The 57,671-nt window shown below is 46.8% G+C and carries 53 protein-coding genes and 1 riboswitch (2 of these 54 running past the window's edge); of the genes, 36 read left to right on the top strand and 17 right to left on the bottom strand.

The features are described from left to right. The 3 genes in view from KE626_RS20535 to KE626_RS20525 are tightly spaced (at most 42 nt apart) and all read left to right on the top strand, a layout consistent with a single transcriptional unit that may run on beyond the window. A protein-coding gene (locus tag KE626_RS20535) for an efflux RND transporter permease subunit (RefSeq protein WP_211974811.1) crosses the window boundary here: on the top strand, positions 1–199 show its 3' end. 3,008 nt of this gene lie to the left of the window's left edge; the window shows 199 of its 3,207 coding nt (coding positions 3,009–3,207); its start codon lies beyond the left edge, outside the window; the stop codon is at positions 197–199. Between the two features lie 9 nt (positions 200–208). Continuing rightward, positions 209–1,294, top strand: coding sequence for an efflux RND transporter periplasmic adaptor subunit (locus KE626_RS20530; protein WP_211974810.1), 1,086 nt, complete (start codon positions 209–211; stop codon positions 1,292–1,294). A 42-nt stretch (positions 1,295–1,336) separates the two neighbouring features. Continuing rightward, positions 1,337–1,531 (top strand): hypothetical protein, encoded by a 195-nt coding sequence (locus tag KE626_RS20525; RefSeq protein ID WP_211974809.1) that lies wholly within the window; start codon positions 1,337–1,339, stop codon positions 1,529–1,531. A gap of 366 nt (positions 1,532–1,897) precedes the next feature. Here the strand turns inward: KE626_RS20525 and KE626_RS20520 are convergent, their stop codons facing one another. The 3 genes from KE626_RS20520 to KE626_RS20510 form a co-directional block, all read right to left on the bottom strand. Beyond that, a complete protein-coding gene (locus tag KE626_RS20520; protein ID WP_211974808.1) occupies positions 1,898–2,542 on the bottom strand; it encodes a MarC family protein in 645 nt (214 codons plus the stop codon). Positions 2,543–2,608: 66 nt separating this feature from the next. Continuing rightward, positions 2,609–3,223: a trimeric intracellular cation channel family protein gene (locus tag KE626_RS20515; protein WP_211974807.1), complete on the bottom strand. Its 615-nt coding sequence runs from the start codon at positions 3,221–3,223 to the stop codon at positions 2,609–2,611. 58 nt (positions 3,224–3,281) lie between these two features. After that, positions 3,282–3,539, bottom strand: a complete 258-nt coding sequence (locus KE626_RS20510; RefSeq protein ID WP_211974806.1) for a hypothetical protein — start codon at positions 3,537–3,539, stop codon at positions 3,282–3,284. Between the two features lie 274 nt (positions 3,540–3,813). Here KE626_RS20510 and KE626_RS20505 point away from each other — a divergent pair, with 274 nt between their 5' ends. Then, on the top strand, positions 3,814–5,976 hold the full coding sequence (locus KE626_RS20505) for a S9 family peptidase (protein ID WP_211974805.1): 2,163 nt from the start codon (positions 3,814–3,816) through the stop codon (positions 5,974–5,976). Between the two features lie 38 nt (positions 5,977–6,014). After that, entirely contained in the window at positions 6,015–6,398 is a 384-nt protein-coding gene (locus KE626_RS20500; protein WP_211974804.1) for a hypothetical protein, read from the top strand. Positions 6,399–6,508: 110 nt separating this feature from the next. Here KE626_RS20500 and KE626_RS20495 read toward each other — a convergent pair whose 3' ends face one another. From KE626_RS20495 to KE626_RS20485, 3 genes are all read right to left on the bottom strand, one after another. After that, on the bottom strand, positions 6,509–7,153 hold the full coding sequence (locus KE626_RS20495; RefSeq protein ID WP_211974803.1) for a VIT1/CCC1 transporter family protein: 645 nt from the start codon (positions 7,151–7,153) through the stop codon (positions 6,509–6,511). Between the two features lie 11 nt (positions 7,154–7,164). Continuing rightward, entirely contained in the window at positions 7,165–8,403 is a 1,239-nt protein-coding gene (gene rocD / locus KE626_RS20490) for an ornithine--oxo-acid transaminase (protein ID WP_211974802.1), read from the bottom strand. A gap of 132 nt (positions 8,404–8,535) precedes the next feature. Then, on the bottom strand, positions 8,536–8,793 hold the full coding sequence (locus KE626_RS20485; RefSeq protein ID WP_211974801.1) for an acyl-CoA-binding protein: 258 nt from the start codon (positions 8,791–8,793) through the stop codon (positions 8,536–8,538). 249 nt (positions 8,794–9,042) lie between these two features. On the opposite strand from KE626_RS20485, the gene lepA reads away from it, so the two are divergent. Together lepA and KE626_RS20475 are read left to right on the top strand one after the other, a co-directional pair. Next, positions 9,043–10,836 carry a translation elongation factor 4 gene (gene lepA, locus KE626_RS20480; RefSeq protein ID WP_211974800.1) on the top strand — a complete coding sequence of 598 codons (1,794 nt, stop codon included), beginning with the start codon at positions 9,043–9,045 and terminating at the stop codon, positions 10,834–10,836. A 181-nt stretch (positions 10,837–11,017) separates the two neighbouring features. After that, positions 11,018–11,569, top strand: a complete 552-nt coding sequence (locus tag KE626_RS20475) for a thioredoxin family protein (RefSeq protein ID WP_211974799.1) — start codon at positions 11,018–11,020, stop codon at positions 11,567–11,569. A gap of 27 nt (positions 11,570–11,596) precedes the next feature. Here KE626_RS20475 and KE626_RS20470 read toward each other — a convergent pair whose 3' ends face one another. After that, complete coding sequence (locus tag KE626_RS20470) at positions 11,597–11,743, bottom strand: hypothetical protein (protein WP_211974798.1); 147 nt, start codon at positions 11,741–11,743, stop codon at positions 11,597–11,599. A gap of 44 nt (positions 11,744–11,787) precedes the next feature. On the opposite strand from KE626_RS20470, the gene ureA reads away from it, so the two are divergent. From ureA to KE626_RS20425, 9 genes are read left to right on the top strand one after another with little or no spacing between them, the layout of a single operon-like run. After that, positions 11,788–12,090, top strand: coding sequence for an urease subunit gamma (gene ureA, locus KE626_RS20465; RefSeq protein ID WP_211974797.1), 303 nt, complete (start codon positions 11,788–11,790; stop codon positions 12,088–12,090). Positions 12,091–12,109: 19 nt separating this feature from the next. Then, complete coding sequence (gene ureB, locus KE626_RS20460) at positions 12,110–12,484, top strand: urease subunit beta (RefSeq protein ID WP_211974796.1); 375 nt, start codon at positions 12,110–12,112, stop codon at positions 12,482–12,484. Continuing rightward, positions 12,481–14,202, top strand: coding sequence for an urease subunit alpha (ureC, locus tag KE626_RS20455; RefSeq protein ID WP_211974795.1), 1,722 nt, complete (start codon positions 12,481–12,483; stop codon positions 14,200–14,202). Before ureB ends, ureC begins: the two co-directional genes overlap by 4 nt. 10 nt (positions 14,203–14,212) lie before the next feature. Continuing rightward, positions 14,213–14,725, top strand: a complete 513-nt coding sequence (gene ureE, locus KE626_RS20450) for an urease accessory protein UreE (RefSeq protein ID WP_211974794.1) — start codon at positions 14,213–14,215, stop codon at positions 14,723–14,725. A gap of 13 nt (positions 14,726–14,738) precedes the next feature. After that, entirely contained in the window at positions 14,739–15,419 is a 681-nt protein-coding gene (locus tag KE626_RS20445; RefSeq protein WP_211974793.1) for an urease accessory protein UreF, read from the top strand. A gap of 18 nt (positions 15,420–15,437) precedes the next feature. Further along, on the top strand, positions 15,438–16,073 hold the full coding sequence (ureG, locus tag KE626_RS20440) for an urease accessory protein UreG (RefSeq protein ID WP_211974792.1): 636 nt from the start codon (positions 15,438–15,440) through the stop codon (positions 16,071–16,073). Then, complete coding sequence (locus tag KE626_RS20435; RefSeq protein ID WP_211974791.1) at positions 16,070–16,849, top strand: urease accessory protein UreD; 780 nt, start codon at positions 16,070–16,072, stop codon at positions 16,847–16,849. The genes ureG and KE626_RS20435 overlap by 4 nt, the downstream gene beginning before the upstream one ends. Before the next feature lie 10 nt (positions 16,850–16,859). Continuing rightward, positions 16,860–17,564 (top strand): hypothetical protein, encoded by a 705-nt coding sequence (locus KE626_RS20430; RefSeq protein WP_211974790.1) that lies wholly within the window; start codon positions 16,860–16,862, stop codon positions 17,562–17,564. A gap of 44 nt (positions 17,565–17,608) precedes the next feature. Then, entirely contained in the window at positions 17,609–20,068 is a 2,460-nt protein-coding gene (locus KE626_RS20425) for an AsmA family protein (RefSeq protein ID WP_211974789.1), read from the top strand. A 162-nt stretch (positions 20,069–20,230) separates the two neighbouring features. Here KE626_RS20425 and KE626_RS20420 read toward each other — a convergent pair whose 3' ends face one another. After that, positions 20,231–21,535, bottom strand: a complete 1,305-nt coding sequence (locus KE626_RS20420; protein WP_211974788.1) for an O-acetylhomoserine aminocarboxypropyltransferase/cysteine synthase family protein — start codon at positions 21,533–21,535, stop codon at positions 20,231–20,233. Positions 21,536–21,788: 253 nt separating this feature from the next. On the opposite strand from KE626_RS20420, the gene KE626_RS20415 reads away from it, so the two are divergent. From KE626_RS20415 to KE626_RS20395, 5 genes are read left to right on the top strand one after another with little or no spacing between them, the layout of a single operon-like run. Next, positions 21,789–23,156 (top strand): 3' terminal RNA ribose 2'-O-methyltransferase Hen1, encoded by a 1,368-nt coding sequence (locus KE626_RS20415; protein ID WP_211974787.1) that lies wholly within the window; start codon positions 21,789–21,791, stop codon positions 23,154–23,156. Between the two features lie 2 nt (positions 23,157–23,158). Beyond that, positions 23,159–23,920, top strand: coding sequence for a nucleotidyltransferase domain-containing protein (locus KE626_RS20410; RefSeq protein ID WP_211974786.1), 762 nt, complete (start codon positions 23,159–23,161; stop codon positions 23,918–23,920). After that, a complete protein-coding gene (locus tag KE626_RS20405) occupies positions 23,910–24,989 on the top strand; it encodes a DNA polymerase beta superfamily protein (RefSeq protein ID WP_211974785.1) in 1,080 nt (359 codons plus the stop codon). The genes KE626_RS20410 and KE626_RS20405 overlap by 11 nt, the downstream gene beginning before the upstream one ends. Then, positions 24,970–27,573, top strand: a complete 2,604-nt coding sequence (locus KE626_RS20400; protein WP_211974784.1) for a polynucleotide kinase-phosphatase — start codon at positions 24,970–24,972, stop codon at positions 27,571–27,573. Before KE626_RS20405 ends, KE626_RS20400 begins: the two co-directional genes overlap by 20 nt. 45 nt (positions 27,574–27,618) lie before the next feature. Then, positions 27,619–28,569 (top strand): NADP-dependent oxidoreductase, encoded by a 951-nt coding sequence (locus KE626_RS20395; protein ID WP_211974783.1) that lies wholly within the window; start codon positions 27,619–27,621, stop codon positions 28,567–28,569. A 119-nt stretch (positions 28,570–28,688) separates the two neighbouring features. Here KE626_RS20395 and manA read toward each other — a convergent pair whose 3' ends face one another. Further along, positions 28,689–29,894: a mannose-6-phosphate isomerase, class I gene (manA, locus tag KE626_RS20390; protein ID WP_211974782.1), complete on the bottom strand. Its 1,206-nt coding sequence runs from the start codon at positions 29,892–29,894 to the stop codon at positions 28,689–28,691. Positions 29,895–30,050: 156 nt separating this feature from the next. Between manA and KE626_RS20385 the strand changes: the two genes are divergently transcribed. Then, positions 30,051–30,401 carry a YraN family protein gene (locus KE626_RS20385; protein ID WP_211974781.1) on the top strand — a complete coding sequence of 117 codons (351 nt, stop codon included), beginning with the start codon at positions 30,051–30,053 and terminating at the stop codon, positions 30,399–30,401. A 441-nt stretch (positions 30,402–30,842) separates the two neighbouring features. Here the strand turns inward: KE626_RS20385 and purB are convergent, their stop codons facing one another. Then, positions 30,843–32,180 (bottom strand): adenylosuccinate lyase, encoded by a 1,338-nt coding sequence (gene purB, locus KE626_RS20380; protein ID WP_211974780.1) that lies wholly within the window; start codon positions 32,178–32,180, stop codon positions 30,843–30,845. Between the two features lie 141 nt (positions 32,181–32,321). Between purB and KE626_RS20375 the strand changes: the two genes are divergently transcribed. Continuing rightward, positions 32,322–33,068 (top strand): menaquinone biosynthetic enzyme MqnA/MqnD family protein, encoded by a 747-nt coding sequence (locus tag KE626_RS20375; protein ID WP_211974779.1) that lies wholly within the window; start codon positions 32,322–32,324, stop codon positions 33,066–33,068. A 152-nt stretch (positions 33,069–33,220) separates the two neighbouring features. Next, a complete protein-coding gene (locus KE626_RS20370) occupies positions 33,221–33,880 on the top strand; it encodes an NADPH-dependent F420 reductase (protein ID WP_211974778.1) in 660 nt (219 codons plus the stop codon). A 95-nt stretch (positions 33,881–33,975) separates the two neighbouring features. Here KE626_RS20370 and KE626_RS20365 read toward each other — a convergent pair whose 3' ends face one another. Next, entirely contained in the window at positions 33,976–35,610 is a 1,635-nt protein-coding gene (locus KE626_RS20365; protein ID WP_211974777.1) for a M1 family metallopeptidase, read from the bottom strand. A gap of 45 nt (positions 35,611–35,655) precedes the next feature. On the opposite strand from KE626_RS20365, the gene KE626_RS20360 reads away from it, so the two are divergent. Both KE626_RS20360 and KE626_RS20355 read left to right on the top strand, forming a co-directional pair. Then, entirely contained in the window at positions 35,656–37,299 is a 1,644-nt protein-coding gene (locus tag KE626_RS20360) for an ABC transporter substrate-binding protein (protein WP_211974776.1), read from the top strand. A 111-nt stretch (positions 37,300–37,410) separates the two neighbouring features. Further along, positions 37,411–38,190 carry an acyl-CoA desaturase gene (locus tag KE626_RS20355; protein ID WP_211974775.1) on the top strand — a complete coding sequence of 260 codons (780 nt, stop codon included), beginning with the start codon at positions 37,411–37,413 and terminating at the stop codon, positions 38,188–38,190. 267 nt (positions 38,191–38,457) lie between these two features. Here the strand turns inward: KE626_RS20355 and KE626_RS20350 are convergent, their stop codons facing one another. From KE626_RS20350 to KE626_RS20335, 4 genes are read right to left on the bottom strand one after another with little or no spacing between them, the layout of a single operon-like run. Further along, entirely contained in the window at positions 38,458–39,042 is a 585-nt protein-coding gene (locus tag KE626_RS20350) for an HAD family hydrolase (protein WP_211974774.1), read from the bottom strand. Continuing rightward, positions 39,039–39,770 (bottom strand): SDR family oxidoreductase, encoded by a 732-nt coding sequence (locus tag KE626_RS20345; RefSeq protein ID WP_211974773.1) that lies wholly within the window; start codon positions 39,768–39,770, stop codon positions 39,039–39,041. The genes KE626_RS20350 and KE626_RS20345 overlap by 4 nt, the downstream gene beginning before the upstream one ends. 28 nt (positions 39,771–39,798) lie before the next feature. Next, a complete protein-coding gene (locus tag KE626_RS20340) occupies positions 39,799–41,130 on the bottom strand; it encodes an FAD-binding oxidoreductase (RefSeq protein WP_211974772.1) in 1,332 nt (443 codons plus the stop codon). Continuing rightward, on the bottom strand, positions 41,130–42,017 hold the full coding sequence (locus KE626_RS20335) for a decaprenyl-phosphate phosphoribosyltransferase (RefSeq protein WP_211974771.1): 888 nt from the start codon (positions 42,015–42,017) through the stop codon (positions 41,130–41,132). The genes KE626_RS20340 and KE626_RS20335 overlap by 1 nt, the downstream gene beginning before the upstream one ends. A gap of 110 nt (positions 42,018–42,127) precedes the next feature. On the opposite strand from KE626_RS20335, the gene KE626_RS20330 reads away from it, so the two are divergent. The 4 genes from KE626_RS20330 (at position 42,128) to KE626_RS20315 (ending at position 47,880) form a co-directional block, all read left to right on the top strand. Continuing rightward, positions 42,128–43,759 carry a hypothetical protein gene (locus tag KE626_RS20330; RefSeq protein ID WP_211974770.1) on the top strand — a complete coding sequence of 544 codons (1,632 nt, stop codon included), beginning with the start codon at positions 42,128–42,130 and terminating at the stop codon, positions 43,757–43,759. A gap of 277 nt (positions 43,760–44,036) precedes the next feature. Then, on the top strand, positions 44,037–44,651 hold the full coding sequence (locus KE626_RS20325; protein WP_211974769.1) for a CGNR zinc finger domain-containing protein: 615 nt from the start codon (positions 44,037–44,039) through the stop codon (positions 44,649–44,651). After that, positions 44,648–45,550, top strand: a complete 903-nt coding sequence (locus KE626_RS20320) for an EamA family transporter (RefSeq protein WP_211974768.1) — start codon at positions 44,648–44,650, stop codon at positions 45,548–45,550. Before KE626_RS20325 ends, KE626_RS20320 begins: the two co-directional genes overlap by 4 nt. A gap of 131 nt (positions 45,551–45,681) precedes the next feature. Next, positions 45,682–47,880 (top strand): bifunctional alpha,alpha-trehalose-phosphate synthase (UDP-forming)/trehalose-phosphatase, encoded by a 2,199-nt coding sequence (locus KE626_RS20315; RefSeq protein WP_211974767.1) that lies wholly within the window; start codon positions 45,682–45,684, stop codon positions 47,878–47,880. A gap of 107 nt (positions 47,881–47,987) precedes the next feature. Here KE626_RS20315 and KE626_RS20310 read toward each other — a convergent pair whose 3' ends face one another. Next, on the bottom strand, positions 47,988–49,769 hold the full coding sequence (locus KE626_RS20310; RefSeq protein WP_211974766.1) for a glycoside hydrolase family 15 protein: 1,782 nt from the start codon (positions 49,767–49,769) through the stop codon (positions 47,988–47,990). Positions 49,770–49,937: 168 nt separating this feature from the next. Here KE626_RS20310 and glk point away from each other — a divergent pair, with 168 nt between their 5' ends. The 4 genes from glk (at position 49,938) to KE626_RS20290 (ending at position 53,421) form a co-directional block, all read left to right on the top strand. Then, positions 49,938–50,993, top strand: coding sequence for a glucokinase (gene glk, locus KE626_RS20305; RefSeq protein WP_211974765.1), 1,056 nt, complete (start codon positions 49,938–49,940; stop codon positions 50,991–50,993). 14 nt (positions 50,994–51,007) lie between these two features. Beyond that, positions 51,008–51,078, top strand: a riboswitch (Fluoride riboswitch). A gap of 43 nt (positions 51,079–51,121) precedes the next feature. Then, positions 51,122–52,408 (top strand): voltage-gated chloride channel family protein, encoded by a 1,287-nt coding sequence (locus tag KE626_RS20300; protein ID WP_211974764.1) that lies wholly within the window; start codon positions 51,122–51,124, stop codon positions 52,406–52,408. Between the two features lie 50 nt (positions 52,409–52,458). Beyond that, positions 52,459–52,896: a VOC family protein gene (locus KE626_RS20295; protein WP_211974763.1), complete on the top strand. Its 438-nt coding sequence runs from the start codon at positions 52,459–52,461 to the stop codon at positions 52,894–52,896. A gap of 105 nt (positions 52,897–53,001) precedes the next feature. Next, positions 53,002–53,421 carry a RidA family protein gene (locus KE626_RS20290; RefSeq protein WP_211974762.1) on the top strand — a complete coding sequence of 140 codons (420 nt, stop codon included), beginning with the start codon at positions 53,002–53,004 and terminating at the stop codon, positions 53,419–53,421. Between the two features lie 461 nt (positions 53,422–53,882). On the opposite strand, the gene KE626_RS20285 is transcribed toward KE626_RS20290, so the two are convergent. Beyond that, positions 53,883–56,159 (bottom strand): TonB-dependent receptor domain-containing protein, encoded by a 2,277-nt coding sequence (locus KE626_RS20285; protein WP_211974761.1) that lies wholly within the window; start codon positions 56,157–56,159, stop codon positions 53,883–53,885. A gap of 277 nt (positions 56,160–56,436) precedes the next feature. Here KE626_RS20285 and KE626_RS20280 point away from each other — a divergent pair, with 277 nt between their 5' ends. After that, the gene (locus KE626_RS20280; protein ID WP_211974760.1) at positions 56,437–57,591 is read left to right on the top strand and encodes a sensor histidine kinase; all 1,155 of its coding nucleotides are present in this window, start codon (positions 56,437–56,439) and stop codon (positions 57,589–57,591) included. Then, positions 57,588–57,671: the start of a LytR/AlgR family response regulator transcription factor gene (locus KE626_RS20275; protein WP_249207600.1), read on the top strand. It continues 654 nt past the right edge of the window; the window shows 84 of its 738 coding nt (coding positions 1–84); its start codon is at positions 57,588–57,590; its stop codon lies beyond the right edge, outside the window. Before KE626_RS20280 ends, KE626_RS20275 begins: the two co-directional genes overlap by 4 nt.

Below are 57,671 nucleotides of genomic sequence, written 5' to 3'. Positions count from 1 at the left end.
GGGGATGATCCCGATGGCCAGCGGCCTGGGAGAAGCCGGGGATCAAACGGCGCCGCTGGGCAGGGCCGTGATCGGCGGCCTGATCGCTTCCACTTTTGCGGCGTTGCTCATATTGCCACAGGTATATGCACTGATGCAGCGCAAAGCTGGTTACACATCTCCTTCTTTAATGCCATCTGAACAGGATGATTTAAAATAAAATATGACTATGAAAAATTATAAATATTATTTGCCTGTATTGGGAATTATCACCGGACTGGCGGCATGTAATTCGGCGGCAATGCCTGATAAAAAAGCGACCGGTGATGAGCGTCATTATACCCTGGCGCCGGTGGTGCAACGTCCGTTGGCTGGCAGTATCCGCTTACCCGGAGCGCTGGCGGCTTTCCAGAAAGTAAGCATTTACCCGAGGATTAATGGTTTTGTGAAAAGCATCCTGGTTGACCGGGGCACCAAAGTAAAAAAAGGGCAGGTGTTGCTGGTATTGGAAGCGCCGGAAGTAGCACAACAATATTATGCGGCGCAATCCAAGTATATCCAGGCTGCTGCTGTGTTTGCATCCAGTAAGGACAACTACGAACGTACCCTGGCCGTAAGCGCCGAACCCGGTACCATCTCCGCACATGACCTGGAATTGTCGAGAGCCCGTATGTTGGCCGATAGTGCGTTAATGAACAGCGAGCAGGCGAATTTCCGGGCGCAGGAAGTTAACCGGGGCTATCTCACGGTCACCGCGCCTTTCGATGGTGTTATCACCGAGCGTAATATTCATCCGGGCGCGCTGGTAGGGCCTGATACCAAAGTAGATGATAAACCCATGCTGATGCTGGAACAGGAAGACAAGCTCAGGTTAATATTACAGATACCGGAGGTGTATAGCGCACAGTTGTCCGGACAGTCGGCTGTTGCGTTTGATGTGAATGCCATTCCCGGCCGGCATTTCGAGGGAACCATTGCCAGGCAGGCGGGTACCCTGAATGATAAATTCCGTTCGGAGGCTGTGGAAATAGATGTACAGAACGGGCAGCATTTACTCAAAGCAGGGATGTATACAGAAGTGTTGTTACCGTTGAACGGATCAGCGCAGGCGATGCTGGTACCAGCCAGCGCTATTGTAATGTCTACTGAGAAAAAGTATGTGATCACTGTAAAAGATCATCGTACCAGGTGGATTGATATCGAAGAAGGTAATCACCACAATGATTCCACAGAGGTATTCGGGCAATTGCAGGCCGGCGACCAGGTGATTGTGAATGCAACAGATGAAATAAAAGACGGTGTTCGGTTGCCATAGTTCCGGCAGTTTTTTTGATGTTTGTGTGGTAAAACCGAGCTTATGACAACCAGGAAAAGTACCTCCGAAAAACGGGACCTGAAAGCAATAAAGCGTAAGAATGAAGCGATAGCACCTGCAAAAGGTGGTGCGAAAAAGGAGCGGGATGATGATGGCAACCAGGTGCTCGAAGGATATGATGAAGACGAGTACGATAAGAAAGATATCGCCGATGGCAAGCGAAGAAAGAAGCGTTAAAAAAAAGCGGCCGTCCCGAGGAATCGGGACGGCTTTTCTGCTAACTGTTCCGTCTATATTGATTTTTTATGTTCTTATTAAAAAAAGAGAACAAATAACATCCACCTAGTAATCAATAACGGATTTACCTGTTGTTCAACTAAAAAAATCTTTTAAGCGGGCATAGCATATACCGCACGTAGTACGCGCACGGTGTTGATATGATTAAGTGTTTTTGGATTAGTTATCGCTGTCGACGACCATAGCGGGCCACCGCTATGTGGATGATGGCTACTTGCTGAAACTGTTATATGCTATTCTGAAACTCTTTTGGTTTGTATTTAGAATAATAACAAGGAATGATTTAAAATTGTTTTAGAAACCTTCCTAAAAATTAAAAAGCTCGCGGAGGCCCAATGCGAACATCTGTACACCTATTACGGCCAGGATTAATCCCATCATTTTGGTAACGACCATCATCACATTGGTGCCGATTATTTTTACAATCCGTTCACCTGCAATAAAGAGGAGATAGGTGATATAACATATAAATGCATAAATAGCTATTACAATAGCGAGGTGAGTCAGATCTTTGGCGGCCGAATAGCTCATGGAAGTAGTAATAGCGCCCGGGCCCGCCAGCAATGGCATTGCCAGGGGGGTAATAGCCACGCTGATACCCTGGTCTGCTTTTACGGGGAGCGCACCCAGTTTGGGATTATCGGATTTTTCTTTTTCCCCTCTCACCATTTCATACCCGATCACAAATACCAGGATACCGCCGGTAACGCGCAGGGCAGCCAGTGTAATACCAAAAACATGGAATATTAATTTACCCGCAACGCTGAAAACAAGGATAATACAGAAGGCAATGATAACAGATTTGGTAGCGATATTTCGCTTGGCTTTTTTGTCCATATTGGAGGTCAGCTCCATGAAAACCGGGATGGCGGAAATAGGGTTGACAATCGCCAGCAGGCCCATAAATACGGTGGTAGCAAATGCTATGTAGTTATCAAATAATGCCATCATATAAGTAAGATAATATTTTTTTTGCTTTCAGCAGACAGCCTTTCACAACTGATTTTATGCGAAACATTATGCCCTTAGCCGGGGTAACTGCCAGTTGTTTCTCAGGGAAACCAGTCGTATGGTAACAATAACGGCAACGGATACACTCTGTGCAATATCTCCCGTAACACCGCTGTAGCGGCCGGCTACAATGTACAAAATACCTCCTGCCAGGGAGGCGGCGGCATATATTTCCCGGGTAAAAAGAATGGGTTGTTCACCACAGATAACGTCGCGCAACAGGCCTCCGAAAGTACCGGTAATAACTCCCAGCGCTACACATACAGGCAAAGGCAAACCTGCCGCCACGCCTTTGTTGATGCCGGTAATGGTAAACATGCCCAGCCCAATGGCGTCGAATGTACTGAGTAAGCGGTTGAGTTTTTTTACGTAGGAAAAAAACAGTGTGGCGATTATCGCTGCGGCTATAATAGCAGTATTACTAAGCTCGTCCGTCATCCAGGCCACCGGTGTGGCGCCTATCAGCAAATCGCGTACGGTTCCCCCGCCGATCGCTGTAATAAAGGCCAGCGCCAGTAAACCGATAACATCATATGATTTGTTGATAGCTGCTGTTGCGCCCGAAACAGCAAATGCAAAAGTGCCGAGTAATTCAAGTACCTGGATAAAGGTGAGGTGCATTCTCCTTGTCTTATTTTATGACCTAAGATAAGGATACTTTAAATTACCATGATGAAAATTAATAATCATAGGCAGATTCGCCGCGCAATGTACGCTCTATCTGGGCACGAAGACCCGTGCTAAATCCCTGTACTTCTATTTTTGGATGATGGTCAAGGTAAATCAGGAAACGGCCGGTTTCTTTAGCAACAAGATCGTATATGTCTTCCAGTAAGGCATACAGCAGTTTCCTGGTGGTTTCCGCTATCTGCGCCAGGGAGCTGTCTTCGAATTGCAAATACTCTCGGTTTTTATAAGATAAGGTAATCTGAATCATAACTGATGGTTTTTCTGCAGGATTTGTTTACACCGGTTGCTCCTAGCTAACCGGTTGGTTTTCATTATTTAATTATTAATTCTGACATAAAAATAGAAAAAAAGAAATTGATAAATTCCAACTAACGGGTGATTTTTATCCACAAAACATTAAAAAAAATAAAATAAATAATATCTTCCATAGTTAACCATTTGGCACACTTACAACACCATTCCCACATTGTTCATTTTTTTTCTTTTATAATTTGGCTACCATTGCACATTATTCTGACATAATGAAGAAACTTACACTACTCATTGTTCTATTGGCGCTGCACTATCTCCCAATGCAGGCGCAGCCCGGAAAGGGAATCAGGTGGAGCCGCGACGGACAGGCTTATTACAAGGCAACAGAATCAGGAATTGAGTCTTACCCGCTATCGGGTGAACGATCCGCTGTCAGGATCCCCGCAGCTGCCTTTCATGGCCTGTCTGTCAGGGATTTTTATTTTTCTGCCGATGAGAAAAAAGTATTGTTGTACACCAATACAAAGAAAGTATGGCGCTATGAAACCCGCGGTGACTACTGGGTGCTGGATGTGGCCACCGGCAAGCTGTTACAGCTGGGTAAAGGCAAACCCGCTTCTTCATTGATGTTTGCAAAACTGTCGCCGGACGGGAGCAAAGCCGCGTATGTAAGCGGACATAACATCTTCGTGGAAGACCTGCAAAGTGGCGCCGTCACCCCCCTCACCACCGATGGCACCCGGCGGTTCATTAATGGTACCTTCGACTGGGCCTATGAAGAAGAATTTGGCTGCCGGGATGGTTTCCGCTGGAGCCCCGATGGTAAAAGCATTGCCTACTGGCAGATCGATGCCACCAAGATCCGCGACTTCCTGATGATCGATAACACCGATTCCATCTACTCCTTTACTGTGCCCGTAGAGTATCCGAAAGCTGGGGAAAGTCCTTCTGCCTGCAGGATAGGGGTGGCAGACATTCAAACTGCTAAAACAACCTGGATGCAGGTTCCCGGCGATGACCAACAGCATTATATTCCACGTATGGAATGGATACCAGGTAAAAATACCCTGATCATCCAGCAATTAAACCGCAAACAAAACGACAGCAAAGTGATGACCTGCGATGCAGCCACGGGTAAAGTGCGTTCCCTGTACGAAGAAACAGACAGCGCCTGGATAGATGTGAAATCACGCTGGGATGATGATAACATCGCCGGATGGGATTTCATCCGTAATGGTAAATCATTTATCTGGGTGAGTGAACAGGACGGCTGGCGTCATCTGTACAATATTAATACAGAAGATGGAAAAGCTACCTTGCTTACGCCAGGTAATTATGATATCATCAGCATCGCTAAAATTGACGAAGCCAATAACACCATTTATTTTTTAGCTTCTCCCGAAAACCCTACCCAGCAATATCTTTATAAGGTATCGCTCAATGGCGGCAAAGCAGAACGCATCACGCCCGCCAACGAACCGGGCTCCCATGAATACAAAATTTCTCCTTACAGTGCCTGGGCTATTCACGAATTCAGCAATGCCTATACTTATCCAGTAAGCGAAAACCTGCAGCTGCCCGCGCATAAAAGCAGCAGCCATGCGGTGCTGAACGCTATCACCAAATCGGCTGCCGCGCCTAACAAGCCGGAGTTCTTTACCATTACTACCGTAGATGGTGTGATTATGAGCGGTTGGATGAACAAGCCTGCAGGCTTTGACCCGGCAAAGAAATACCCGGTGGTGTTTTATGTATATGGAGAACCGGCAGGGGCCACCACACTGGACGCTATAGGAGCAGGACGTAACTTCCTGTACGATGGCGATATGGCCGCAGACGGTTACGTATATGTTTCCATGGATAACCGGGGTACGCCGTTGCCCAAAGGCCGTACCTGGCGTAAGTGTGTGTATCGTAAAGTAGGATTAATCAATGCCCGCGATCAGGCGATGGGTACCAAAGCCCTGCTGCAGAAATATTCTTTTCTTGATCCGGAACGTACGGCGGTATGGGGCTGGAGCGGTGGTGGTTCTATGACGCTGAACCTCATGTTCCAGTATCCGGAAATCTATAAAACAGGTATCGCCATTGCCGCTGTAGGCAACCAGCTGACCTACGATAACATTTACCAGGAACGTTATATGGGGCTGCCGGAAGAAAACCGTGAAGACTTTGTGAAGGGTTCTCCCATCACTTATGCACGCAATCTCAGCGGCAACCTGTTGTACATTCATGGTACGGGCGATGATAACGTGCATTACCAGAATGCAGAAATGCTGCTGAATGAGCTGATCAAGTATAACAAGCAGTTCCAGTTTATGGCTTATCCAAACCGTACGCATAGCATCTCTGAAGGCCAGGGTACTTTTGAACATCTCTCTACTTTGTATACAAATTATTTGCGCACGCATTGTGTGCCGGGAGGGAAGTAGCTGATTTGTACTACCTTTGCACTCCTAAATAGAAGAATATGTCCAGGACAGGAATTATTGGTATACTGGCTGCATTGCTGGTGATTGTATGTGCTTTTTTGCCATGGTCTGTTATAGAAAGCAGGCACCTGATGTTTACAGGTATGAATGGAACCGGTTCCAGTTACGGAGAGCCAGGTAAGTTAAGCATCATTCTTTCTGTGCTGGCGATTATCATATTCCTGGTAAAAAATAAATGGGTATCCAGGATCAATCTTTTTATTGTAGGATTCCTGCTGGCATGGACTTTCCGGAATATGATCCTGTATTCGCGTTGTGAAATAGGAGAGTGTCCTTCTCCGGGTGTAGCGTTGTATGTATCACTGGGCGCTGCTTTGGTGGCATTTGTTTGTGTGTTGTTTACTAAGGAGCGTAAAGCGTAAAGCATAAAGCATAAAGCTATTGAGGCGAATGACTAACGGGCACATGAATCATTCCGTTCCGGTCATTCGCCTCAATAGCTTTATGCTTTATGCTTTACGCTTTCTGCTTTTCAGAAGATCGCCTTATGTAATATCCATACACCGGCGAGTACACCGGCGCCCATTAACCAGTAGCGTAAAATAACGGGCAGCGGACGTTGGGCAGTTACTTTCGCTTTTATAAAACTAAAAACGGTGAGTCCCAGGAAAACAAGCATGATACTGGTTTGCGAAGCTGCCGGAAAATTTTCGTTGGAAAGATAAGGTCCCAGTGATAGCGACCCTCCCAATAAAAAAAACAACCCGGTAAGCAGGGCATGCTGTATCGCACGGGAACGGCTAAACGTAGTTTCCGTTACTTTTTCCTGTTCCAGGATCTGTTCCCAGGTATGCGCATCTTTTTCCATTTCCTGTTCTATATGCGCAATGGTATGTGCATTGATATCCAGGTGTTGCAGTTTGCTTCTTTCCTGATCTGATAATAATGCATTGTCGTGCTGCATATCCCCTTTATTGGCCTGGAAAGCGCTGAAAGTCACCAGGAGTGCGCCTATCAGCCAGATGCAGATATGCAGCGTATAAAAGGTTTGTATTTCGATGGGGAACACCTGTATTACCTGTGTGGCAAAGAACAACAGGAAAAGCCCGTCGGGAAAACCGATTAGAAAGTCTGTTTTCCAGCCGGAGCTACGGATGGCTTTATGGGATGATGTCATACAGCAATTAACTAACTGAAGGCCTGTTCCAGGCTTTTTTTGATGATCTGCAAACAGTCGGATATCTGCCCGGCATTGATGGTCAGTGGTGGTGCAAACCGTATTTTATCACCATGGGTGGGCTTGGCCAGCAGGCCATTTGCTTTTAATGTTAAGCACAGGTCCCATGCGGCTTCAGGATCTTTGTGCTCAATAATGATGGCATTCAGTAATCCTTTGCCGCGGATGGTTGTAATATAAGGTGAATGAAGTTCCTGCAGGCCGCTGCGGAGTAATTGTCCCATCGCAGCTGCGTTCTCCGCCATTTTCTCGTCTTTCAATATTTGCAGGGAGGTGATGGCTACTTTACATGCCAGTGGGTTACCGCCATAGGTAGAGCCATGTTCTCCCGGCTTTACGGTCAGCATAACTTCATCATCGGCCAGCACTGCACTTACCGGCAAGGTGCCTCCTGATAAGGCTTTGCCAAGGATTAAGATATCGGGCCGCACATTTTCATGATCGCAGGCCAGCATTTTACCGGTACGGGCCAGTCCTGTTTGTATTTCGTCGGCGATGAACAATACATTGGCATCGTGGCAATACTGCCGCGCTTTGGACAGGTAGCCTTCATCCGGCACCATTACGCCCGCTTCTCCCTGGATAGGTTCTACCAGGAAACCAGCTACATTTTTATCCTGTAATGCCTGTTCCAGTGCGGTTAAACTGTTATAGGGAATAACCTCGTAACCTGGCATAAAAGGACCGAAATTATTACGGGCAGACGGATCGGTACTGAAGGATATCACATTCAGTGTACGTCCGTGGAAGTTATTGCTGCAAACAATAATTTTAGCTTTGTTTTCCGGAACCCCCTTTACGACATAGGCCCAGTGCCGGCACAGTTTCAGCGCTGTTTCCACGGCTTCCACACCGGTATTCATTGGCAACACCTTGTCGTATCCAAAATAGGAAGTGATGTATTGTGCATATTCACCCAGCAGATCATTGTGAAATGCACGGGAGGTAAGTGTCAGTTTTTTTGCCTGTTCTATCAGGGTGGCAATAATTTTCGGATGGCAATGCCCCTGGTTTACCGCCGAGTATCCGGATAGAAAATCATAATATCGTTTGCCGTCCACATCCCATAAAAAAACACCTTCACCCCGCTCCAGTACAACCGGCAGCGGGTGGTAGTTGTGGGCACCATACTGTTCTTCCAGCGCCAGGTAATGTTGTGACTTTTCGCTTATTGTGTAGGATGGTATCATTCTTCAAAGATAAAGAATTAGGAATTACGGAAGGGGAATTAGGAATTACGAATTACGGATTTGCGGGGAGATAGGGTCGATGACCCTCCTGTAAATCCGTAATTCATAATTCCTGATTCGTAATTCCTTCCGCTATCCTTTCAGTTTTTTCACCAGGTCGATATACTCCTGCATGGCAGCTTCCTTTGTTTTGCCTTTCAGGCCTTCCCACGCTTCATGTTTGGCTCTCGCCACAAAATCAAACGGATTGGAAGGAGGATCAGTATCCACATCGCCGGTGGTGCCCTGTTTGTATAAGGAATATAATTGCAGCAAAATTTCGTTGGACGGTTTCTCCGGGAGCGTTTTGCTTTCCGCTACGGCTTGTTCAAACTGACTGGTTAGTTCCATGTTCCGGTGATTTTTATAATTAAACAATACGGGTTTGATGCTTTATTTTTCCCTTATGTCTATAAAGTTGAGAATTAAAAGTTAATATATCAAAAAAAGCCACAGTTGCGGGTCCTATCTCCCTAACAACCACACAACAAAACATAATCGCAAAACGCATTAACTAATGAACTAATTTCAATACCTTTGCCGGCTGAATAAGGTTTATGTAGTACTTTGCAATAGGCCTACGGAACAGCAAAACATCATATGAAGAATATTCGCAATTTTTGTATCATTGCCCATATTGACCACGGTAAGAGTACCCTGGCAGACCGTTTACTGGAGTTTACACACACCATTTCCGACCGTGACATGCAGGCGCAGGTGCTGGATGACATGGATCTTGAACGTGAAAAAGGTATCACCATCAAGAGCCATGCGATCCAGATGGACTACACCGCAAAGAACGGTGAAAAATATACTTTTAACCTGATCGATACCCCCGGTCACGTGGACTTCTCTTATGAAGTATCCCGTGCACTGGCCGCCTGTGAAGGCGCCCTGCTGCTGGTGGATGCCGCCCAGGGCATACAGGCACAAACTATCTCCAATCTTTACCTGGCACTGGAAAACGACCTGGAAATTATCCCTGTTATCAATAAAATTGATATGCAGGGCGCGATGATCGAAGAAGTAAAAGACCAGATCATTGAACTGATTGGGGTAAAAGACGAAGATATCCTGCTTGCCTCCGGTAAAACAGGTATCGGTATCGAAGATATCCTGGAAGCAATTGTGCACCGCATTCCTGCCCCGCAAGGCAGCAACGAAGCGCCGCTGCAGGCCCTGATATTCGACAGCGTATTCAACTCTTTCCGTGGTATCATCGCATATTTCCGCGTGTTCAACGGTTCCATCAAGAAAGGCGATAAGATTAAATTCGTTAACAGCGGCGAAGAATATTTTGCCGACGAAGTAGGTATCCTGAAACTGGGGCTTGAACCCAAAAAAGAAGTGTTTACCGGCGACGTAGGTTATATTATTACCGGTATCAAAAGCGCCAAGGAAGTAAAGGTGGGTGATACCATTACCTTATCCAATAACCCCTGCGCAGAAGGTATCAACGGTTTCCAGGAAGTAAAACCAATGGTATTTGCAGGAATCTATCCTGTAAATACGGAAGACTTTGAAGAACTCCGTGACTGTATGGATAAACTGCAGCTGAATGACGCTTCCCTGACCTATGAGCTGGAAACCTCACAGGCGCTGGGCTTCGGCTTCCGTTGTGGATTCCTCGGTATGCTGCACATGGAAATTATCCAGGAGCGGCTGGAAAGAGAGTTTAATCAAACGGTAATTACCACCGTTCCTAACGTAAGCTTTATTGCCCATACCACCCGGGATGGCGTGATCATCGTGAACAACCCGAGTGAAATGCCCGACCCTACCAAGCTGGACAGGATCGAGGAACCTTTTATCCGTGCGCAGATCATCACCAAGCCGGAATACATCGGTAACATCATGACCCTTTGTTTGGGTAAACGTGGTAACCTGTTGAACCAAAGCTACCTTACTACTACCCGTGTGGAGCTGATGTTTGAAATACCGCTCACAGAAATCGTATTTGACTTCTATGATAAGCTGAAAAGCCAGACCCGTGGCTACGCTTCCTTCGACTATACGCCGATTGGTTTCCGTGACAGTGATATCGTAAAAATGGATATTCTCCTGAACGCCGATAAGGTGGATGCACTGAGCGCCCTGATTCACCGGAGCCGTGCACAGGACTTTGGCCGCAAGCTTACCGAGAAACTGAAAGAACTGTTGCCCCGTCAGCAATTCCTCATCGCCATCCAGGCAGCTATCGGCGCTAAAATCGTGGCACGCGAAAACATCAGTGCCATGCGTAAAGATGTAACTGCCAAATGTTATGGTGGTGACATTTCCCGTAAACGTAAGCTCCTGGAGAAACAGAAAGAAGGTAAAAAACGTATGCGCCAGATCGGTAACGTAGAAATACCGCAGGAAGCATTCCTGGCAGTATTGAAACTGGACGACTAACTGCTGATTCAGGTGATTAAATTGATGATCCTGATGAGCAAAGATAAAAGCGAAAGACCCGGTTGATAAAGTATCAACCGGGTCTTTCGCTTTTATCTCCGTTTATGTTTATCATGATCATCATCATCATATTTATCATATTAATCAAAGTTCCTTATTTTTGAAACAAAACCAACCACCCATGCGATCCTTAATTCTTATGTTAACCGTTGTTGGCGCGATGTTAACCTTTACCACTGTGAAGGCCCAAACACCATCGTCAGCAGACCAGGTTGTAAAGGAAGCCAGTGCCCAGGCTGCCAAAAGTCATAAAAAGGTATTTGTTATTTTTCATGCCTCCTGGTGTGGCTGGTGTCACAAAATGGATACTGCCATGAATGACGCCGCCTGCAAAAAAGCATTTGCCGACAATTATGAAATCCGCCATATTACCGTATTGGAAAATGGCGCCAACAAAGCCCAGGAGAACCCGGGCGGCGCCGACCTGCTGGCTAAATACCATGGCGACCAGGAAGGCATTCCTTTCTGGGTGATCTTAAATTCTGATGGTACCCTGTTGGGCGACAGCCGCATGAAAAGCGCCACCGGAAAGCTTGCTAACGTAGGTTGCCCTGCACAGCCGGAAGAAGTAGATTACTTCGTAGATCTGTTGCAGAAAACCTCCAAAATGAAACGTGGCGAATTGGATGCCATACGTACAAGATTTGGCCAGATCGCGCCACAGTCGCATTAACCTGATTTCACTAACAGGCGGGTATATTCAGGCAGATGTATACCGCAGTTGCCCGCCTGTTGCTTCGTTTGGATGCCCGTTAATACCTGCGGCCATATCGTTTTTCCCTCCCGTATTGTTATCCCTTTGATGTTCAGGTAATCCGGAAAATTCGTATTTTACCCATCCTTTCATACACCAGCCAATCCCCGGTTATTTTTTTACAACAATCTGTTTATATGCACCTGACTGCCCGGGAAACCGAGAAACTATTACTGCACCTGGCCGGAGAACTGGCCGAAAAAAGAAAAGCAAGAGGACTGCGCCTGAATTACCCGGAAGCCATTGCGCTGATCAGCAGCCGCCTGATGGAAGCCGCCCGCGATGGCAAAACAGTAGCGGAACTCATGCACTACGGCGCTACTATTCTTACCCGTGAAGAGGTGATGGAAGGAATCCCCGAAATGATACACGAAGTACAGATAGAAGCTACTTTCCCGGATGGTACCAAACTGGTCACCGTACATGATCCTATCCGCTAACCACTAAATTTTTTAAGTAATGATCCCCGGAGAATATTTTTTAAAGAAAGAAGATATTGTGGCCAACGCCGGCCGGAAAACGGTAAAGATCAGCGTGGTCAACACCGGCGACAGACCCGTGCAGATCGGCTCCCATTGCCATTTTTTCGAGGTGAACCGCATGATGTCATTCCCCCGCGAAGCTGCTTTCGGTATGCGCTTAAACATTCCGTCCGGTAATGCGGTGCGTTTTGAACCTGGAGAAGCAAAAGAAGTAACACTGGTAGAATTGGGCGGACATAAGCGGGTCATCGGCATCAATAATCTAGCTAACGGTAATACCACAGATCCGGCCGTGAAGGCGGCCGCACTCGAAAAAGCCGCCGCGCTGAATTTTAAATCAGAACCACTATGAGCCTGCACATCAGCAAAACGAAATATGTAAACATGTATGGTCCTACCACAGGTGATCGCATACGCCTGGCAGATACGGACCTGATCATCGAAATAGAAAAGGACTACAATGTATATGGCGATGAAAGCAAATTTGGCGGCGGGAAAAGTGTAAGGGATGGCATGGCGCAATCGGCCACCGCACTGCGCAGCGAAGGAGTGCTCGATTTCGTGATCACCAACGTAATGATCATCGACCACTGGGGAATTGTAAAAGGCGACATCGGTATTAAAGACGGTAAGATCGTGGCCGTAGGTCAGGCAGGCAACCCGGATACCATGGATGGCGTACACCCGGACCTTATTATTGGTGCAGCCACCGAAATCCATAACGGTGCTAACCTGATCGCTACCGCCGGTGGTATTGACACACATATCCATTTTATTTGTCCGCAGCAGATCGACCACGCCCTTTTCAGCGGTATTACTACGCTGATAGGCGGAGGTACCGGTCCTGCCGATGGCACCAGCGCAACCACCGTAACAGCCGGCAAATGGAATATCCAACGCATGTTGCAGGCGGCCGAAGCTTACCCGGTTAACCTGGGTTTCTTTGGAAAAGGTAACTGTGCAACGACTGCCCCTATGGTAGAACAGATTGCAGCAGGTGCGCTGGGATTGAAAATTCATGAAGACTGGGGCGCCACACCGGCAGTCATTGATGCTGCATTGAAAGTGGCCGATGAACTGGATGTACAGATTGCCATTCATACAGACACGCTGAATGAAGCCGGTTTCCTGGAAGATACCCTTAACGCCATCAACGGCCGTGTGATTCATACGTTCCATACGGAAGGCGCCGGGGGCGGCCATGCACCGGATATTATCCGTGCTGCTTCCTTCCCTAACGTATTGCCGGCGTCTACCAATCCCACGCGTCCATATACCGTTAACACGATCGATGAACACCTGGATATGCTCATGGTTTGTCATCACCTGGATAAAAAAGTGCCGGAAGACGTGTCCTTTGCCGATTCCCGTATCCGTCCGGAAACCATTGCTGCAGAGGATATTCTTCACGATATGGGCGTATTCAGCATTATGAGCTCCGACTCGCAGGCCATGGGACGTATAGGCGAGGTAGTGATACGTACCTGGCAAACAGCGGATAAAATGAAGAAGCAACGCGGCTTCCTCGAAGAAGATAAACAGCAGGACAATGATAATTTCCGGGTGAAAAGATATATCGCCAAATACACCATTAACCCGGCCATAGCACACGGTATTTCCGAACATATCGGGTCGCTGGAGCCTGGAAAAATGGCAGACCTGGTATTGTGGAAGCCCGCATTTTTTGGGGTGAAACCGGAAATGATTATAAAGGGCGGAATGATCAATGCCAGCCGGATGGGAGATCCCAACGCATCTATTCCAACGCCCCAGCCGGTAGTATACCGGCATATGTTTGGTGCGAATGGTAAAGCCCTGTTAAATACAAGCGTATTATTCGTATCTGCGTTATCGTTAGAGAAAGGGATTAAGGAAGAATATGGTTTGCAGAAACCGTTACTGCCGGTACGCAATTGCCGCAATATTTCAAAAAAAGACCTGGTCCACAATGATAAAACACCGGATATCACAGTCAATCCCGAGACATACGAAGTAAAGGTAGACGGCGAAAAAATTACCTGTGAACCACTTAAGGAATTGTCGCTGGCACAGCGCTATTTTTTATTTTAAGAAGAGAAGTATGTTAGTGAATGCGATTATAGGAAATACGGCAACGTATACACGCAAAAGCAGGCAAACCGATCTGTTACAGCTGGAATGGTTTGAAACCACGCGGCGTATTCAGCGGAAACATACGCTGGGCGGGCGGGAAGTAGCATTGAAGTTCACCCGGGAAGGACAGTTGCTGCGGCAGGATGATATCCTGTACCAGGACGATGACGTGATGATTGTGGTAGACATTCTTCCCTGCGATGCTATTGTGATTACTCCTCGTGATATGCCGGAAATGGCAAAAGTATGCTATGAAATTGGCAACAAACATTTACCGCTGTTCCTGGAAGGAACTCAACTGTTGATTCCGGCCGACGAACCACTGTATCGGTGGTTGCATACCGCCGGGTTCCCGGTTGCAAAGGAAAAGCGGCAACTACTGCACGTACTCCGTACTAACGTACAACCACATACGCACGGGAGCAGTGGCCCTTCATTTTTTGAGCGGATCCTGGAAAGGGCATCAAGGAACAGCGAATAACTAATACGCAGCTATGGAACAGGAGTATCTTGGTAGTTTACTACACCTGGCAGACAGCACACTTCCGATCGGCAGCTATACGCATTCTGCCGGGCTGGAAACATTTGTGCAGCAGGGACTGGTCAATAGTCGTGCTACCGCTGCAGAGTTTGTAACGAATATGTTAAGGAATAACCTGCAATACAACGATGCAGCGCTCATGAGTCTTGCCTATAGGGCGGCAACGGCCGGGAGCCTGAACGATTTGCTGGAACTGCATCAGCTATGTGCCGCCATAAAGGCGCCTCGTGAACTGAGAGAGGCAAGCCAGAAGCTGGGAGCAAGGTTAACCCGGATTTTCAGCCGCCGGTACCCGGAACCATTGATGGATCAATATGAAGCCGCAGCTGGAGGAGGGCCTCACTACAGTATTGTTTTTGGCGTATATGCCTGCAGGTTAGGTATTCCGCTGGCGGCAGCGCTGTTTGCTTTTTACTATAATGCAGCGGCAGGAATGGTGACCAACTGTGTGAAACTGGTGCCGCTGGGGCAAATGGATGGACAGGATATTATTTTTGATTTGCAGCCTTTGTTGCAGGAACTGACAACGGCCACGCTGCAGCCGGACAAGGATTTACTAGGCCTTTGCAATGCGGGGTTTGATATCCGCAGTATGCAGCATGAGCGTTTGTACAGCCGGTTGTATATGTCGTAATTTTTAATTTAGTAATCAATGAGCAGAGCATACATTAAGATAGGGGTGGCTGGTCCGGTAGGCTCCGGTAAAACAGCGCTGATAGAAAGACTGACCCGGAAAATGGCAGGCGACTACCAGGTAGCCGTGATCACCAACGATATCTATACAAAGGAAGATGCCGAATTCCTGACAGAAAACAGTTTGTTGGCGCCCGAACGAATTATTGGCGTGGAAACAGGTGGTTGTCCGCATACCGCTATCCGGGAAGATGCCAGCATGAACCTGGAGGCGGTTGATGAAATGGCCAGGCGCTTTCCCGACATCGAAATTATATTCATAGAAAGCGGCGGCGATAACCTATCGGCCACTTTCAGCCCCGATCTGGCGGATGTTACCATCTTTGTGATCGATGTAGCAGAAGGGGATAAAATACCCCGTAAAGGAGGTCCGGGTATTACCCGCTCCAATTTACTGGTGATCAATAAAATTGACCTCGCCCCATATGTGCATGCCGACCTTGGCGTAATGGAACGCGATGCCCGTAAAATGCGCCTGGGACAACCGTTTGTATTCACGGATCTGATGAGCGGCAAGGGGCTGCAAGATGTGATCAGCTGGATCAAACGATTTGCACTGCTGGAAGATGTGGCCGCGCCTAACCTGCTGACATGATTAGTGAACTGAAAATATTGACGGGAAAACGGGCAACAGGTACCTATCTGAAGGAATGCTATTGTACACGCCCTTTTAAGATCGCCAACGTACGGGAAGAACCTAGCGACCCGGTGCTGCGTCTTATGATGATGAGCTCATCCCCGGGGATGCTGGACAAAGACCACTACCGGATGGATATAACAGTAGCGGCGGGAACAGCCTTACACCTGCAGACGCAGGCCTATCAGCGGCTGTTTCATATGACTGCGGGAGCTAAACAGGAAATGACGGTGCATTTACAGCCCGGCAGCACTTTTACCTTTTTGCCGCATCCCATGGTACCGCATGAGAAAGCTACCTATACCGGCTATACGAATATTCATCTCTCTGCAGACTGCCGCCTGGTATGGGGAGAAATTATAACCTGCGGCCGCAAACTAAACGGGGAAGTTTTCCGGTTTACCAGATTGCAAAGCATTACACATGTGTATGCAGCCGGACAATTATTACTGCGGGATAACCTGCTGATGCAGCCCGGTTTCACTGATTTCCAGGCAATGGGGTGGATGGAAGGCTATACCCACCAGGCCACCTTCCTGTTTTTTGACACCCACGAAAAAGTGTCTTTAAACGAAACTGCGGACAGGCTTCACCGTTACCTGGAAGAACAACAGGGAATACTGGCAGGGGTAACTCATACCCGGGGAAATGGTATCATGGTAAGATTACTGGGGCATAGCGGGGAACAACTATACGAGTGCCAGCAGCAACTGGCCAGGCTTTTATCTGCATAAAACAAAGAAAATGTCATTCATCGATAACAGTTTATTGTTTACGGCAATTACGATCAGCTGCCTGCATACAGCATCGGGGCCGGATCACTATGTACCCTTTATCGTTTTTTCGCGCACCCGCAAATGGTCAATCGCTAAAACTATCGGCTGGACAGCCCTCTGTGGTTTGGGACATGTTATGAGTTCCCTGGTCATTGGTATGATCGGTGTAGTATTGGGCTGGCAGTTATCGCGCTTTACCGCGATTACCGAAGTGCGCGGAGGTATCGCCGGATGGGCGTTGCTGATATTGGGGCTTTTTTACCTCATATGGGGATTGTATAAGGCAATTGCGAACCGGCCGCATAAACATTTTGATGTGTACGATGACGGCGATATGTATGTGTATCAGCATCGTCATAATGATGCATATGTGGCGCCACAGAAACGTATCCGTGTAACCCCCTGGATATTGTTCGTGATTTTTGTAATGGGACCATCAGAGCCGCTTTTACCCTTACTTTTTTATCCTGCAGCGCAACAGTCAATACCTGGTATCATTATGCTGGTGACGACTTTTACCTTGTTCACCATTATTACCATGGTGGTGATGGTGCTATTGGGATACTACGGTTTTTCAATAATGAAACCTGTGGCAACAGAAAGATATATGGCAGCTATCAGCGGTGCAGCAGTAACACTTTGTGGAGCAGGCATGGTTTTTATGGGTTGGTGAACTGTTTAAGACCTCATCTGTTATAGCAAATAAACCTTTACCACATGCGAAAATGGCTCAGGATCATCCTTATTACCGGCGGTATTCTTGTTGCACTCCTGGTGCTGTTATTCCTGGGCATGACCTGGTACATACATGCCAATAAAGCCACTTTTTTAAAGCAGATCACCAGTCAGCTCAATGACCGGCTGAATGGCACCATTACTATTGCGGACATGGAATCCTCACTGTTGAAAAGCTTTCCCAACGTATCTATTGGTTTAAAAAAAGTAGTGCTCCAGGATAGTTTGTGGCAACAACACCATCACGCCCTGATGGACGTTGACTATATTTTTGTACGGGTAAATACACCATCACTGTTACGCAAACACGTAGATGTAAATGAAATAACATTGCAGGACGGTTCGATTTACCTGTATACAGATACTTCGGGTTATTCCAACACATACGTACTGCAGGGAAAGTCTGCAGAGAAAAAGAAAAATGGTGGCTCAAAGGATGCAAATGTCAGTCAGCTGACCTTCCGGAATATCAATTTTGTAATAGACAACCGGCAGAAGTTTAAATTATTCAACCTCGATATCCAAAAGCTGGATGGTAAGCTAAATACAGGCGACAGCAGTATTCAGTTTACCATGATGTCGGATATCCTTTCAAAGAGCTTCGCGTTTAATACCAATAAGGGTAGTTATTTAAAGGATAAAAAACTGCAGCTGAATATTTCAGTTATCTTCAACAAACACACAAAAATACTCACGATACCTCAGCAGGAAATCAGGATAGATAACCATCCTGTACTGATTACAGGGCAATTTGGTTTTGGTGAAAAGCCGCCGCCCTTCCAGCTGAAGATCAATGCCAACCAGGTATTGCTGAAAGATGCCGCTTCGTGGTTGTCGCCCAATATCAGCACCAAGCTGAGTAGCATCAGTCTTACAAAACCACTTGATGCCGAAGCGAATCTCGATGGACATATGAAGTATCGCGATACTCCGAAAGTGCTGATCACCTGGAAAACGACCAATAACGTACTGGTAAGTACCATGGGCGAATGGACCAATTGTAATTTTACGGGAAGGTTTAACAATGAAGTATTACCGGGACATGGACATAATGATGAAAATTCTGCTGTTAATATTTTCCAGCTGAGCGCTACACTCGCAGGGATTCCGTTAAAGGCAGATACCATACGGGTCGTAAACCTGAAACAGCCTTTGCTGCATGGGCATTTTCGTTCCGCTTTTCCCCTTACTAACCTGAATAGTGCCGGAGAAGACGCTCCTTTGCAATTTAAATCGGGGAATGCTAATGCAGACCTGTTTTATACCGGGCCTGTACTCCAGGATGATAAAACCCCTTCATCGCTGCAAGGCGTAGTAGAAGTGCAACAGGGAGCATTCGCTTATGTGCCCCGTAATCTGGCCTTCCATAATGCTAATGCCACGCTGCGTTTTACGGGGCAGGACCTGCTGCTGGAAAACATACGTGTGCAAACAGATAAGAGCAGCCTGCAAATGGACGGCATGGTTAAGAACCTGTTAAACCTGTATTTTACCACACCAGAAAAAATTGAATTAACCTGGAATATACGCAGCCAGCTCGTAGACCTTAATGAGTTTAAAAGTTTCCTGGGACAGCGGCAAAAGGCAAAGCCTTCCAAAAGCCGGCAGAAAGCAAAAATGAGCCGCGTTTCGCAGCAACTTGACGTGGTGCTGGCCTCCAGTAATGTAAAAATGCAGGTACTGCTGGACAAAGTCATTTACCAGCGTTTTACAGCGCAGAATGTAAAAGCTGCCATGGAACTTACTAATGAAGATATCCTGCTAAAACAGATAGCGCTGCAGCATGCCGGCGGAAATATACAACTGGGTGGCCTGATGCACCAGCAGGGTAATAATAATAATTTTACGATGAATGCCACCGTGAATAATGTACATATCAGTCAGCTCTTTTATGCCTTTAATAACTTTGGACTCAGTTCTCTGAAATCCGACAACCTGAAAGGCAATGTGTCGGCTAAGGTGAACCTGAAAGGGAATATCCTGGATAACGGGTCACTGGCAAAAAATTCACTGTATGGTACTGTCAACTTTAACCTGAAAAATGGCGCCCTGATTAACTTTGGGCCTTTAGCAGATATCGGCAATTTCGCATTCCGTAAGCGTCATCTCGATAGCATCACGTTTGAAACCCTGTCCAATACTTTCCAGGTGCAGGGTAACAAGGTGCTGATTCCTCCCATGCAAATCGCGTCCAGCGCCATTAACATAGATGTTAACGGCGTATATGGTATTGATGGCGGCACCAATATTAACCTGGATATTCCATTGCGTAATCCGGCAAAAGATTCTGCGATCACCGATAGGGAAGAAAAACGCAAACGCCGCCGGAAAGGGATTGTGATACATCTTCGTGCCGTGTCGGAAAAGGATGGAAAAGTAAAGATCAAACTGGGGAAAGGAGACAGCGAGAAGGGGAGTGCGGCGGATATAGATGCTGAATAGCTTTTAGCTTTTAGCCGTTAGCTTTTAGTAAATGCAGCGAAGATCATGTAGTAGCTAAAAGCTGGATGCAATGCAGCGAAGATCATGTAGCAAATGCAGCGAAGATAATTACATTATAATCTTCGCTGCATTTACTAAAAGCTAACGGCTAAAAGCTAAAAGCTAATAGCTTGATGCAAATCCCTGCTCCAGGTCATTCTTAATATCATCAATATGTTCTATTCCCAGCGAAATACGCAGTACACCGGGAGCTACGCCGGCTTTTCGCTGTTCTTCTTCACTGAGTTGCTGGTGTGTAGTGGTGGCAGGATGAATGATGAGGGTTTTGGAATCGCCTACATTCGCCAGGTGATAAATTAACTTCAACGACTGTACGAGTTTATCCGCGGCTTCCTTACCGCCTTTGATCTTAAAGCTCAATACGCCCCCAAAGCCATTTTGCAGGTATTTCTGTGCGAGTGCATGATATTTATTACCAGGAAGTCCCGGGTAGTTTACAGATTCCACCTGTGGATGTTGCTGCAGCCATTGTGCCAGTGCCAATGCATTATCTACTGTGCGTTGAACGCGAAGTGATAATGTTTCCAGTCCCTGCAGGAACAGGAAAGAATTTTGCGGTGCAAGGGCGGGGCCCCAGCTGCGCAAGCCCGCTACCCGGGCGCGTATAATATAGGCGATATTGCCAAAGGGGCTATGCGCGCCAAATACTTCCCAGAATTTCATGCCATGGTAAGCTTCGTCCGGTTCACTGAATTGTTTGAACTTGCCATTCCCCCAGTTGTAGTTCCCACCATCTACAATAATACCGCCTATACTGGTACCATGACCGCCAATCCATTTGGTGGCTGCTTCTACTACCACGTTGGCGCCGTGTTCGAGCGGACGGCTCAGGTAACCCGCGGCCCCAAAAGTATTATCCACTACCAGCGGGAGGTCATGCTTTTTTGCGATGGCGCTGATCTTCTCAAAATCGGGAATGGCAAACCCGGGGTTGCCGATCGTTTCCACATAAATGGCTTTGGTGTTTTCATCGATCAGTGCTTCGAAGGTTTCCGGGTTATCGAGATCGGCAAAACGGGCCTCCACACCAATCCGCTTAAAGCTTACCTTGAACTGGTTAAAGGTGCCGCCATAGAGATAGGAGGAGGTCACAAAGTTATCTCCCGGCAACAGTATGTTGTGCAGGGCAATAAACTGGGCAGCCTGCCCGGAAGCCACTGCCAGGGCGCCTACACCACCTTCCAGCGCAGCCACTCTTTTCTCAAATACATCCGTGGTGGGATTCATGATACGGGTGTAGATATTACCGAACTGCTTTAACTGGAAAAGATCGGCAGCATGTTCTGCACTGTCAAAAGTATAGGAAGTAGTTTGGTAGATAGGCACGGCTGCTGCGTGTGTGGTGCCTTCTGGCTGATAACCTGCGTGTACCTGTAGTGTGTCGAAATGTAATGGTTTATCGGACATAGCCGGGAGGGTTTAAGGGTGGAAAATAAAAGTCTACAAATATAGTAGACTAATTTAAATAACAAAATATTTTCGATAGAATTAATTACCAGGAAGCAGGGGGCATTACCGGAAAGTCATCTATAAGGGCTACAGGCATGGGCTGCAGACTTAACAATTTCATATACCGGAAATTTGCGGTATATATCAAAAAGTAATATCTTCGGTTGATAAACTATAAAAAGCGTGTTTCCGTGAAGAGCACAGTTGACCAATGTTATTAACTATTACGACTAAACGTTACCCCGCCACCGACCTAGGCTATTTGCTGCATAAACATCCCGCAAAAGTACAGACAGTTGAATTGACCGCAGGCAGTGCGCATATTTTTTATCCGGAAGCAACAGATAACAGCTGCACTGCAGCGTTGTTGCTGGATATAGATCCCGTGCGATTGGTACGCCGCAACGGTTCAGGGAGTGATTTTGCCCTTGAGCAGTATGTAAATGACCGCCCATATGTGGCATCTTCCTTTATGAGTGCGGCGATTGCCCAGGCATATTCTTCTGCAATGAATGGACGTTGCAAAGACAAACCGCATCTGACAGACGAAGCGATTCCGTTTGAAATTAACCTGGCAGTACTACCAGTGAAGGGTGGAGAGCCGCTGCTGCGCCAGTTCTTTGAACCTTTGGGATATGAAGTAAAGGTGCAATCTTACCAGTTGGATGAGCAATACCCCGAATGGGGGCAGAGCCGTTATTTTAATGTGACCCTGCGCCATACTTTGCCACTCAAAACGATCCTGAGCCAGTTGTATATCCTGATCCCGGTGTGTGATAACGATAAACACTATTTCGTGGGAGGCCATGAAATTGAGAAGCTCATGGAAAAAGGACAGGGCTGGCTGGATACGCATCCGCTCAAAGAACTGATCACCCGCCGCTACCTGAGAAATATTGCGCCACTAGCTAAAGAGGCATTGGGCATGATTATGAAGGATGAAATATTGCCGGCAGAGGAAAAACAACCAAAGGAGAAAGTCCGGTTGCACGATCTCCGCCTGCAAACCGTCAGAGATATACTGTTGGAGCTGAATGTGTCGACAGTGGCTGATATGGGTTGTGGCGAAGGAAAGCTACTCCGCCTGTTGATGGAGAAGCCCGTTTTCAAAAAGGTACTGGGCATGGATGTGAGCTATCACTCGCTGGAAATCGCCAGCGACAAACTCAAAATAGAACGTCTGCCGGAAATGCAGCGTGCGCGCATACAGCTGGTACAAGGCTCTCTAACGTACAGGGATAAACGTTTATCAGGCTTTGATGCCGGTGTGCTGGTAGAAGTAATAGAACACCTGGATCTGCCCCGTTTGGCAGCGCTCGAAAAGGTGGTATTTGAATATGCCCGTCCCCGGCATGTGCTGATAACAACAGTAAATGCAGAATATAATGTAAAATATGAAACGCTCGGCAGCGGAAGTTTCCGGCACAGTGATCATCGTTTCGAGTGGACAAGAGCCGAATTTGAGGACTGGGGTAACCGGGTAGCGGAACAATTTGGTTATATTGTATCTTACAGACCTCTGGGAGAAACAGATGAAATACTGGGTGGTCCCGGCCAGCTGGCAATTTTTAAAAGATAATTATGGAAGACGTAATCATACAGAAAATAAAAGAACTGGAGCAATCGCACCAGGTGAAGATATTATACGCGTGTGAGTCGGGCAGCCGCGCCTGGGGCTTTCCGTCTATCGACAGCGACTTTGATATCCGCTTTATTTATGCCCGTCATAAAGATACTTATCTGAGTATCATTGAACAACGGGATGTAATTGAACCGCCGGTGGATGAAGTGCTGGATGTAAGCGGATGGGATATCCGCAAAGGTCTGCAGCTGTTCCTGAAATCCAATGCGCCATTGTATGAATGGCTGCAATCGCCCATCGTTTACCAGGAAGAAACAGATTTCCGGCAAACGTTGACGGGATTAATGGAGAAGTATTTTTCTCCCAGATCAGGCTGCCATCACTATTTGTCAATGGCACACAACACGTTTGCCAATGAACTGGAGGGTGAAGTGGTGAAAATAAAGAAGTACTTCTATGTGCTGCGGCCAATGCTGGCCTGTCAGTGGATCCTTGCCGGTAAAGGCGTACCACCGATGGAATTTGCCACACTCCGTACGCTGATCACCGAGCCGGATATTCAAACCGCGATCGATCAGCTATTGGAAGTAAAAGTGAATGCAGATGAACATACCACCATTGCACCGGTACCCATCCTCCACCAATGGATAGCCGGTAAACTGGACGAGTGTAAACGGTTATCGGATGAACTGCCCGCTGTAAAAAATGACACAGTGGAACTGGATGCACTTTTCAGGAAATATATTGCCTATGACTTTTGAGGCACTGCAACAGCAACGGGAATGCATACTGCTGGAATGCATCAGCGGCAGCAGGGCGTATAATCTGCAATTACCGACTTCAGATACAGATATCAAAGGCATATTTATACTACCGCAGCCGGAACTGTATGGAATGACCTATACACCGCAGGTAGCCAACCAAAGTAATGACGAAGTATATTTTGAGATAAAACGCTTCCTGGAATTACTGGAAAAAAATAATCCAAACATACTCGAACTGCTTAACACCAGTACGGATAACCAGTTATTCCGTCACCCGCTGATGAACCTGGTAAAACCTGCTGATTTCCTATCGCGTTTGTGCCTGGATACTTTTGCGGGTTATGCCAATACCCAGATGAAAAAAGCAAAGGGACTTAACAAGAAAATCAACCAGTCCTACCCCGAAACGAGGAAAGATGTATTGGAATTTTGCTACGTGGTAGCCGGTGGCAGAAGCGTATCCTTAAAGGATTGGCTGCGGGAAAATAAGTTGCAACAGGAAGACTGCGGACTTGCCGCCATTGATCACTTCCGGGATGTGTATGCGTTGTATCACACCAGCCAGTTCGGGGCCGGGGTAGCATTCAAAGGCGTTTTCTCCGGAGCGGATGCCAACGAGGTACAGTTAAGTGCTGTTCCAAAAGGCCAGGATCCTTTAGCCATAATGCAGTTTAACAAAGATGGATATACTGTTTACTGTAAGGATTTTGCTGCTTACTGGGAATGGGTGGCACTGCGAAATGAAGCCCGCTATGAGCACAACCGGGAGTTGGGGAATGACTACGACAGCAAGCATATGATGCATACTTTTCGTTTGTTAACGATGGCGGAAGAAATTGCCCTGTACAAAGAAGTTCGTGTTCATCGTGCTGATCGTGAGTTCCTGTTGCGTATCCGCAATGGTGAATTTTCGTACGATACGCTGATGGAAATGGCCGCCCAAAAATTAGATCACATGAAACAGTTGTATGCAGTGTCGGACCTGCCGGAACATCCGGATCCGGCATTGGCAGAAGCACTGTTAATCAGTATAAGAGAGGAATATTATGTCCCGAAGAAACAATAAATTATCACATATCTCTATACCGGAATTATCACTGGTATTGTTAATCGGCCCGTCCGGCTCCGGTAAGTCTACCTTTGCCCGCCGGTTTTTTAAGCCCACAGAAATTATATCTTCTGATGTTTGCCGCGGGCTGATCAGCGATGATGAAAATAACCAGACCGTTTCGGCGGATGCTTTCGAACTCGTCAGGTTTATCGCAGCCAAACGCTTGAAACTGGGATTGCTCACCGTGATTGACGCCACTAATGTGCAGCCCGAATCCCGCCGGGAATGGATACGTTTGGCCAGGGAGTATCACGTGTTACCCGTGGCCATTGTGTTGAATATGCCGGAAGAACTATGTCAGGATCGTAATGTCGAAAGAAGCGACCGTAATTTCGGCAAACATGTAATCCCACAGCAATTGAGCCAGTTAAAGAGAGGCTTACGCGGCCTGCGGGAAGAGGGATTCCGCCATATCTTTGAAATGCGTACTGAAGAAGACGTGGCAAAGCTGGAAACGATTACGCGCACACCGCTTTACAATAATAAAAAGGATGAACACGGGCCTTTTGATATCATCGGGGATGTGCATGGCTGTTATGACGAACTATGCACGCTGCTGGATACATTAGGCTATCAGGTAGATAAAGAAAATGCCACGCTGATCAGCGCTCCGCAGACAACTAACGCCGACGGGTACACGCGTTTCCGTAAGCCGGTTTTTGTGGGCGACCTGGTAGATCGCGGGCCGAAATCGCCGCAGGTACTACGTTTGGTCATGAACATGGTGAATAATGGTCTCGCCCTATGCGTACCCGGTAACCATGATGCCAAATTACTGCGCTACCTGAATGGTAAAAATGTGCAGTTGAGGCATGGCCTGGAGCAAACGGTAACGCAGTTGGCCAGCGAAACACCGGAGTTCCTGGATACAGTGAAATCTTTTATTGATGGACTGGTAAGTCATTATGTGCTGGACGACGGGAAACTGGTGGTGGCGCATGCCGGCTTAAAGGAAAGTATGCAGGGGCGTGGTTCCGGCGCAGTAAGGGAGTTTTGTTTATATGGCGAAACGACCGGCGAAACCGACGAATTCGGGTTGCCAGTCCGCTACAACTGGGCGTTGGAATATAAAGGCCGCGCCATGGTGGTGTATGGTCATACGCCGGTGCCTACTCCGCAATGGCTCAACCATACGATCGACATTGATACCGGCTGTGTATTTGGCGCTTCGCTCACGGCCCTCCGTTACCCGGAGCGGGAGCTGGTATCCGTTCCTGCGCTGGAGCAGTATGCCGTGCCGGGGCGTCCTATCGGCTACAATGCAGATAGTACGCTGAGCGTGCAGCAACAATATGATAATGTACTCGACATTGAAGACTTTACAGGTAAAAAGATCTTACAGACCCGGTTTAGCCATAATATCACCATCCGGGAGGAAAACAGTATTGCCGCATTGGAGGTGATGAGTCGTTTTACGATCAATCCACGTTGGCTGATTTACCTGCCGCCTACCATGTCGCCTGCTGAAACCAGCAGGGAGGAAGGGTTGCTGGAGCATCCCGCGGAGGGGCTGGCCTATTACCGGGAAGCGGGTATAGCAAAGGTGATCTGCGAGGAAAAGCATATGGGCTCCCGGGCTGTAGTAATCGTTTGTAAAGATGAAAACGTGGCGGCAGAAAGATTTGGTGTTACCGGGGAAGGGAACGGCGTAATATATACGAGAACGGGGCGTCCGTTCTTTGCCGATAAACAAACAGAACAGGCGTTCATTGCCCGTATCAATACAGCACTGATCAATACCGGGTTTTACGAGCGTTTTAATACGGATTGGGTTTGTTTGGATGCAGAGCTGATGCCTTGGAGCGCCAAAGCACAAAGCCTGCTGCAAAATCAGTATGCAGCGGTAGGCACTGCCGGGGGCAAGGCCCTGCCAGTGGTGGTGAACGCTTTACACCAGGCCATCAGCAATGGAGCGCCTGCCGGGGCATTGTTGGAGAAATATACACAGCGCCTGGAACAAACCGGCAGTTATGTGAAAGCCTACCGGCAATATTGCTGGCCAGTTAATTCACTGGAGGACTATAAGCTGGCGCCATTCCATATTATGGCCACGGAAGGCAAAACCTGGTTTGATAAGGATCATGAATGGCATATGTCTGCCATCAGGAATATTTGTGTGGGTGATGAACAATTACTGCGGGCTACACCGTATCTTTTGGTGGAAACCGGAAATGATGCCAGCGAGCAGGAAGCCATCAACTGGTGGAAGCAGCTGACAGCAGCCGGAGGAGAGGGGATGGTGGTAAAGCCATCTACTTTCCTCAGCAAAGATGCCAAAGGACTGATACAGCCAGCCATCAAAATCCGTGGCGCGGAATACCTGCGTATCATTTATGGCCCGGAGTACGACGCTACAGAAAACCTGGAACGCCTGCGCAGCCGCAAGCTGTCCGGTAAACGCTCCCTGGCGCTGCGCGAGTTTGCGCTGGGACTCGAAGGGCTGGAAAGATTTGTAAATAAAGATCCCTTACAGCTGGTGCATCAATGTGTATTTGGTATTTTAGCGTTAGAGAGCGAACCGGTAGATCCCCGGTTATAAAATACATTTGCTGTTAAACATCTTTCGAAATTTAAAAATATAATTATGAAAGCCGTAGCCGTATCAAAATTCAAGGACATTCCTGTTGTAATGGACCTTCCGAAACCTGTAGTGAGACCGGGTACTGTACTCATCAAGGTAGCTGCCGCCGGTATGAACCCTTTTGACTGGAAAATGATTGATGGCATTATGGACAACGGAAAAATGCCGCACCAGTTTCCGCTGATTATGGGTGTAGATGGCGCTGGTACTGTGGAAGAAGTAGGAGAAGGGGTTACCCGTTTCAAAAAAGGCGACAAAGTGTATGGACAATTTATACATGCACCCATTGGAGAAGGTTCTTATGCAGAATATGCGATTGTACCGGAAAAGTCAGGGATCACGATGGCGCCTTCCGGTATTTCAGCGATAGAGGCTGCGGCGGTACCAACGGCTGGCATGACGGCCCAGCAATTACTCGATAAACTGGATCTGCAGGAAGGTGATACCCTGTTGATCAATGGCGCCACAGGAGGCGTTGGCTCATTTGCCACACAACTGGCCGCTGCACAGGGGATCAGGGTGATAGCCACCGTATCCGACGACGCTAACGCGGAACGCATGAAAAAATTAGGCGCTACAGACACCGTCAATTACAAAACGGCTCCTTTAACCACGCAGGTAAAAGCAGCATATCCTGAAGGGGTAGATGCCCTGATCGACCTGGTAAGTAATGCCGATGGTTTTGTGGCTAACCTGGACCTGCTTAAACCAGGTGCCGGCGCCCTTACCACTGCTTTCGTTGCGGATGAAGAAGCGCTTAAAACGAGAAATATTCATGGCGGTAATTTTGAAACACAGGGAAGCGCTGCGTCACTGGATATTTTATCACTGGCCATCGACAGGGGAGCATTAACGATTCCGGTAGAAAACAAAATAAAGCTGGAAGATGTACCTGCAGCGATTGCACTGAGCCGACAGGCGAAAGGAAAAGGGAAAACTGTAATTGTTATCTAGAAGAAGCAGAAGGCAGAAAGGATAAAGCAAAAAGCAACTGAAGCGAGTGATCAGAATAACATTTACTCTGTCTGATCACTCGCTTCAGTTGCTTTTTGCTTTATCCTTTCTGCCTTCTGCTAATTAATATTTGCTGTAGCCTTGAATAGCTCAACTCCGCTGTCAGTACTGATTTTGTAAGAGGCGTTATATGCCGTGAATGCACACTGACCTTTTTGCAATGCCAGCGTATCATCCCCCTTGATAGTAGCGCTGCCTTTTATAACGATCAGGATTTCCGCTGCTTTGGCTGTATGTGTATATACCTGGCCTGCTACCAGGTCAATTTTGCTTACTTCAAAATCAGGGGCGGGAGACGGATAAATTCTTTCCAGTCCATCTGCACTCACATTGCCCTTAATGATATGCGGGTTCACGCCTTCAAAGCGGGTATGTTTCAACAGCTCGGGTACATCCACATGTTTTGGGGTAAGACCACCACGCAGCACATTGTCGGAATTGGCCATCAGCTCTACGTTCTGACCTTCGAGGTATGCGTGCGGGATACCGGCATCCTGGAAAACCGCGTCACCGGGTTGTACCTGCATGATGTTGAAAAAGTAGATAGAGAAGATGCCACGGTCAATTTTATCGATGCTGCCCGGATCATTTAACACAGCGCGCGCCGCCCAGAAACCGGGATCTGTTTTCGCTAATTTGTTGGCTTTATAATCAGGAATCATACGATCTGTAAGCGGGCGAAGAATAATATTCACCAGCGACTGCGGCATCTCCATAACATTTTTATAAAGCCCGTAATATCCTTCTTTTTCGTATATGCTTACCAGTGAGGTAAACTCCGGAATGGTATCTAATACCTGCTGCAGTTGCGCATGGGGTAAAAAGCCATGTAACAGGTAGAACTCACTGAGTGCTACCATGATCTCCGGTTTGTGGTTATCATCTTTATAATTGCGATTCGGTGCACTTAAAGGAATGCCTTCTGCGTTTTCTCTTGCAAAGCCTTTTTCCGCTTCACTTTTGGTAGGATGCACCTGTATCGACAACATATCCTTTACATCCAGGATCTTAAAGAGAAAAGGAAGCTCTTTAAATTTCTCCCATACTGCAGGACCGGTGATATTTGCCGGATCTGTTTGTATCAGCTGGTTCAGTGGCGTTTGACCCGTAGCAGTAGTAATAATGGAAGGCGCGCTTGGGTGAGCCCCCATCCAGTATTCGGCACTGGGTTGATCAGTGGGGGTAATGCCTAACAGTTCAGGAATGTATTTATATCCGCCCCAGGCATAGTGCTGTACTTTTCCTTCCAGTCTGAATAAGTTCATATATAGTTATCTGTTTACTTGTTAAATACCAGAGAATTGATAATTTTATATGCCTGCAAAAATAGGCGTTAAGCGGAATATTTACCTATCACTTAAAAAAGTAAATTTCAGGTAATGAATTCTGCTGATTGTTTGTATACCCAAACCTGATAAAACATGTTGAACCATATCGGCCTCGGGCAACGGGGAGAAACCATTGCGCGGGAATATGTAAGCCGGCATTGTACGCTGCTGCATCTTAACTGGAAATCCGGCAGACGGGAAATCGATATCATTGCCGCAAAGGAACAAACCATTTACTTTATTGAGGTAAAAACACGCAGCAGTGCTCTTTTTGGTTGGCCGGAAGAAGCGGTTAATTATCGTAAGCAGGAACACATCCGGGGAGTTGCAACGGATTACCTGTTGCGATACGAGCTGCACCCTGTTGCTATCAGGTTTGATATTATCGCGATCACGTTCTTTGGAGAAACCTATGAACTCATGCATCTGAGAGATGTGTTCTGATGAACCAGGAACATAAACAAATGCAACCTGCGTCCGCGTTTACCGGGTATCGCCTTTAACCAGTTATTAACAAAAAAATGCCTGTAATTATTCTGTAATGTTATCATATGGCATATCTTTGCATCGCTTTAAGAACCTACCCCTGAGTTGTTATATACCCCCGGTATCCCGGTAGTTTTCAAGCAAGTCATTTTCCTGAAATGAACTGGTGCACGGTTATGGATAACCTGTGTAATCAATTATTTATTTCAGCAACGGGGAGATGAACAACCGGCGATACCAGTAACAGGAAAGAAAACAGGGGATAAAAATTAATACACAGTAATAGCGTTTGTTACACCGCGGTCTTTGCAACACTAAACGCATTAAGCAGAGAATTGCTTTCGGGAGTTTCATTAAAAAAGCTCCGTCCATTGGACGGAGCTTTTAGTTTTTATACAGTTACCACAAACCGGTATAGTTATGCGGTGTAATGGCTTTCAGTTCTTTTTTGAGGGTGGCGCTGATTTTCAGCCCGTCCACAAATTTGTGCATGCTTTTCTGGGTGATCTGTTCTCCGCCACGGGTAAGCTCTTTCAATGCTTCATAAGGCTGCGGATAGTTTTCACGGCGTAAAACAGTTTGAATGGCTTCAGCCACAACCGCCCAGTTGCTCTCCAGGTCGGCCTGCAACCTGGCTTCGTTCAGGATCAGCTTGCCCAGTCCTTTCTGTATTGACTTTGTAGCCAGCAGGGTATGGCCAAATGGAACGCCCAGGTTACGCAACACCGTGGAATCGGTCAGATCGCGCTGCAGGCGGGAAACAGGCAGCTTGGCGCTCAGGTGTTCAAACAGGGCATTTGCCAGGCCCAGGTTACCTTCTGCATTTTCAAAGTCAATCGGATTTACTTTATGCGGCATGGCGGAAGATCCTACCTCATTCTTTTTGATCTTCTGCTTAAAGTAGTCCATGGAGATATACGTCCATATGTCACGGCAGAAGTCCAGCAGGATGGTATTGATACGTTTCAGGGCATCAAATTGAGCTGAGATGTTATCATAATGTTCGATCTGGGTGGTATATTTCATACGTTGCAGTCCCAGGGTGGTATTCACGAATTTCTCCCCGAATTTTTCCCAGTTGATCTTAGGGAAAGCCACATAGTGGGCATTAAAGTTTCCCGTAGCGCCGCCGAACTTGGCTGCAAACGGAATTTGTCCCAGCAGGTTTACCTGGCCTTCCAGTCTTTCTACGAATACCAGTATTTCTTTACCCAGAATGGTAGGAGAGGCAGGTTGTCCGTGGGTACGGGCCAGCATTGGTACTTTCATCCAGGAAAGACCGAGTTTTTTCAGCTCCAGGATCAGATTGGCCAGGGCTGGCATGTACACGTGCTCTATTGCATCTTTCCAGAACAGCGGGGTGGCGGTGTTGTTTACATCCTGGGAGGTAAGTCCGAAATGCACCCATTCGAGCTTGTCTTCCAGACCAAGGTTCTTGAGCTCGTTCTTTAGAAAATATTCCACTGCCTTTACGTCGTGGTTGGTAATTTTCTCTGTGTCTTTGATCAGCTGGGCGTTCTCAATAGTGAACTCCTGGTAGATCTTGCGCAGGGCCGGGAACTTAGTTTTGGGCAGTGTAAACACCTTCTGCTCGGAGAGTGCAATAAAATATTCCACCTCTACCATCACACGGTAACGGATCAACGCAAATTCAGAAAAATAATTGGCCAGCTCGTCCAGTTGCTTGCGATAGCGCCCGTCCAGCGGAGAAATGGCAGTTAATGGTTGTAGTTGCATAATGTATGTATTCCAGTATTACTATTAACATGTTTGACGGCTGCAAGTTCGGCCTGAACCCTGATTTACAGGGTAACATTTATTCATTTGGAACTTGTTAACCGGGATTTAATTACTTTTGCAGCTTCAAAATTACTGAAATTGGAACGGAAAGTAAAAGTTGCGGCTGTAAGTTATTTGAATACGAAGCCCTTATTGTATGGATTCAGGAATCACCCGGTGATGAATTTGATGGAATTGTCGATGGATTATCCGGCTAAGATCGCCCAGCAGCTGATCGATGGAGAAGTTGACGTGGCCTTGGTGCCGGTGGCGATCATTCCCAAATTGAAAGCGTATCATATTATAGCAGATTATTGTATTGGCGCGGAAGGACCGGTGGCATCTGTTTGTTTATACAGTGAGGTGCCGCTGAATGAAATTAAACGCATTTACCTGGATTACCAGAGCCGTACCTCCGTAGCATTGCTGAAAGTGCTGGTACGCGAGTTCTGGAAGCTGGATGTTGAGTTTGTGAATACTCACGGCGACTACCAGGATAAAATAAAAGGTACCAACGCCGGTTTGGTGATCGGCGACCGTGCTTTGGCACAGCGCAAAATATCTCCATATATATATGACCTTGCTGAAAATTGGGTAAGGTTTACCAGCTTACCATTTGTATTTGCTGCCTGGATCAGCAACAAGGCGCTGCCAGTGGAGTTTACAGAGAAATTTAACGAAGCTACCGGTATAGGGACTAAGAACATTCCCGCAGTAGTAGCTGAAAATCCTTACGAGATCTACGATCTGGCTACCTACTATACCCACAATATCAGCTACCCGCTTACGCCGGCTAAACGCCAGGGAATGCAGAAGTTCCTGGGGTATTTGGTGGAAAGCTTTTAGCCATTAGCTTTTAGCTTTTAGTAATTGAAGCGAAGAACATTATTTGTAGGCCTCTGCTGCAATTACTAAAAGCTAAAAGCTAATGGCTAAACGCTTTTTTTTCCCTATCTTCATGTTTCGCACCATCATGTGCTTAATAACAATCTACGCTCATGAAAATCGGTATCCTGGGAAGTGGTCCGGTTGGGCTGACCCTTGGCAAAGGTCTTATTCAAACCGGACATCACGTTACTATCGGCACCCGTAATCCCTCCAGGGAATCGTTACAGCAATGGGTGAAAAAGCAAGGCAAACAGGCTTTGGCCGGTACTTTCAGACAAGCCGCCGAATTTGGGGAACTCCTCCTCATTTGTACCAGCTGGCCAGGCACTAAAAAAGCCATCGAAGCTGCAGGCATCTGGAATTTCAAAACCAAAACAGTAGTGGATGTAACTAATCCGCTGGATGGCAAAGGCCCGGATGATAACGGCAGACTCACATTTACCATCGGTCATAACAACTCGGCAGGCGAACAAATACAGGCCTGGCTTCCTCCGGACGCCAATGTAGTAAAGGCGCTCAGCTGTATTGGCCATGAACGAATGCTGCTGCCGGAGTTCAAAGAAGGATCACCCACCATGTTTATTGCAGGTAATAGTGTGGAGGCCAAAAGGCAGGTGACTAATTTATTGCACCAGATCGGCTGGGATGATGTGGCAGACATGGGGATGATAGAGATGAGCCGCAGTATAGAACCACTCTCCATATTATGGGCTGCTTACGGCTTTTTAAATGATAGCAACGCACACGCGTTTAAGTTGCTGAAGAAGTGATTTATTTAGCGGTTAGCGGTTAGCTTTTAGCTTTTAGCAAAAATGCAGCGGAGATAATCTTCGCTGCATTTTTGCTAAAAGCTAAAAGCTAACCGCTAAAGGCTTTTCTTCACCTTTATGTAGAAATTCTTATCTACCTCAAAATTCTTCATATCACTCAGTGATATATTGGAGCTGCGCCATAGCCGCCCCGGATATATTAGTTTGAAACCATTATCGCTCAGCTTTACTTTTACCGGCATATTAAAATCCTTTACATCGGTTACCCAGCGGTACTGCAGCTGTTGTCCGCTAAAACGGTATTCCAGCGTAGGGATGGTGGTATGGCGGAGATACTGATCAAATATTTTACTCAGATCCATGCCTACCGCCTGGCTCATATACTGTTCGATCTGTTGGGTTGTCACAGTTTGATGATAGAAGGTTTTGTTCAGGCCGCGCAGCATCTGCCGGAATGCTTCGTCGTTTTCCATGATCTGCCGGATATTATGGATCATGTTGGCGCCCTTATAATACATATCACCACTACCTTCGGCGTTTACACCGTAGGGGGCTATGATAGGCTCATCGTTTTTAATGTTTTTACGGATGCCCTGAACATACTCGTTCGCTGCCTTAAGTCCGTAAGCACATTCCGTGAACAATGTTTCAGAATAATTAGTGAAGGATTCATGGATCCACATATCCGCCAGGTCCTTGCTGGTAATGCTGTTTCCAAACCATTCATGACCGCTTTCATGAATGACCAGGAAATCCCATTTTAATCCCCAGCCGGTGCCCGAAAGGTCTGTACCTTTATAACCCATCTGGTATTTATTACCATAGGCTACGGCACTCTGGTGCTCCATACCCAGGAAGGGAACTTCCACCAGCTTGTAGCTGTCTTTATAAAAGGGATATTTCCCAAACCAGTATTCAAAGCATTTCAGCATGGGCTTTACCACTTTGAAATGTTCACGGGCTGTGTCTTCATTATAATCCAGTACCCAATAGCCCAGGTCCAGTTTACCACCTTCACCGGAGTAGCTATCTTTTATCTCTGTATAGTTCCCTATGTTTAAGGCTACGTCATAGTTATTGATCGGGTTACCAACATACCAGGTATAAGTATGGGTGCCGTCAGGATTCTCTTCAGTCTTCTTTAAGCGACCATTGGAAACATCTACCAGGTCGCCGGGGACTGTTACATGGATACTCATATCTTCGGGTTCATCGCTTTGAGTATCTTTATTAGGCCACCATACGCTGGCGCCCAAACCCTGTACTGCCGTGGCTATCCAGGGGCGTCCTTTTTCATCCCTGGACCATACAATGCCGCCATCCCAGGGTGCGTTTTTTGCACGGTGAGGTTTGCCGCTGTAAAAAATCGTGAGCTGTTTCTTTTTGTCTTTGACCTGTGGTGATTTGAGCCTTATAAACCAGGCATTACTGTCACGGGTAAACGATAATGACTTTTTATCCTGTATCACGCTGTCTATTATCATAGGTGTTTGCAGGTCGATCTGCAGGAGAGAATCAGGTTTCAGTACCTGGTAGGTGATGGTATTGAAGCCACTGAAGGTGCTGTCATCCGGATTTACCTGTACATGAAGGTCGTAGTTGGTTACATCCCACCAGGCCCGCGGAGGCGTAATGCTGCCTCTCAGCGTGTCGGCCCTGCTGAACTGATGTTGAGCCCCTGCGGTTAATGTAGCCATCAGGGCAATACAAAGCATTGGTATGCCGCGCATATTTATTCGTATATTTTAACCTGAAAGATATTAATTTACTGCCAAATGAAAAGTTGTTATTGTCAGGCGGTTATAACCAGATGGTGCTTTGCGGGCCTTTGCTGCCTGCTGTTATGGTCGTGCGGCAGCCCGGAAAAACAGCGTTTGTCGGTATTCCGGTATAATAGTACCAATAGTATTGCCAGCCTGGACCCGGCCTTCGCCAAAAGCCAGGAAGTAATATGGGCGGTAAAGCAGTTATATAATACCCTGGTGGAGCCAGACAGCAACCTGGTGATCCGGCCATCGCTGGCGAAACAATGGCGGGTGTCTGCCGATCACCGCACGTATACCTTTGATCTGAGGACGGATGTGTATTTCCATGATAGCGATGTTTTCCCCGGAGGGAAGGGGCGTAGGATGACTGCACAGGATGTGGTATACAGTCTGCATCGCATTATGGACCCGGCCACCGCCTCGCCGGGAGCCTGGATATTTAACGGGAAACTCAGCGCCGACAGTGGCTTCAGGGCAGTGAATGATTCCACTTTTGAACTAACGCTGTATCGTCCGTTTCATCCTGTGCTGGGCATTCTCAGTATGCAATATTGTTCCATTGTGCCGCATGAGGCGATCGAAAAATATGGGAAGGATTTCCGCAACCATCCCTGTGGTACAGGACCTTTCCGCTTTTTCCTGTGGGATGAAGGACAGGCATTGGTGTTGCATCGCAATCCGGGCTATTTTGAGAAAGACAGCGCCGGGCAACGGCTTCCTTACCTGGAGGCAGTACAGGTGAGCTTCCTGGAGAGCAAGGCGTCGGAATTCCTGCTGTTCCGTCAGGGCCAGCTTGATTTTATGAATGATATTGATGCCTCTTTTAAAGATGAGGTGCTGACCAAACAGGGCAAACTCAGAAAGGAATGGGAGGGGAAAATGACGCTGAACAAGCATTCCTATCTGAACACCGAATACCTGGGCTTTTTGAGCGACAGCAACAATGTGTTGGTAAAAGGATCACCGCTGCGTTTGAAAAAAATACGCCAGGCCATAAACTACGGTATAGACCGTACGAAAATGATGACCTATCTCCGCAATGGTATCGGTACCGCAGCCATGGCCGGTTTCGTGCCTGCCGGACTGCCTTCCTTTGATGCAGATAAAGTGAGAGGGTATCCTTATAACCCGTCCAAATCCAGGCAGTTGTTGCGGGAGGCCGGTTATCCGGAGGGGCGGGGATTGCCGGTTATAAAGCTGCTTTCTATCCCCATTTATGCCGACCTGGCCAATTACGTGGCGAACCAGTTGCAGGAAACCGGTATCCGGATACAGGTAGAAGTAATACAGAAAAGCTTGTTGCTGGAACAGACAGCAAAATCACAGGCCCTCTTTTTCAGGGGCAGCTGGATTGCCGATTACCCGGATGCAGAAAGCTACCTGGCTATGTTCTATAGTAAGAACCCGGCTCCGCCAAATTATACCCGTTACCACAACCCGGCTTTTGACGCGCTGTATGAAAAGTCGCTCGAAGAAAACAATGACAGTATCCGCTATACCCAATACCGGGAAATGGATAATATGATAACAGCAGACGCCGTAGTGGTACCGTTGTTCTATGATGAAGTAGTAAGATTGGTACAGCCAAACGTGTCCGGTTTTTCGAATAACGGCATGAATCTGTTGGAGTTACGTTGGGTAAGAAAAAAATAAAATTTAAAATTATTTTAACATTTCGTTCACCATCGCCCTTTCTTTTTTGGGCGAAAGTCCGGCTATTTAGCTTACCTTTGGCGCTTATTTGTCACTTTACATTATTTAGAAATGACGGCGATCCTGATATTCTTTTGTGTGCATTGGTTCTTTTCCTTGTTTTTCCACACATTTTATTTACACAGATACGCATCTCACCAGATGTATACTACCAGCAAGTTCTGGGAACGTTTCTTTTATTTCAGCACCTGGTTTTTCCAGGGTTCATCATACCTGATTCCAAGAGCTTATGGCGTTATGCACCGCATGCACCATGAATTCAGTGATACCGAACATGATCCGCATTCTCCGCACTTCTTTAAAGATGTATGGGGAATGATGGTGCAAACCCGCAAAATCTATAATGGATTTGTAACCCGTACCAACCAGGTAGATCCTAAGTTTTTTGCAGAACCGTTACCGGAATGGGATGCGATGGATAAATTTGGCGACAGCAACATCACCCGTTTCGCATGGATGGCTGCTTATGTAGCTTTCTACGTGGTATTTGTTCCTGCCGGCATGTGGTATCTTTATTTACTGTTACCAATCCACTTCCTGATGGGGCCTGTACAGGGTGCTATCGTAAACTGGTGCGGTCACAAATATGGCTACCAGAATTTTGATAACAGCGACCACTCAAGAAATACTTCACCATGGGGTATAGTACTGATGGGAGAACTGTTTCAGAACAACCACCACAAATTTAAAGACAGTCCTAACTTTGCCAAGAAATGGTACGAGCTGGATCCCAGCTACCAGGTAATGAAAGTGCTGAACTTTGTTGGTATCATTAAACTTAAACCAGCGATGGTTACGCCCGCCCAGCTGAAGAATGCAAAAGCGGCCTGATAATACACCGTACAATCAATCTGTTACAATAATAGCAAGTGCCTCCCTGATGGGGGGCATTGCTGTTTTAGCTTTTAGGCATTAGCTGTTAGCTTTTAGCTAATGCAGCGAAAATTAACAAATGATGATCTTCTCTGCATTAGCTAAAAGCTAATACCTAAAAGCTAAAACAGTATTTATGATTCGCGAGTTCCAACCTTAGCTAATACAGAGAAGATCATCATTTGTTAATTTTCGCTGCATTGACTAAAAGCTAAAAGCTAACAGCTAAAAGCTCCTAAAGTATTTATGATTCGCTAGTTCCAGCATCGGCTGATCGCCGTCGCTGTCGCCGTAGGCGTATATTTCGTGGAAATTTTCCAGTCGGTAGGCTTGCCTGATGCGGTTTACCTTTTCCTTTCCGTTACAATTGAGATCCTGTATCTTGCCGGTGATCACTTTATTTTTTACTTCCAGCCGGGTGCCCAAACAAACAATATTTTCTTTCCTGCACCATGGCGCTACCCAGTCTTGCGCAGAGGCAGTAACCACTACTACATGATGTCCCTGCTGCTGATGTTTTCGTATAGCCGTTAACGCGAGAGGGCGGATGAGTAAGGGAAGTCTTTCCCGGCAGAAGCTTTCACAACCGGCGGTAAATTCGGAGGCAGGCATCTCCGCAAAAAAATATTTCAACACCTGTTCCTTCATTTCCTGTGCCGGGATCATTTTTAATTTGAACCGCAGCAGGGCAGGGAGTAGTTGTACTACACCGGCATACATGGCGGCCCGGCCCCGGTGGAAACGGATGATCTCCCACAGGGTGTCCCTGTTGGTAATGGTTCCGTCAAAGTCGAAGAAGGCGATCGTCACAATGAAAGTTTTTTGAAAATACCTTCAGGTATTAATTTGATAATGAGCATGATGTATTTCCAATGCCACTTTACGTATAACACGTTTTTTCTTTTCTTAGAGGCGCTAAACACTGCCTGGGCAACGGCTTCCGGCTGTGCTGTGAGCAGGGGAGGAAGTGTCAGGTGTTGCGTCATCCGGGTATTCACAAAGCCCGGTTGCACACTCATCACGTGTACGCCACTACGAAAAAGCCGGTTACGCAATCCGCTCAGGTAAGCCGTAAAACCAGCTTTGGCGCTGCCATATATATAATTGCTTTGCCGCCCTCTTTCGCCGGCTACTGAGCTGATACCTATAATAGTACCCTGTTTTTTGGCGGCATAGTTTTCTGCTACCACATTCAGGATAGATACGGCGCCCGTATAATTGGTATTAATAATGGCAGCTGCTTCCTGCCAGGTTTGCTGCGCTTTCTCCTGGTCGCCCAGCAGGCCAAATACACAGATGGTGATATCCGGCTGTGCGGGTAAAGCAGCGTAAAATGCGGCATGACTGTTAAAATCCGTCGCATCAAAGGCATGTGTGGTGGCGTTAATGCCGTAACGTACCTGCAAATCCTGTTGCTGAGGCTGCAGTGCGGCCGTGTGACGACCGGCTAACTGGATATCATATTTTTCGGACGCAAATTTTCTGGCGATGGCCACGGCCATGTCTGAACCTGCGCCTAATACTAAAACGGTGGGCATGAGAGGTGTTTCGTTAATAAGGGGAAAACTATTTTGTTAGTAATAATCGTTCGGATTGCAGCGATTCAAAACGGTTGTCGCTGTTGTATTGCTTTACAATATCGGCAAACTTGCCGGCATTAGGATAGCTGTTCCAGAATATTTCCTGTTTCATTCTTGCATCTTTGGAGAGGTATAAACGTCCACCATACTGCAGTACAATCTCATCCAGCTCATCCAGGAATTCAAACAGCCCTTTGCGGATCGGGAAATCGAGGGCCAGGGTATATCCTTCCATCGGGAAGGAGATCAGGCTTTCCTGTTTGCCAAAAACCTTCAACACAGCCAGGAACGAGCCCCAGCCTTTGTCGCTGATCCGCTGAAGGATAGCGATCAGACCAGCCTTCTGTTCCAGCGAAACTACAAATTGGTATTGCACAAAACCTGCCTTTCCGTAACCGCGGTTCCAGTGCAGAATGGCATCCAGGGGATAAAAGAATGGCTCGTAAGGAATTACCTTATGCATCACCTTTTTATAATTCTTCCCATAGTATAACCAGTTGAATGCCTTAACCGTAAAAGTATTCAGCGCAAAAGAAGGTAAGTTGAAAGGAAGCGTCAGTTTTCGTTTTGCCGGGAGGGTAAGCGGCGCTTTTTTCTGCTCCGTGTTGAGCTCCTCCGGGGTAGCGTGTTCACCCACAATAAGGATACTCCGCCCAAAAGAATCGCCTTTCTGCAAACAATCGATCCAGGCCATGGAGTAAGTATAATGCTTGTATTCATCAAATAAACGAAGCACTTCGTCCAGGTTTTTGGCTTTCAGTTGTGTTTGATTGATATAGGCAGTGCTTATTTTCTTGAGACTAAACTTCACACGGGTGATTACACCGGTCAAACCCATACCACCGCAGGTAGCCCAGAACAGATCAGGGTGTTGTGTGGCAGAGCAGCAGATGGTATTACCGGAAGCGGTAAGCACATCCATGTCGATAATATGACCTGAAAAAGCGCCATCTACGTGATGGTTCTTGCCATGCACATCTGAGGCCACTGCGCCGCCAATCGTAATATATTTAGTACCAGGAGTCACCGGTAAAAACCAACCCCTGGGCACAATAATGTCGAGTACCTGGTCGAGCGTAACGCCAGCTTGTAAATCTATGATGCCATTTGTCGTGTCGAAGGCCAGCATTTTGTCGTACTTCAGCATGGAAATGCTGTGCTTTCCCAGTGAAGCGTCACCATAGCAGCGGCCATTGCCCCTGGCAATCATATGGGAGTTGGCTACCACATACTCGCGGAGCTGTTCTTCCTGGGTAAATACGCTTTCATCACTGGCAACAGCGGGGTAGTTTCCCCAGTTGGCTAACCGTTTTTGCATTATCCAAAAAATGTTTTATCTGTCGGTAAATAAATTAATACATAAAAACTAGTCACCCACAGGAGTATGGTTAATTGAATAAAACGGTCTTTATATAGGATTTTGGTGGGAGAACCTGTATTGTTCTCCACGTAGGTTACTTGCAAATATCGTAATAATCCGCCAATTACAAAAAGCGTGGTGTAATAAAGGCGGTAAGTATGGAACCTGGCCTGGGTTTCAGGAGAAATGGTATACATAAGATAACATACGATAATGACCGCCGATACCAGTGATAACATTACATTCAGGAAGTCCATGTTATAACCGCTGGCGGCTTTCCGCATTTCCTTACCGGACTCCTGCCTGATAAGGATATCATCACGGCGCTTGGCGATGGCCATGAATAAGGCCAGCAGGAAAATCATGATCATCAGCCATTCAGAGATCGCCATGTCTGCAGCTACACCGCCGGCTTTTACCCGCAGCACAAAGCCGGTCGACAGCATCAGGATATCAAGAATGGAAATATTTTTCAAACCCAGGCAATACAGCAGGTTTAACACAAAATAGAGGGAGAGTACAAAAACAAATTTCAGGCTTACACAAAATGCCACGCCGGTACCTGCCAGTATACACAGTGCAAACAGCAGGAGGGCGGCCTGCCTGGATATGGCCCCGGACGCCAGCGGACGCTTGCACTTCTCAGGATGCTGTTTATCCGCTTCTATGTCTTTATAATCATTGATGATGTAAATACTGCTGGCAATAAGACTGAAAGCAATAAAGCCTACCAGCACAGGCAACAACTTTGAACTATTAAATATTTCCCCTGCAAAGAATAGTGGGATGAACAGGAATGCATTCTTAACCCAATGTTTTGGTCTGAGTAGTTTGATGTATTTCATGGGGAACTAAAAAGTTGATTCTTGACGGACCAAGATACAATTTATTCGATTACTTTTGCCCCCATTCATATAGGCGGATCATTACCAATTATTGCAAATCCCAATCTTCTATGTCATTTTTTTCCCTGAAAGGTCGCAAGTGGACCGTTACCGAAAGTTTAGTCATTATTTTACTGGCGCTGGTGCCTTTGTTTGTTACATTTCCATACCGCGTTAATATTTTCCTTTCCTGGGAAGGAGCGTATCGCATGTCGGCCGGGCAGATCCCTTTTAAAGATTTCGGATCACCGCTGGGGTATGGTTTCTGGATTGTTCCGGCACTGTTCTTTAAAATCTTCGGCCCCGAGATGGTTTCGCTGGTGAAGGCACAGGTATTGCTGAACATTATGGCGGGCTTTGCATTCCGGTCTATTCTCAAAAGCGTGGGAGTGAAGCCGGGCGTGCGATTATTATCTGTGCTTGTTTTCGTACTGTCGTATTCTTTCTTCAATTTCTGGCCCTGGTACAACCACACCGTGATCGTATATGAACTGGTTGGATTCAGTTTCCTCTTTAAATCCTTCTTTTCGGATAGCCGTAAACGTAGTTACATCTGGATGGCGCTGGCAGCACTTTTCATATTCCTGTCGGTTTTTACCAAACAGGATGGAGGCGGTATGGCCTTTATGTTGTCACTACTGTTCCTGGCCTACAATAGCTTTCAAACGCGCCGCTGGCTGGATTTGCCCATTTTCGGCGGCATGTTCCTGGTTATTGCCGTGCTGTTTATTGCACCGCTGATGCCTGGTTTCGCCTATTGGTTTAACCATGGGCAAGCACCCCACAGCTCACGGTTAGCCATCAACGATTTCACTGATGAAATCTTTGGTAATTCCAACTGGATCAAGGGATATGTGGTATTGGTGATATTGTGTATCACCGCCGGTGTACAGCAATGGAATACCTGGCTGCAGCAGCGACGCGAGGTATTATTTGCCCTGCTTACACTGGGGATTTTGGGAGAAGCGGCTATCTTCCAGGTAACCAGCTACACGCCACCAGATAATAATATCTTCTTTCACAGCTTTGCATTTGCCTTTATTGCCACCTACCTGTGTAATCATCTCCAGGTAAACCTTGACCGCGGTAAGCCATTATTACTGGCCACGGTACTGGTTTTATTCTGGTGGTCTGGTACCTGGTGGAAATATATCAGCCGTTTCACCGACCGGCTTTTCCCTGCACAGGAAATGGTGGATGCCCATCACCCCAACCAGGAGAATGTGGTGAACAGGCGGAATTTTATGCTGAACTCCGATACCACCGATGTACCGGTGTCGTCCTGGATATTCTCTGACCTGAAGCCGTTCCGTAAAATATATATGCCTGCGTCTACAGTGCAGGGCATGGATCGCCTGATGAACCTGCCGGTAGTGAAGGGGAATAAGGGAGATCTCAAAGTGCTGAATATGTCCGAGCTAACTCCGCTGGCAGTAGTTATTCCTTACAAACCGGAAACCGGCCCGGACTTTCCGCTGTGGTATCACCTGGGTGTAGGGATGTTCAATCGTCAGTTAGCCACGTTCAAACAGAAAGTAAAAGATCATCATTATGACCTCATCATTTATGAATATGCGCCCGGGTTAAATAACTTTTTCCCGTTTGCTTTGAGGGATGATCTGAAACAACATTACCAGCAGGTGGACAGTTTTCTTGCCCCCAGAAGGCCAACAAATGCAATTATAGAAGTATATGTAAAATAAATAATGTATCTTGTTGCCGGGAATTACAATATCCGATGCATATTCGCCCATCCGGAGATTAAAATACTACCAGTGATACACAAAAAACAGCCTTCGAGAGGGCTGTTTTTTATTTTATAACAAATTGATTTAAAATTAGTTGCCTGTATTTTGTTTAAGAGGTTTGCCAGACAGGTGAAAACCTGTTTTTATCTGCTGTTTTTATTAACCGGTAAAATAAGTTTTGCTGGTTAATAATAAGATTTACCTTTGTCATATAAGGCTAAAATAGCATGATATGTCTGCTCCAAAATCAATTGCCACCCTCCGGTTAGATGGCGGTGTTTTATGTCTTGATTTCATTAACACTATCGATAATCGTAAAAAAATAAGCACCTGCGATTACTTGAACAACTTCAAAGAGTTGCTGCAATGGTATGCTCATACAGGTGCTTTATCTCCCAAAATTATCCATACCCTGGAACGGTTGGCAAAAGATTATCCGCAAAAAGCAGCGATTGTTTTTGAAAAAAGCATTGTATTGAGAGAGTTATTGCACCGGTTATTTGCAGCCTTCATGTCAGGGAAGAATCCGGTGGCGACCGACCTGGTTCAGTTTAACAGCTACATTGGGGAAGCCTATGCCAACATAGAAATGGCCTGGCAGGCAGGCACAGGGAAACTGCATTTTAATGCCCCGGCGTTGGAACAAGTATACTGGTGGCTGGTCAAATCGGCCGCAGAACTGTATACCTCTGCCAGCCCCGCACAGATAAAAGAATGCCCCGCCTGTGGCTGGATTTTCATGGATAAGAGCCGGAACGGTTCCCGCAAATGGTGCAGCATGAGCACCTGCGGCGATGTAGACAAAGTAACCCGTAACTATCAACGTACTAAAAGAAAGAAGCCATGAACAGTCAGCCAGGCCGCCTATCTTCCAAAATGATCCTTTGTTTGCTGGCGGTATATATTATCTGGGGATCTACCTACCTGGGAATGAAAATTGCCACGAAGGTAGTGCCGCCATTTTTCCTGTCGTCGCTGCGTTTTCTGCTCGCAGGCAGCTTATTGTTAATCATCGGGTGTTTGCGCGAAAAAACCTGGCCCACCAGGTCCCGGTTTTTATCCGCCTGTTTCGTTGGTGTGGCGTTGATCGGCATCGGCAATACCACGGTTGCACTGGCCGTACACCATATGCCTTCGGGTCTGGTAGCATTGATGGTGGCCGCTATGCCTGCCTGGATTATGGGAATGGACTGGGCGTTTTTCAGCAAACAACGTCCATCTGTGCTCACACTGATCGGGATTGTGATAGGCTTCGCAGGACTCTTTCTTTTGTTTAATCCCTTTGCCCATCATGAGGCGCACACTTTTCCTTTGTGGCCGGTAGCGGTGGTGGTATTCGGTAATATTTGCTGGGCCGCCGGAACCCTGTTTGTACAGCGGTTGCCTATGCCCACACAGATTACCAGTACCGCTATACAAATGCTGGCCGGCGGCGTATTTTCATTTTTTGTAAGTCTCATTTTTGAACCCGGCGCCCTGTACACTTTGCCCATGATGCCCATGGAAGGCTGGCAGGCCTATGTTTACCTGGTACTCATTGGTTCGTTGGTTGGATATACCTCTTATAGCTGGCTATCGAAGAATGCCCCTCCGGGTCTTACTGCCACCTATGCTTATGTAAATCCTATTGTAGCTTTATTCCTTGGCTGGGCTATCGGCCACGAAGCTATTACTGGGATGGTAGGCATATCTGCAGCTATCGTCATCAGTGGGGTGGTGATGATGACCTTAGGCCGGAAAAGCTAATAGACGATCGTCATGCTATCGGTATTATATTCATTTATATATGTAGGATCTGCTTATTTGGGTGCATTTTTTGTTGACTTGGTGCTATCCCGAACTGAAAGTAATTAGATAATAGATTATATAAATTGACTATGCGAAAGACCATTATTGTATCGAACAGGCTACCGGTAAAGATTTCAGAAGCAAGCGGCGAATATACCCTACAGCCCAGCGAAGGTGGGCTGGCTACGGGGTTGGGATCGATCTACAGGGAAGGAAATAATATCTGGATAGGCTGGCCGGGACAGGAAATCACCGATTCAAAGGAACAGGAGAGAGTAACAAAACAGTTGCGTAAAATGAACCTGATGCCGGTTTACCTGTCTCAGGACGAAATCAACAACTTTTATGAGGGCTTTTCGAATGAAACATTGTGGCCAGTTTTCCACTATATGGCCGTTTATGCCCACTATGAACAGGAACACTGGGACTATTACTACCAGGTAAATAAAAAATTCCGGGATATTATTATGAAGGTAGCCGAGCCCGGAGATATTATCTGGATACATGACTACCAGCTGTTGTTACTTCCCGGAATGATCCGTGCAGAAATGCCGGAGATCTCCATCGGTTTCTTCCAGCATATTCCTTTTCCGTCGTACGAATTATTCCGCCTGGTTCCCTGGCGTACCGAAATATTGGAGGGCATGTTAGGCGCCGACCTGATGGGTTTTCACACCTTTGATGATACCCGTCATTTTCTCAACGCCGCCAGTCGCCTGTTGCCGGTAAATACATCGGCCAACATTGTGTCTTATAACGACAGAGCCGTTGTGGTGGAGACTTTCCCGATGGGAATTGATTTTAATAAGTATGCAGAAATGGGAAGTGATCCGGAGGTATTGCAGCAGATGCAGCACCTGAAGGAAAATTTCCACCAGGACAGGCTAATACTTTCCATTGACCGGTTGGATTACAGCAAAGGTATCCTGCAAAGACTGGAAGCCTTTGAGCTGTTGTTACAACTGCATCCCGAATATATTGGTAAGGTGGTGCTATATATGATTGTGGTGCCTTCCCGTGATACCGTGTCGCAGTACAAAGAGTTACGGGATGAAATTGATAAATATGTTGGCAACATCAATGCCCGTTTCCGTACGCTGGCATGGCATCCTATACAGTATTTCTATCGTTCCTTCCCGTTGGAAACCTTATCTGCCCTGTATAATTTTGCGGATATCTGTTTGGTAACGCCGATGCGCGACGGCATGAATCTCGTTAGCAAGGAATATGTGGCGAGCCGGAATAATAATGATGGCGTATTGATTTTGAGTGAAATGGCGGGAGCTTCTAAAGAATTAATAGATGCCATCATCGTGAACCCGAACAATATCGGCGCTATTACCCGTGCTATTGTTGATGCGCTGAACATGCCGCTGGACGAACAACAACGCAGGATGAAACAAATGCGGACGGTGGTTGCTAAATTCAATATCAATCACTGGGTAAAACTGTTTATGACGCGACTACAGGAAGTGAATGAGATGCAGCAAAATATGCTGGCCCGCCGGGTAAACCAGGAAACCGCTGTTTTAATAAGACAACAATATTTCAACACAAAAAGACGCATCATCTTTCTCGACTATGATGGTACGTTGGTGGGCTTCCAACCTAATATAGATATGGCTTCGCCGGATCCCGACCTGTATCAGCTGCTCCGGGAGCTGGCCAGCATCCCGGGCAACGACCTGGTGATGATCAGCGGCAGAAACCATGAAACATTGGGCGAATGGTTTGGGCATCTGAAACTGGATCTTATCGCTGAACATGGAGCATGGCAAAAAACGAAAGAAGGGGAATGGTACCAGTTGCCGGGTTTAACCGACAAATGGAAACAGGAATTACTGCCTATCATGGAACTTGCCACTGACCGTACACCAGGCTCCTTTATAGAGGAGAAAAGTTTTTCGCTGGTATGGCATTACCGTAAAGTGGAATCCGGGCTGGGTGAGTTACGCGCCAATGAACTGATGAATACCCTGCGTTATTATACTGTGGAAAAAGGGCTACAGGTGTTACCCGGAGATAAGGTAATTGAAGTAAAGAATATAGAGATCAATAAAGGCAAGGCTGCAATCAGCTGGCTGAATCATAAGAAATATGATTTTATAATGGCTATGGGAGATGATGTAACGGATGAAGACATCTTTAAAGCGCTCCCGCCCAAAGCCATCACTATTAAAGTTGGCAGCCAGGTGTCGGCGGCACAATATTACTTAAGAAGTTATCATGAAGTAAGACATCTGCTGAGAACACTGCGCAGCAGGGAAGGAGAAAGAGCTGGACAATGAACCAGCTTTTAGCCATTAGCTTTTAGCTTTTAGCAAAATGCAGCGAAGACCTACAAATAATAATCTTTGCTGCATTTTGCTAAAAGCTAAAAGCTAATGGCTAAAAGCTAGAGAAATATCGGTACATCGAGTTTCATCGCTATCCGGTACGCGGCGTTCATCAAACCCACATGGCTATACGCCTGTGGGAAATTACCCCATTGGCTGCCGTTCTCCGATTCTACATCTTCGCTGAAGAGCAGGAGGTGATTGGAGTATTGCAGTAATTTACCGAATTCGCGCTGGGCATCGTCCAGCCGGCCAACGCAGGCGAGGGCTTCCACATACCAGAATGCACATACGAGAAACGTAGTTTTGGGTTTACCAAAATCGTCGGAGTGGCGGTAGCGGTAAAAGAGTCCCTCGGGAGTTTTTAGTTCCTTTTCCAGTGCTGCAAGATGATCGCGGGCACGTTCGGAGGCCGGATCCAGGTAATTCATCATAATCAGCTGCAGGGTGCTGGCATCGAGATGCTGACTGCCGGCGGCATTGGTATACACTTTTCTAACCGGGTCGTAGCAGCTTTCGATGTGGGCAGCGGCCCGGTCCTTCAACTCCAGCGCCTTTTTAAGCAGGGTTTCATTACCGATTGTTTTCGCCATTTTTTCGGCTGCGGCACACCCGGCCCACTGGAACAGATTCGTATAGCAGTGGATGTTAGCCATATTCCTGAACTCCCAGATGCCGGCGTCTTTTTCATCGATCGTTTTTTCTATTTTCTTCAGCAACAGCTCTATCCACCGGTCGGAATCTTTTCTTTCAGAAAAAATAAACCGGTGGTCTGTATACAAGGGCAGCATAGATATCAGTACCTGTCCGTAAATATCGTTCTGGATGTGTTCGTAGGCCTGGTTCCCGATACGCACGGGTTTGTTATCCAAATATCCATCCAGGTGGGGAAGTATTGTTTCAGACAGCGTTTTTTGCCCTGTAATCCCGTACAGCGGCTGATAACGGAAATCGCCTGAGAAAGAGATATCTGTTATATAGCCAAAGTAGCGTTCCATTTCTTCAAAATGCCCGATATGGTTTAATGCAGTGATTACGTAATAGGTGTCACGCATCCAGCAGTAGCGATAGTCCCAATTACGGCCACTTTCCGGGAACTCCGGCAAACTGGTGGTACTGGCCGCAATGATAGCGCCGGTATCTTCATATTGGTGTATTTTCAGCGTTAACGCAGCGCGTATAACATAAGGCTGAAAGTAGTTGGCGATGGAAGAGTGCTTGATCCAGGTTCTCCAATAGGTAATGGTTTCCCGGAGAAACCGTTCTCCGGTGCTTACCAGCGGTGCTTCCAGCGGATGTCCGTAAGTAAGGATCAGGTAGCGCGTATCATTTAAAACAAAGTACTCGTTATCGAAAAGATAACTGACCGCGATGTTGGTGGTGAGACGGATATTTTCATCACAGCCGCCAAATTCAATATGGCTGCTTCCGCGCAGCCGCCGCAGTTTTTCGGCGCCATAGTCGCATACTGGTTCACATTTTACCCGGATGCGGGGCGATCCCTCTATAGGCTCAATTTTGCGGATCAGCATCAGCGGCTTAAAGAAGCGTTCGAATTGGAGGAAGCGTGGCGCAAAATCGGTGATGCGGTAGCTGCCTTCTGTAGTGGTGATCTCGGTACAAAGCACATTGGTATTCTCCAGGTAGTACTGATGGGACTCATAATGTGCTTCCGGGAGGATGGAAAACTCGCCGCCTTTCTTTTTATCCAATAGTCCGCCAAAAACAAAGGAGCTGTCCATGCGGGGCCAGCAAAGCCAATTTACATTTGTATCCCTGTTGATATGCGCCAGAAAAGCACAGTTGCCAATAATTCCTGTCTGATAGGTATGTCTTTCCATGAGGCCTTATTTTGTTTTTGAACTACATTTTTCACCCAAAATTGTTCATCCGGAACAAAAGCTGTTCCAATAATGTCGGCAGGTATTTCTATCTTCCGTTTATTAACAAAACATATCGTTCCGGGTATTGGCGGAATCCCTTATTTTTAAGTATAAAGTTCCACAACGATGCAAACATTAAGAAAGCAGCACTATCTTCCACAGTTTATTACGCCGGCTTCTGATGGAGCGGCTAAAACATATTTGCTGGCCGGGGACCTTGGAGGTACCAAAACCAACCTGGCGCTTTTTAGTGCGGTCGACGGCACGTTGGACCTGATCCGGGAACAGAAATATGCTTCCCGTGATTATCCTAATTTCTCTGAGATCATCAAGCATTTTATCAATGAATGCAGGGATACGCCACCACAGCGTATATGCATTGGCGTAGCAGGACCGGTAGTCAGGGGAAAAGTGGAGCTGACTAATTTATCGAGGGAACTGAGTGAGGATGAAATCAAGCAGAGTACAGGCATCAATGCCGTAGCGCTCATCAACGACCTGGAGGCCACCGCCTATGGCTTAACAACCTTAGCGCCTCATCAGCTTACCACACTGCATCGTGGCGCAGCTGAACATACCGGTAACATAGCGATCATTGCACCCGGTACAGGATTGGGGATGGCCGGGTTGTACTGGGATGGCAGTTATCATCATCCGTTTCCTACAGAGGGCGGACATACAGATTTTGCGCCGAGAACAGACCTGGATATTTTATTGTTGCGGTACCTGCAGGAAAAATATGATGTGGTAAGCTGGGAAAGGGTTGTGAGCGGACCGGGTGTGTATGATATTTTTCAGTTTTTAAGAGATATAAAAGGAATGGAAGAACCCGCAGAGCTGCGGGCGGCAATGAATGCCGGGGATCCATCTGCAGAAGTCAGCAAGGCGGCGATGGCAGGAAGAATCCCCATCTGTGTGAAAACAATGGAGTTGTTTGTTCGTTACCTGGCGCGTGAATCATGTAACCTCGTATTAAAAATGAAGGCCACGGGAGGCTTATTCCTGGGTGGTGGGATTCCGCCGAAGATTGCAGCCCTGCTGGAAACCGGAGAATTTTATCATCACTATATGCAGGGTGATCGTATGGCAGAGTTGCTGGCCAGCGTACCTATTCATATTGTGAACAATGATAAGTCGGCTTTATGGGGCGCAGCATATTATGCTGGATTATTACAGGATTAAAGTTATTTTTGTGAGATAAAACAGGAAATGGTGTCTTCCTGACCCAACCGTCAGCCTGGAGCTGTCTGATGGCGCCTACAAATATTAGAATGGTATGCTATACCATTTAACGCTGCTATTTGTAGGATATGAATAAAACAAAATTTTCGCTGGAACAATTGACAGTAGCTTATCAACTGCTGCGATGGACGGTATTGGTAACGCCGGTAGCTGTTGTGGTGGGCTCCCTGGTGGCCTTATTTCTCTGGCTGCTGGAAGTAGTTACGCAACTGCGCTGGCAGCATGAATGGCTATTATTCGGGTTGCCGCTGGCGGGCATATTGATTTATTGGTTGTATCGCCTCGGAGGCAAACAAGCCGATAGAGGCAACAACCTGGTCATGGAAGAGATCCATCAGCCCGGAGGCGGCGTACCCGCGCGTATGGCGCCGCTGGTATTACTTACCACCATTATTACCCATTTGTTTGGCGGCTCCGCCGGACGGGAAGGCACTGCAGTGCAGATTGGCGGAAGTATGGCAGGCTTGATCGGGAAGAAAATGGGGCTATCGCCGGAGGATATACGAATATTACTGATGACCGGGATCGCCGCAGGTTTCGGAGCCGTATTCGGCACCCCGTTAACAGGTGCTGTATTTGCACTGGAGGTGCTGGCCATTGGCGTAATGCGTTACGACGCCTTGATACCTTGTTTAATTGCCTCCGTTTTTGCCGACATTGTTTGCAGCGCCTGGGGAATTCATCACACGCATTACAGCATCACGTATATCAGCCAATCGTTCATAAAAGAGATCCCCTTTATTCACCTGGACCTCTGGTTGCTGGGAAAAGTAATTGTTTGTGGCGTTGCCTTTGGATTGAGCAGTTTTTTGTTTGCGACCCTGATGCATAATATTAAGCATAACGCCAACGCTTATATTAAAATACCCTGGCTCATTCCTGTGGCCGGTGGCGTGGTCATTATTATATTAAGTTATATCGCTGGAACAACGGACTACCTGGGTCTGGGGGTGAGCAGTAAATCGTCTGACGGGATCAGTATACTGGCGGCATTTGATGCCAATAGCAGTGTAAACGACTGGAGTTGGCTCTGGAAGCTGGTTTTCACGGCTATCACACTTGGAATGGGTTTCAAAGGGGGAGAGGTCACCCCACTTTTTTTTATAGGCGCTACCCTTGGCCATACCCTGGCCCTCTGGTTGGGCGCACCGGTGGATCTCTTTGCAGGATTAGGATTTATCGCCGTTTTTGCCGGCGCCACCAATACACCGATTGCCTGTACCTTAATGGGTGTGGAATTATTTGGGACCAATCATGTGTTGTACTTTGCCGTAGCTTGTTTTACAGCTTACTATTTCAGCGGTCACGCCGGGATTTACAGCGCTCAGCGACTGGAAGTAAGGAAGTTGCGCTAACAATTTTGTTAGTACAGGTTATTCTCCCGGGGTGCTTTTACCTTTGGTGCATGGCAAATCACATCACAGGTGTTCATCACATCGCTATACAGGCGAAGGACTACAAAGCGACGATCCGCTTTTACGAAGCATTGGGACTTACGCTTTTCCATAGCTGGACCTTACCGGAATTTAATATTGAATACGCGGCACTGCTGGGGATTCCCGGGACAAATTCTTACATAGAAATATTTGACAAGGGCGCCAACGTGGCTACGCAAGGCCGTCGCGCTGCTGCGGAGGAAACCCCGGTGGCGGGCGCCTTGCTGCATTTTTGTTTTACTGTAAAAGACGCGACCACGGCGTATCATGACGCGCTTGCATTGGGCGCTACCAGCTGTGTGCCGCCATCAGTATTGATTTTGGGTGAACCACCGCTTACTGTCCGCAATTCATTGGTGTATGGATTAGATGGTGAAGTGATCGAATTTATTGAACCGCATTGGTAAGCGACGTTTTGTAAAAAAAGAAACTGTTATGCTGAAAGTCAAGGCATTCTGTGTGGGTTTCTGCAGGGATATTTCCTGTTATTTTGCAGGATAAAATTCAAAAGCATGGAAAACGAAACAAACGCTCCACAGTTCATCAACCCGGCCGGACTTTACGACCCAACGCCCAATGCATATTCTCATATGGTGCTGGTGCCGGCTGGAAACACGTTGGTATACATATCCGGACAAGGCGGCGAAACCGCTGATGGTCACCTGGTAAATGATTTCCGGGCGCAGGTGAAGCAGGCTTTCAGTAACCTGGGTACCGCGCTGACATCCCAGGGATTAACCTTTAAGGATGTGGTAAAACAAACGACCCTGGTAGTTGATCACAGCGAAGAAAAGCTGAAAGTACTTGGCGAGGAAACCTCACTTATCTGGCCCGATAAAAAGTTCCCGGTAAATACGTTGATTCCGGTTCCGCGATTAGCCCTCGATGGTATGCTGATCGAAATTGAAATGCTGGCGGTTAAACGATCATAGGAGCCACCGGTTGATGATCAGTATTGGCTGAGATTTTATCGCCGCCGCACATAAAGCAACCACATTTTACAACAATAGTCCGTTTGAAATGAGCGTGAATTTTCACCTCGGTTTCAAGCGGACTTTTTACGTTTTATAAAGGCGCTGAGAATAGAATATCCCGGGCGTTGGGCAGGGATGGTTCGATTCGCGCCAACCACAGCGTGTTCATTGTCAACAGTTTGGAGCCTAGAAAGCTTTTAAAATATGAAATCGCACCATAATGGCTATGAACTTTGAGACTGCACCAAACAACTTTGAACTTTTCCTATAATTTATATTATGTTAAATAGAATAGCATCGTTTTAAAAAGCATAAATCTTATACCCAGGTCCTATTAGGTTGACGCTATCCAGCCGGCGCCTGGAATAAGTTGCCTTACAACATCACATATGCATTCTTCATCTCCCTAAAAAAAGCTGTTAATCCCGTCGTACCCGGTTTCCCTCATCGCCTGCCGCTGCATTTCTTTTAGGCTGACTTTTAATGCCCGCTGCGCCGAATGACCGGCTGTAAGTAAGCTTCAACAAAGACGACGCCCCGGACTCTGTATGAATTGACACATGGTTTCGTATCGAAAATGCTTCTTCTGTCAGCGTGCCGTAATAAGTGTTAATTTGAACCGTTCTAAGTATATCCGTCCACGACAACTGCAAGCTCCCCCAGTCCTTCATTAATGTTTTTTTGATGCCGGCATTTAGTGCCCCAAATCCGGCTACTTTTATAGTGCCATTATAAGACATGGAATTGTACCACCCAGAAAGCTCGAACGCAAAATTGGCTGGTAACTCAAACAATTCGCTGGCGTTCAGGCTGTATGCAAAATAGGTTTTGCTAAGTGTGGCTTTGGTATAGTCAAGTTTAAACTGCTTCAATCCTCCTGTGAATCCAGCATTCATACTCCACCAGTCATTCAGCTTCCAGGGAGCATAGGCCTGCAGCGTGATACTGTTCTGATAAACCAGGTTCTGGGGAGAAACATACAGTAAGTTTGCTGCCGCCCGTTGTGTAAGTTGGTATCTCGCAATGGGATGATTCTCCCGGCTAAGCAGAACGGCCAACGAGTACCCCCCGTAGTTATATCCCAATTTAACAGTGCTGTTAATCGTAGGCCGCAGCAAAGGGTTGCCGGAGTATACCGCTGACGGATCGCTATACGTTACATAAGACGCCAGATCATTGTACGCCGGCCTGCTGATCCTTTTCGTGTATGATAATTGCAGCTCTTGCTGTTCATCCAGCTTTTTTGTGAAAGCAATATTGGGAAAGAACACGCCCTGCGTGCGATTTACAGTAACCGCACCTGTTTCAGGATTACGCATGCGACTATTGGCGTACTCATAACGTACTCCCAACACCATACTGGCCGATGGTGTTAACTGTGTGGTGATGATGCCGTAAACCGCACCAATCGCTTCTTTCATCGCAACGTCCTGTACCGTTTCTTTCCTGCTGATCCATTCGCCATTGACCAGGCTTTCTATCCTTGAAGAACTCCGGCTATAGGTGTAAGTACCTTTTACGCCAGTCTCCAGTTTTATATGGCTGTTTAACTGTCGTGTGTAATCTATTTTAACTACACCCACCTGTATGGAAGTATTGGCATACCCTTGTTGTTGCGGAGAGAAAAGACTATCGTTAGCGCCTGCAGGCGCACCATGCTTATTCAGAAATATACTCTGCACTATAGAGGGATTGCTATTTTTGAAAAGCAAGTATTCTATATCGGCACTGATCTTCTCATTTTCCTTTAACTTTTTTTCGAGATAGATGGCTGATGCCAGGTTATTCCAGCGATTCTTTCCTCTCACAACACCATCAAATAACAGTAACGAATCCGGTAATACGTTATAAGTGCTACGGTTGATAACGTTGGATGCTGTGTTGCTGCTATTAAATGTGAGGTTGCCACCGACTGTAAGTTTAGGAGTAATATTGAAGTCTGCGCCTACATTAATATCATGACTATTCTGTAGTACCCTGGTGGTGTCCCATACCAATACATTCATTACACCTCCGAACACGGGCATGTTCTGATCACTATCGATAAACATATCACTATAGGTACGGTTACGTGAATAAGTATAAGCACCGTATAACTGGCTACCAGTGGTATTCCGGGCCAGGTGAATACTGCCGGTCGCTTTCTCACCTTTTCCGTAACCGCCTGTCAGCGAAAGCGTGCCATTTGTACCCCGCTGCCTGTTTTGCTTTAAAACAATGTTAATGATACCCGCGCTTCCTTCTGCATCGTAATTGGCGCCAGGTGTTGTCAGCAATTCAATTTTTTCTACGTTGGTACCACTCATTCCCGTCAGCAGGGTTACTACCTGTTCCAATGGCAGCCGTATGAGCTTTCCATTCAGCATAACGGCTATACCACTTTTTCCGTTCAATGTTATGCTGTTGTTCCGGTAGTCGATTACTACACCAGGCGACCGCTCTAATATAGCCAATACTGTACTGCCTTTTGAGAGCAGGCTTGCTGCTACATTCACTACAACACCGTTGGCCTGTTGACGGACCAGCGGTTTCACCGCCTTTACCGTTACTACTCCCAATTGGGTGGTTCCCTCCTTTAATACTGCCGTGTCATAGCCCTGTTTTTTTGAGCTGTCCGGCACCCGCCTTCCGGCTACCTGGGCTGCGGCGGAATGAGAGAGAACAATCAGCAATAGATAAAATATACGGGTATTCATTTTCGGGTGTTTCCAACAAAGAAACAGTTGCCCGCAGCGCGAAAAAAAAGAGAATGACCACCTGTTGAAAATAGTTGACCAACTACGCAAACACCGCAATAAACGGTGATCCTGGCAGGATACTGCAAGTATTTATCACCTGGTATACCGCCTGGCGCATTTCATCAATTATTTACCGGCACTCATATAGTCCTGCTTTATATATCCTGCGTTTTTTTGTATCTTCAAATAACCCGTTCCCACCCAATACTATTGGGTAAATCATCAATTATAGAAAATGAGTACTTCATCATATGGCCAATCAGCCTATCAGTGGGTATTTAAGTATAAACTTCACCACATTCCTTTCTGGATACTATATAACTATCTCTGGTGGACAGTGGCCCTGGGCAATCCTGTGAAGGCCGCCAGTGCTATGTTTTTTTCTCCCTTTACCATCAAATTTCTTTTCTATGTTATTTTCCAGGCGGCCGCCGTCTACTTTAACTTATACGTGCTGATTCCAAAACACCTGGAAAAAGGGCGGCTGACCACTTATATCGGCTATTTGATGATAACCATCCTGTGCGCCACCTGTCTCATTATTCCAGGATACTACCTTAGCGCTGCCGTTGCCGGCAAAACAATGGAAGCACTTTATGGTACCAGTGCCCAGAGCTGTATCTACCAGTTTTTCGGGTCAGCCCTCCCCTCTACATTGGCTATTGTTACGCTGACCATGAGCATCAAACTAACAAAAAACTGGCTGCAAACGCAGCGGCGGCAGCAACTGCTGGAAAAGGAGAAGCTGGAAACTGAATTGAACTATCTAAAGCACCAGTTCAATCCTCATTTTCTTTTTAATGCCATCAACTCCATCTTTTTCCTGATCCATAAAAACCCGGATATGGCCTCCGCTTCACTGGCCAAATTCTCTGATCTGCTGCGGTACCAGCTATACGAATGCAACGACAAACAGATACCCTTAAGGAATGAAATCACCTACCTCGAAAACTTTATTGAGCTGGAGAAATTAAGGCAAAATGATAATGTGAACGTATATGTTCAAATGGATCAACTACATATGGAACACTTGCTGATTGCACCTTTCATCCTGATGACCTTTGTGGAAAATGCTTTTAAACATGTTTCGAAACACAACAATGCGGCTAACTGGATTCATATAGAAATGGCGCTGGATCAGCAACAGCTGATTTTCAACATTTCCAATAGTGCTGCTTCGGAGGCATCCGAGAACGTAATGCATTATGGTGGTATCGGTTTGAAAAATGTGCAACGCAGATTGGATTTAATCTATCCGGGGCAGTATGAACTCAACATACAACAGGAGTATGACAGCTTTGGTGTAAAGCTGCAACTGTATCTTTCAATGGTCCCCGCCAGCAGTGTAATACCCGACCTGACATTTAATTACAAACAAGTTTCATTATGATAAACTGTGTCATTATTGATGATGAGCCCCTGGCCCGTGAAGGAATCGCTAACTATGTAAGGGAGATTGACTTTCTGCAC

Origin of the sequence: Chitinophaga hostae (assembly GCF_018224885.1) — a bacterium.
Lineage (GTDB): Bacteria > Bacteroidota > Bacteroidia > Chitinophagales > Chitinophagaceae > Chitinophaga > Chitinophaga hostae.
Note: the sequence above shows the minus strand (reverse complement) of the source record. Positions and strands in the feature narration are given on the sequence as shown.

What these genes read in the sequence shown, in the direction of transcription:
- KE626_RS20530 (WP_211974810.1), top strand. Translation starts at nt 209, where the DNA reads ATGAAAAATTATAAATATTATTTGCCTGTATTGGGAATTATCACCGGA.
- KE626_RS20525 (WP_211974809.1), top strand. Translation starts at nt 1,337, where the DNA reads ATGACAACCAGGAAAAGTACCTCCGAAAAACGGGACCTGAAAGCAATA.
- KE626_RS20520 (WP_211974808.1), bottom strand. Translation starts at nt 2,542, where the DNA reads ATGATGGCATTATTTGATAACTACATAGCATTTGCTACCACCGTATTT.
- KE626_RS20515 (WP_211974807.1), bottom strand. Translation starts at nt 3,223, where the DNA reads ATGCACCTCACCTTTATCCAGGTACTTGAATTACTCGGCACTTTTGCA.
- KE626_RS20510 (WP_211974806.1), bottom strand. Translation starts at nt 3,539, where the DNA reads ATGATTCAGATTACCTTATCTTATAAAAACCGAGAGTATTTGCAATTC.
- KE626_RS20505 (WP_211974805.1), top strand. Translation starts at nt 3,814, where the DNA reads ATGAAGAAACTTACACTACTCATTGTTCTATTGGCGCTGCACTATCTC.
- KE626_RS20500 (WP_211974804.1), top strand. Translation starts at nt 6,015, where the DNA reads ATGTCCAGGACAGGAATTATTGGTATACTGGCTGCATTGCTGGTGATT.
- KE626_RS20495 (WP_211974803.1), bottom strand. Translation starts at nt 7,153, where the DNA reads ATGACATCATCCCATAAAGCCATCCGTAGCTCCGGCTGGAAAACAGAC.
- rocD (WP_211974802.1), bottom strand. Translation starts at nt 8,403, where the DNA reads ATGATACCATCCTACACAATAAGCGAAAAGTCACAACATTACCTGGCG.
- KE626_RS20485 (WP_211974801.1), bottom strand. Translation starts at nt 8,793, where the DNA reads ATGGAACTAACCAGTCAGTTTGAACAAGCCGTAGCGGAAAGCAAAACG.
- lepA (WP_211974800.1), top strand. Translation starts at nt 9,043, where the DNA reads ATGAAGAATATTCGCAATTTTTGTATCATTGCCCATATTGACCACGGT.
- KE626_RS20475 (WP_211974799.1), top strand. Translation starts at nt 11,018, where the DNA reads ATGCGATCCTTAATTCTTATGTTAACCGTTGTTGGCGCGATGTTAACC.
- KE626_RS20470 (WP_211974798.1), bottom strand. Translation starts at nt 11,743, where the DNA reads ATGAAAGGATGGGTAAAATACGAATTTTCCGGATTACCTGAACATCAA.
- ureA (WP_211974797.1), top strand. Translation starts at nt 11,788, where the DNA reads ATGCACCTGACTGCCCGGGAAACCGAGAAACTATTACTGCACCTGGCC.
- ureB (WP_211974796.1), top strand. Translation starts at nt 12,110, where the DNA reads ATGATCCCCGGAGAATATTTTTTAAAGAAAGAAGATATTGTGGCCAAC.
- ureC (WP_211974795.1), top strand. Translation starts at nt 12,481, where the DNA reads ATGAGCCTGCACATCAGCAAAACGAAATATGTAAACATGTATGGTCCT.
- ureE (WP_211974794.1), top strand. Translation starts at nt 14,213, where the DNA reads ATGTTAGTGAATGCGATTATAGGAAATACGGCAACGTATACACGCAAA.
- KE626_RS20445 (WP_211974793.1), top strand. Translation starts at nt 14,739, where the DNA reads ATGGAACAGGAGTATCTTGGTAGTTTACTACACCTGGCAGACAGCACA.
- ureG (WP_211974792.1), top strand. Translation starts at nt 15,438, where the DNA reads ATGAGCAGAGCATACATTAAGATAGGGGTGGCTGGTCCGGTAGGCTCC.
- KE626_RS20435 (WP_211974791.1), top strand. Translation starts at nt 16,070, where the DNA reads ATGATTAGTGAACTGAAAATATTGACGGGAAAACGGGCAACAGGTACC.
- KE626_RS20430 (WP_211974790.1), top strand. Translation starts at nt 16,860, where the DNA reads ATGTCATTCATCGATAACAGTTTATTGTTTACGGCAATTACGATCAGC.
- KE626_RS20425 (WP_211974789.1), top strand. Translation starts at nt 17,609, where the DNA reads ATGCGAAAATGGCTCAGGATCATCCTTATTACCGGCGGTATTCTTGTT.
- KE626_RS20420 (WP_211974788.1), bottom strand. Translation starts at nt 21,535, where the DNA reads ATGTCCGATAAACCATTACATTTCGACACACTACAGGTACACGCAGGT.
- KE626_RS20415 (WP_211974787.1), top strand. Translation starts at nt 21,789, where the DNA reads ATGTTATTAACTATTACGACTAAACGTTACCCCGCCACCGACCTAGGC.
- KE626_RS20410 (WP_211974786.1), top strand. Translation starts at nt 23,159, where the DNA reads ATGGAAGACGTAATCATACAGAAAATAAAAGAACTGGAGCAATCGCAC.
- KE626_RS20405 (WP_211974785.1), top strand. Translation starts at nt 23,910, where the DNA reads ATGACTTTTGAGGCACTGCAACAGCAACGGGAATGCATACTGCTGGAA.
- KE626_RS20400 (WP_211974784.1), top strand. Translation starts at nt 24,970, where the DNA reads ATGTCCCGAAGAAACAATAAATTATCACATATCTCTATACCGGAATTA.
- KE626_RS20395 (WP_211974783.1), top strand. Translation starts at nt 27,619, where the DNA reads ATGAAAGCCGTAGCCGTATCAAAATTCAAGGACATTCCTGTTGTAATG.
- manA (WP_211974782.1), bottom strand. Translation starts at nt 29,894, where the DNA reads ATGAACTTATTCAGACTGGAAGGAAAAGTACAGCACTATGCCTGGGGC.
- KE626_RS20385 (WP_211974781.1), top strand. Translation starts at nt 30,051, where the DNA reads ATGTTGAACCATATCGGCCTCGGGCAACGGGGAGAAACCATTGCGCGG.
- purB (WP_211974780.1), bottom strand. Translation starts at nt 32,180, where the DNA reads ATGCAACTACAACCATTAACTGCCATTTCTCCGCTGGACGGGCGCTAT.
- KE626_RS20370 (WP_211974778.1), top strand. Translation starts at nt 33,221, where the DNA reads ATGAAAATCGGTATCCTGGGAAGTGGTCCGGTTGGGCTGACCCTTGGC.
- KE626_RS20365 (WP_211974777.1), bottom strand. Translation starts at nt 35,610, where the DNA reads ATGCGCGGCATACCAATGCTTTGTATTGCCCTGATGGCTACATTAACC.
- KE626_RS20360 (WP_211974776.1), top strand. Translation starts at nt 35,656, where the DNA reads ATGAAAAGTTGTTATTGTCAGGCGGTTATAACCAGATGGTGCTTTGCG.
- KE626_RS20355 (WP_211974775.1), top strand. Translation starts at nt 37,411, where the DNA reads ATGACGGCGATCCTGATATTCTTTTGTGTGCATTGGTTCTTTTCCTTG.
- KE626_RS20345 (WP_211974773.1), bottom strand. Translation starts at nt 39,770, where the DNA reads ATGCCCACCGTTTTAGTATTAGGCGCAGGTTCAGACATGGCCGTGGCC.
- KE626_RS20340 (WP_211974772.1), bottom strand. Translation starts at nt 41,130, where the DNA reads ATGCAAAAACGGTTAGCCAACTGGGGAAACTACCCCGCTGTTGCCAGT.
- KE626_RS20335 (WP_211974771.1), bottom strand. Translation starts at nt 42,017, where the DNA reads ATGAAATACATCAAACTACTCAGACCAAAACATTGGGTTAAGAATGCA.
- KE626_RS20330 (WP_211974770.1), top strand. Translation starts at nt 42,128, where the DNA reads ATGTCATTTTTTTCCCTGAAAGGTCGCAAGTGGACCGTTACCGAAAGT.
- KE626_RS20325 (WP_211974769.1), top strand. Translation starts at nt 44,037, where the DNA reads ATGTCTGCTCCAAAATCAATTGCCACCCTCCGGTTAGATGGCGGTGTT.
- KE626_RS20320 (WP_211974768.1), top strand. Translation starts at nt 44,648, where the DNA reads ATGAACAGTCAGCCAGGCCGCCTATCTTCCAAAATGATCCTTTGTTTG.
- KE626_RS20315 (WP_211974767.1), top strand. Translation starts at nt 45,682, where the DNA reads ATGCGAAAGACCATTATTGTATCGAACAGGCTACCGGTAAAGATTTCA.
- KE626_RS20310 (WP_211974766.1), bottom strand. Translation starts at nt 49,769, where the DNA reads ATGGAAAGACATACCTATCAGACAGGAATTATTGGCAACTGTGCTTTT.
- glk (WP_211974765.1), top strand. Translation starts at nt 49,938, where the DNA reads ATGCAAACATTAAGAAAGCAGCACTATCTTCCACAGTTTATTACGCCG.
- KE626_RS20300 (WP_211974764.1), top strand. Translation starts at nt 51,122, where the DNA reads ATGAATAAAACAAAATTTTCGCTGGAACAATTGACAGTAGCTTATCAA.
- KE626_RS20295 (WP_211974763.1), top strand. Translation starts at nt 52,459, where the DNA reads ATGGCAAATCACATCACAGGTGTTCATCACATCGCTATACAGGCGAAG.
- KE626_RS20290 (WP_211974762.1), top strand. Translation starts at nt 53,002, where the DNA reads ATGGAAAACGAAACAAACGCTCCACAGTTCATCAACCCGGCCGGACTT.
- KE626_RS20285 (WP_211974761.1), bottom strand. Translation starts at nt 56,159, where the DNA reads ATGAATACCCGTATATTTTATCTATTGCTGATTGTTCTCTCTCATTCC.
- KE626_RS20280 (WP_211974760.1), top strand. Translation starts at nt 56,437, where the DNA reads ATGAGTACTTCATCATATGGCCAATCAGCCTATCAGTGGGTATTTAAG.